Here is a 47,879-nt window from a genome sequence, read left to right on the forward strand (position 1 = left end):
GATATTATTGGCAAAAAAATATAATTGTCAATATTTGATTCATGGTCATACACATATTCCAAGATTTGATAAGGTTGATAATATTGTTGTAATAAATCCGGGAAGTATGTCTACTCCAAAGGAAAACTCGCCTAATAGTATTTTATTGGTTGAAGTAGATATGGATTCCATAGAATTTAAATTTATAGATATTTTAAAAGATATTGTCTATATGGAATATTAGTATGTATTTTTAAAAATTTGATGTACATTTTTTTGTAAAAAGTAGTATAATAGTATTTATCAATATAACAAAGCAGGGGGTGTATGTATGAGAAAGTTTCTTATTCTTTTAAGTATTTTAATTATTAGTTTGACTATTTTTGCAGAAGAAGTAAATCTGGTTATTCTTCATACCAGTGATTTACATGGAAATATATTTCCTGTAAATTATGCAACAAATAAGCCTTATTATGTAGGGTTGGGAAGAGTTTCAACATTTTATAAAATGGAAAAAGAGAAAAATCCAAATGTCTTTTTGATTGACACAGGTGATTTAATCCAAGGGACGCCTTTAGAATATTATCATGCGAGAATAGATAATGGTCCTGTTGATCCAATGGTTAAAGTCATGAACCATATGGGATATCTTGCTTCAATTATAGGAAACCATGAATTTAATTATGGTAAGAAAGTTTTAAATAAAGCAATATCAGAAGCAACATTTCCGTTCTTAAGTGCTAATATAGTAGATAAAGATACAGGGAAACCAGTGTTTAAACCATATATGGTTTTCGATTATAAAGGTATTAAAATAGGTATTCTGGGGTTAACTACAAAATATATTCCAAATTGGGAAGATCCGAAAAATATCAGAAATCTTGATTTTTATGATCCAGTTGAGGTTGCAAAAAAATATGTAAAAATATTAAGAGAAAAAGAAAAAGTTGATGTTTTAATAGTAGGTTATCATGGAGGATTTGAAAGGGATTTAAATACTGGAAAACCAACTGAAGAATTAACTGGTGAAAATCAAGGATATCAGCTGTTAACAGAAGTTCCAGGAATAGATGTTTTGCTGACAGGACACCAACATAGAGCAATTTCAGGAGTTTATAATGGTGTTGCAGTATCTATGCCAAAAAATTGGGGTAAAATGGTTGGAAGAATAGAATTAACTCTTGATAACTCAGATGGAAAATGGAAAATAGTTTCAAAGAAATCTGAATTGTTAAATTCTAAAACTGTAGAATCAGACAAAGAAGTTTTAGATTTAGTTCAGGATTATGAAGATAAAGTTCAAAAATGGTTGGATCAACCAGTTGGAACTGCAAAAGGCGATTTTTATGTTTACGATCCTTTAAAAACAAGATTAGCAGATAATGCACTTATAGAATTTGTAAACAGAGTACAACAAACTTATTCTGGAGTAAAGATTTCTTCAACTGCATTGTTTAATAATGATATAAAAGGATGGAAATCTGGCCCTGTTACTTTAAGAGATATAAATGGAGTTTATATTTATCCAAATACTTTAAAAGTATTGAAAGTTACAGGTAAAGATATAAAAGATGCAATAGAGAGAAGTGCGGACTATTTTGTATTAAAAGATGGAAAGGTTGAAGTAAATAAATCATGGGTTGATCCTAAACCTCAACATTATAATTATGATATGTGGGAAGGTATAAGATATATTATAGATGTTAATAAACCTGTTGGAGAAAGAGTAGTATGGCTTGAGTATGAAGGAAAACCAGTTGAAATGAATAAAGAATATGAAATTGTATTGAATAATTATAGAGCTGGTGGCGGTGGAGGATATTCCATGTTTAAAGGAAAACCAGTTGTAAAAGAAGTAATGATGGAAGTTTCAGAATTAATGGCTGATTATATAATGGAACATAAAGTTATAGAAGCTAAAGTGGATAATAATTGGTATGTTGCAACAGATATTATGTATAATGTAAAATCAGGAGATACTTTGTTTAAATTAGGAAGAATGTACAATGTAAATCCTTATGCAATAGCAAAATGGAATAATATCGAAAATCCAGATTTAATTTATATTGGACAAAAATTAGTAATATATAAACCAGCAATTTCTGATAATTAAAAAAACAGCCCCTTCAAGGGGTTGTTTTTTTAGTCTGGTGTTTGCTTATTCTTCATATCCAATTTTCCAGTATTCAACAAGGTGTTCAGGAATTTTATCGGTAAAATCAGGAAGTTTTTGTCTCATATAAAATGAGTTACCATAATATGGTTTTGCTGTTCCTGTTAATTGTTTAACTATATATAATTCATCTTTTGCTCTGGTTACCGCGACATAAAATAACCTTTCTTCTTCATCAAGTTTTTTATCTTTTAACGCCATGCCATTTGGGAAGTCTCCAGGATTAACAGAAATTATTATTACTACTTTCCATTCGAGACCTTTAGCGCCATGTACTGTTGTTAATGTTATCTTTTCTGTTTTTTTATCTTTATCAGCATTCTGAATTTCAATGTTTTCGCTTAATGCAAGTTCTTCGAGAAATTTATCAAGAGTTTCATATCTTGAAGCAATTTCTGATAATCTTTCTATGTCAAGTTTTCTTGAATAAGCATCTTTAAAATTAAGCTCTAAATATTCTCTATAAAATTCAAAATAAATATAATCGATTAAATCCTGGGGATTTTCTGTTTCATTTTCATATAAATATAATATTATATCTTTTAATTTTGGATACTTTTTAAGATTGATATTCTCAAATGCATCATATGGTGTTGTATATTCCATCAGGTTAGAATAAAAACTATTTGTTATTTTTGATACAGTTTTTTGCCCAATCCCGGGAAATAATTTTAAAGTTCTTGACCATGAAATATTGTCAAATGGATTATTTGTTATTTTTAAAAATGCTAGTATATCTTTTATATGTCTTGTTTCGATAAATCTCTTTCCTGATAATAATTTATATGCTATTTTATTAGCATCTAATTTTTGTTGCAATGCCATAGAAAGACTATGGGATCTATATAAAATAGCTATTTCATCTGGAGAAATACCTTCATTAAATTTATTTTCAATTAATTGAACAACGAAATCAGATTGTTCCAATTCATCATAAGTTTTTACGATTTTTGGTTTTATATTATATGAAGATCTATATGGTTTTAATTTTTTTGGAATTGAATGTGTGGGAATTAAATAATTTTCAAGATTTACAATTTCTGGAACACTTCTATAATTTGTTTGAATTTTAAATAGTTTTACATTTTCATGATTCGTGAAATCATCAACATTTTCAAATCTTGACCCTCTAAATGAATAAATACTTTGAGAGTCGTCACCAACTGCTATTAAATTTTTATGAACACTGGATAGAAACTCTACAATTCTCAGTTGAACTAAACTTGTATCCTGAAATTCATCTACCAATACCCATTTAAACTTTGAAGCTATATGGTTTCGAATATCTTCATTTGTTTCTAATAAGTGCAATGTATTTATTAACATATCATCATAATCCATTGCGTTGATTTTTTGTTTTAATTCAATATATTTCATGTATATTTTCTCAATATCATTTTCGAAATTTATCAGATACGAAGCGATATCTAAAATTGCTTCTCTTATAGATTTTAATGTATTAGCAGCATAACCTATAATTTTTAATATAACGCCTTCATTTGGAATTTGTTTTGCTTCTTCTTTGGATAAATGTTCTTTATATTCATTTTTAGCTATTCTCATTAAATCCTTTGAATCTTCAGAATCAAGAATAGAAAAATTATTTTCATAACCTATTATTTTCGAATATCTTCTTAAAATTATATTGCATATATGATGAAATGTTCCAGCTGTCAATGATGAAGTGTCTACATTTGTTACATTTCTAACTCTTTCTATCATTTCTTTTGCTGAAGCTCTTGTGAATGTGACTAATAATATATTTTCTGGTCTGATTCCTTGAGATAATAAATATGCAATTTTATAAGTAATAACCCGGGTTTTTCCGGAACCCGGGCCTGCAATTATTAATGTTCGGCCATTTGAATTAATAACAGCATCCAATTGTTCGTCATCAAGTTCTTCTTTAAAAAATTCTGGAATAATGTATTCAGTTTTTTTTAAATTAAAAATTTTTTCTTTCATAAATATTCCCCCAGTTATAATTCTTTTCCAAGCATTGAGCTTAATTCTTTAAGTTGAGCACTTCTGCTGGGGTGTCTTAATTTTCTTAAAGCTTTAACTTCTATTTGTCTAATTCTTTCTCTTGTTACGTTAAAATATTGACCTACTTCTTCAAGTGTTTTTACTTTTCCATCAAGTAGTCCATATCTCATCTTTAATACCATTGCTTCTCTTGGTTGTAATGTGTCCAATATTTTTTCTAATTCTTCTCTTAATAGCATTTTCATTGCAACTTCAGATGGTTTATCAAGTGAATCATCGGCTATGAAATCACCTATTGTAGAATCATCTTCGTCAGAAGAGCCTAAAGGTGAGTCTGCAGATATAGTTTCTCTTGCTGTTAATAATATTTCATTAACTTTTTCAACTGGTTTGCCGGTTAATTCTGCAAGTTTTTCAGGTGAAGGGTATTCGCCATACTCCTGCAAATATTCCCTTATTATTTTATTGAATTTATTAATTGTTTCAACCATATGTACAGGTATTCTTATAGTTCTTGCCTGGTCAGCAATTGCACGTGTAATAGCTTGTCTTATCCACCATGTAGCATATGTACTAAATTTAAACCCTTTTTTATAATCAAATTTATTAACGGCTTTAATCAGTCCGATATTTCCTTCTTGAATTAAATCAAGAAACGATAAACCTCTACCAACGTATTTCTTTGCAATGGATATAACAAGTCTTAAATTAGCTCTTATTAATTCATCTCTTGCTTTTTTATTCCCTTCATGAGCTCTTTTAGCTAATCTTCTTTCTCTTTGTGGTGTTAATAATTTAATTTTTCCAATTTCTTTCAAATAAACTTTTATGGGATCTTTTAAAGACATATTATCAAATACTTGAGTTACACCATCTTCTAAATAGTCCATTAATTCTATGGTAGCAGTACCTTCAGATTCTATTATTTCTTCAATTTCATGAATACTATTTTCGTCTAATTGAGAACCGTCATCTACAACGATACCTTCTTTTTCTAAAGATTCATACACTTTTTCTATTAATTCTGTATCTAATTCAGATGGAAGAGTTTTATCAATGTCTTCATATGTTAATATCATATTATTCTTTTTTGCTTTTTTTACTAACTCTTTTATAATTTTTTCAAATGGTTTAGGTGGTTTATAACTTTTTCTTTTTTTCTTTTTCACTTCAACATATTCCTGTGATTTATCAATATTTCCAATTTCCAAATCTCCTATATCTTTTATAGCCTTCATTAAATCTTTATCTGCCATTAAAAAACACCTCCTCGCTTTTTAAGGCTAGCGAGTATCTCGAATATTTCTCTCATTAAATCTTTTTTTTCAGTTAGATCTGTAGTAGCATTTAATTTTTTTCTCAATTTTTTTATTTGTTTTTCTTTTCTAATTTTATCTACTGATTGTATTAGACTTAAAAAAATACTTTCAGGTTCTAATTCATAATCAAAATTCCATACAAGTTTTATTAAATCTATTAAATCTTCGCTACCATTTTCCAAAATTTCAGATAAATCGTAGCCACTTTCAATTAGTTCGAAAAACTCTTTTCCTAAAGTTTCAAAATCTTTTGATGATAATTTTTCTTTTATTTTTTCTCTAAATCTTTTATGTTTAATCCATAACCATATTAATTGCTTATCTAATTCTCCAGCTTTTTTGGAATAAGCATCAGATATATTTTCATCTTTTGGTGTATATGGTATGATTTTTCTATTCAATTTTTTATATTTTATTATATTTTCAATAGCTTTTTTTATATTGTTTTCTGGTTTTAAAAGAATTAATGAAATTCTTTTAATAAACGTATCCAGAATAACAGCATGTTTTGATTTTTGAAATTTAAGATACCATTCAGCCATTTTTTCAAGATATTGTTCTATACCAAATTCATCGTTTATGTTATATTTATCTTTGTAATATTCAGGAATAAAATCATAAAATTTTTTTGATTTTTCTAAGGCATTTAACACCCCAGTTTCTCCGGATTTCTTTATTAATTCATCTGGATCTTTTGCATGATATTGAGAAATTGCGACTTGAAAACCATAGGATAATAGATAATCCAATGATCTTAAAGTAGCTTTTTGCCCAGCTTCATCCATGTCAAACATTGTAATTATTTTGTCTGTTAATTTTATAAGTTTTTTTGCATGATTTGCTGTAAAAGCTGAACCTAAAATAGCAATGGAATTTTCAAAGCCGTTTATATGCATATTTATTGCATCAAAATATCCTTCTACTAATATAGCATATTTTTCTCTTTTTATTATGTTTTTAGCTTTATTATATAAATATAGAATTTTAGATTTTTGAAAAAATTTATTTTCAGGACTATTTAAATATTTTGGAGATTCATTATTTATTGTCCTACCAGCAAAGCCAACAATTCTTCCAAAATCATCTTTAATAGGAATAATAATTCTATTTTTAAATATTTCCGTTTTATCTTTTCTAAGTATTCCTAATTCGTTTCCAAGAGAAACAGGTAAATCAAAATCATCGAGAATTGACGATTTTAATGTTCCGTTTGAGAATCCTAATTCAAATTTTTCAGCATAATCTTTATTTATACCTCTACCTAATAAATATTTCCAGGCTAAATGTGAATTAGGAAGATTTAATAATAACTCTTTATATTTTTTATGATAATTTTCAAAAATTTGTAATTCAATAGGAAGTTCTCTATTTTTAAAATATTTGGAGATATCAATTCCAGCCATAACAGCAGCTTTTTTTACAGCATCTATAAAATTTAATTGTTCGTATTTTTGAATAAAGTTAATAGGGTCTCCATGAGCCCCACAGCCAAAACAATGAAATGTATTTGTTGCCGGGAAAATAAAAAAAGATGGAGTGTCTTCAGGATGAAATGGACATAGAGCAGTATAATTCTTTCCTGTTTTTTTTAAGGAAAGATAGCTGCCCACTATATCTTTAATACTCAATCTTGAATTAATTTCATCAATAACTTCTTTTGGTATCAAGACATCATCTCCATATAGCAAAAAGATGGGAACGAATATCGTTCCCTCATTATGCAATACTTTTGTATAAAAACAAAAATCATCTCTTTGAGAATTGTGGAGCTCTTCTTGCTTTCTTTAAACCGTATTTCTTTCTTTCTACTTCTCTTGGATCTCTTGTTAATAAACCATATTTTCTTAATACAGGTCTTAAATTTTCATCATATTCTAATAAAGCTCTCGCAATTCCCAATCTAATAGCACCAGCCTGACCGTTCATTCCACCACCTTCAACAGTTATAACCAAATCAAATTTTCCTTCATTTTCAGTAACTGTTAAAGGTTCTAAAGCGTGTTTTGACCAAACTGGATTATTATTGAAATATTGTGTCAAGTTTTCAAATTCTTTTTTGTTTACCCTTACTTTACCGTCACCTGGTCTTAAATGTACTCTTGCGATAGAAGCTTTTCTCCTACCTGTGCCGTAATAATCTATAAATTCAGCCATGCATTATTCCCTCCTTATAATTCCAACTTTTCTGGTTTTTGTGCTTCATGAGGGTGATTAGAACCAGAATAAACCTTTAATTTTTTAAACATATGTCTTCCTAATGTTGTTTTTGGAAGCATACCTTTAACTGCTTTTTCTATCAATCTTTCAGGATATTTTTCTAATATTTCTTTAGCTGTTTGCTCCTTTATTCCACCTGGATAACCAGTATGTCTGTAATATTTCTTTTGTGTCCATTTCTTTCCTGTCAATATAATTTTCTCAGCATTAATCACTATTACATAATCACCTGTATCAACATGAGGTGTATAAGTTGGTTTGTGTTTTCCCTGTAATACTCTTGCTATCTGAGAAGCTAATCTACCCAAAGATTTTCCTGTTGCATCAACAACATACCATTTTCTTTCTACTTCTTCATTTTTTGCTAAATAACTCTTTTGAGTCATTATTGAAGCCATTTTACTGTCCTCCTTTCTTAGGAAAAAAAGTTCTTAATTCTTTTATATAACAAGTCACCTAAAATAGCGTCTATAATAAATTTTATCAAATTAAAAGATATTATAGTTATAGCTAAAGTCCATGATGATAATCCAAAATACTTTGCTGCCTCACTAAAACTCATTTTAAAATAAAGCGGTATAATAGCCATATTCATCAATACCATCACAATTCCAACAATAAAAGAAGATATTACGTATTTTATATATTTATTTATATTTATCTTTAATAAAGTTAATATAGTTATAAATGTCAGAATTGCGACAAAATCCATTGAAACTCCTATTAAATCACCAGATTTAACAAAATAAAATACTAAATCTTTGGTAATTAATGAAAATAAGGCAGTCTGCCAATTAAATAAAAGAAGCGAAGATATAATTAATAAAGCACTTGGATCAAATTTTAAAAAACTTGCAAAAGGAAATATTGGAAATTCTAAAAACATTAAAAGTACGGATAAAGCTCCCAATATTCCTGCCGTGGATAAAATTTTTACACGGCTCATATTATCACCAACTCATCTTTCGGGATATACACTAATTAATCTTCTGTTATTTCTTCTTTCGAATTTTACATAACCTTCTATTTTAGAATATATTGTATGGTCTTTACCCATTCCTACATTATTGCCTGGATGAAAATGAGTACCTCTTTGTCTAACAATTATATTTCCAGGTATTACTTTTTGACCGTCTCCCTTTTTTACACCGAGGTACTTTGGATTAGAATCTCTTCCATTTTTTGCAGTACCCCCACTCTTTTTAGATGAAAAGAGTTGAAGATCTATTTTCATTATTTATTCACCTCCACCTTCAAGTTATATGGATAACTCTCCTCAAGACTTTTTAAAGCATCGTGTAAATATTTTACTAATTTATCGGACAATTCATTATTTTTCCATTTGATTTTTAAGTATCCATCTCTCTTTTTATAATTTCCGATTTTTTCATTCTTTATAATTTCAGCAACAAATTGTGTTAAAGTGCTAACTGCACTACATAGTATATCTTTACCGTATTCATCAAAATCTGCATGTCCATCAATTTCAACATAATTTTTTTTTAAATTGAATATGATATTAATCATAATATCATGCTTCGATTTTTTTAATTTTTAAAGCTGTAAAATGTTGGCGATGTCCTTTTTTTCTTCTATAGTTTTTTCTTCCCTGAAACTTTACAACTAATATTTTTTTGTCTTTACCATGTTTAACGACCTCAGCAACAACTTTAGCATTTTCAACATAAGGTTTTCCAACTTTAGCAGAATCGCCTTTTACAAATAAAACCTTATCCAATACAACTTCTGCGCCTTCTTCATATCCGTCTAATTTTTCTGTGTAAAGTTCCATGCCTTCTTCTACTTTATATTGCTTTCCGCCAACTTCAATGATAGCGTACATATGGTCACCTCCTCTTGAAATAGTAATAATGGGCTAAGGTACCTTTTCGGGTTTAAGACCTTAGACCCTTTCCGAATTATTTTATCATATTTCACCAAAACAATAGTTAAACTTATGTTAAAATTATAAATCAGTTTGATATATCATGTTGTCTAAAAAAACAAAGTTATTCAGATAATTTCTTTTTTATTCTAAAAACTCTTATCTGATCACTTTAAATACATAAAATTTATTCAAAAGTAAAAAAAATTAATATAAAAAATGTGATTTTATTGTATAATATTATGGCGTAAAAAGTCTATTCTTCACAGACAAATGGAGGTGTAAATATTGCGGGATTTTATACTTGGTTTAATAATGGGGATTGCAGAATTATTGCCGGGAATTAGTGGAGGTACTATAGCGGCCATATCTGGAAGATATGAAATTGTTTTAAAATCAGCATCAGATATTATATCATTAAGATGGTCAAAAGAGTCGCTGAAAGTGATTCTTTCTTTAATCATTGGTATGGGAACATCTATAATATTCTTATCGAAATTTTTATCATATTTGTTTAACAAATATCCAGAGTATTCTTATGGTATCTTTGCTGGATTAATAATAGGAGGGCTTATTTATTTATCCAATCAAATAAATTTTAAAAAAAGAGAAAATTATACTATTATAATTATTACTTTCATTATTGCATATTTCTTTTTAAGTTTTACTAAATCTATTGAATTAACAACTGGAAAAATAAGTTTCTGGTATTTAATGTTTGGAGGTATTATTGCGGTATCTGTAATGGTTTTACCTGGAGTAAGTGGATCATCCATGCTTTTGATTATGGGGTTATATAAACCGGTTATAAATGCTGTTTCTAATTTTGATTTTGATATATTGATTCCTGTAGCGCTTGGTATCTTTTTAGGGTTGATTTTTATTATAAAGTTATTGGATAAGCTAATGAAAAAATTTCATGAAAAAGTTATGTCTTTTTTAATTGGATTAACATTGGCAGGATTATTTGTTATTTTTCCTATAACTTCCAAAATATTAACTTACATATTTTTTATAATAGGTATTTTTTTGTCAAAATATTTGGAAAAAATATTAAATGAATAGGAGTGGAAACATGAATGAGATTATTTTAGGTGTTATTCAAGGTTTAACAGAATTTTTACCAGTTTCAAGTTCGGGGCATCTTGCTTTGTTCTCGAAATTGATAAATTTTAATCCTGATGTTTCGTTTTTTGCTTTTTTACATTTAATGACATTTTTTGCTGTATTGCTATTTGTATATAAAGAAGTATGGTTTATATTAAAAGGCATTTTCACGCTCGATAAAGATGCATGGAACCTTGCTTTGAAAATAATTGTGTCTACTATTCCTGCTGCAATTATAGGTATTTTATTTGAAGATCAAATAAGTGAAGTTTTTTCATCATTAAAAATTGTGGGATTATTTTTTCTATTTACATCTATAGCTATGATTTTGTCTGATAAATTTAAAGGTAATAAAAATTTAATTGATATTAATTATACTGATGCAGCAATTATCGGGTTATTTCAAGCGGCGGCTATTTTCCCTGGAATTTCCAGAAGCGGTTTTACATTATTTGGCGCTTTAATATTAAATATAAAGAAAGAAGATGCATTAAAATATTCATTTTTAATGAGTTTGCCTGTTACTTTTGGAGCTGGACTATTGGAAATAAATAAAGTAACCTTTACTATGCCTGTTATATATTCTGGAATTTCAACATTTATTTTTGGGGTTTTTGGTTTATATATATTAAAAAAGACTGTAATTAATGGGAAACTCAAATATTTTGGATATTATACTATTTTTACTGCTATATTAAGTTTTATTATTGGGTGATTTTATGAAATTGCTTTTAACAGGAAAAATAGGAATAGGTAAAAGTACCATTTTGAATAAAGCAATAAATAAATATAATATAAAATACGGCATATTTACAAAAAAAAGTGATAAATATTTGTATGCATATTTGTTGAATTCGAATAAAAAATATATTATAGGAGAAAAAACATTACTTGGTATGAGTATAAATTATGCTGGATTTGAATTAATAACATACGAATTAAAGAAAATAACATTTCCAGATTTTTTTGTTGTTGATGAAATAGGCTTTTTGGAAGAGAAGTATGTACCATATTTGAATGAATTAGAAAGGATTATAGAGGAAAGTAGAAATTTTATAGGGATAATAAGATTATTTTTTCATGAAAGGTATTACTTTTTAAAAGATTTGCCTATTATAGAAATTACTGAAGAAAATAGAGGAAATATAGAATTATAAAAATAAAAGCTCCGGATTCCTCCGGAGCTTTTATGAAACCATATATCTATATGGAATCGGGGGATGGGGATTTCAAAATTATTATATCTTAGATATATTAATTCAAAGTTACGAAAATAAGACGATTTTATATAAAAGGTAACTTTTTATATAGTATAGTTTTGTACATAACATGAAAAAAATTTCATGCTAAAAAGTGAGAATTTTTAATTTATTTAAACATAATCATTAAAATTTGAGATTTATGATATAATATAACCGATAAAGTGAAAACAAAATATTTAAAATAAATTGAAAAGCGAGGGGAAAAAATGGCAAAAAAGATTAGAGGATTAGGTGGAAGAAGTTTAAAAGGTTCTGGAGGAAAAAAGAATGATATAATGAAATTGATGCAAGAGGCACAAAAAACACAGGAATTAATGGAGCAAGAAATGAAGAAGTTTGAAAATGAATTATCTTTAAAAGATTTTGAAGCAACAAGTGGTGGTGGTGTGGTAAAAGTTATAGTTTCAGGAGATTTAAGAATAAAAGATATTGAAGTTTCAGATGAACTTGAAGATGAAGAATTTGAAATAATAAAAGATATGATAATTGCTGCAGCCAATGAAGCTTTAGAAAAAGCAAAAAAGTTTAAAGAAGAAGAAACAGAAAAAATTTCCCAAAAATATTTAGGTGGATTAAATTTAGGGCTATAATTAACATTAATTAAATATAATTATCGATAAAAATTTATAATAGTAAAATATTAATTTCAAATAAGAGAACTATAATATACTTAGAGAAAAAAATAACAAAATTCAAATTTACTATAAATTCAGGAGGTGTTTTTATTATGGCTATTAAGATTGCTATTAACGGTTTTGGGAGAATTGGGAGAGTAGTATTTAGAGAAATGATGAAAAGAGAAAATTTTGAAGTTGTGGCTATTAACGATTTGACAGATCCAAAAACATTGGCTCACCTATTAAAATATGATAGTGTTCATGGGAAATTTGATGGAACTGTAGAAGTTTCAGAAGATGGTTTTGTTGTAAATGGAAAAGAAATAAAAGTATTTGCTGAAAAAAATCCTGCAAATTTACCATGGAAAGATTTAGGAGTAGATATTGTTATTGAATCAACAGGTGTGTTTAGAAATAAAGAAAAAGCTATGCCACACATAGAAGCAGGGGCTAAAAAAGTTTTAATTACTGCTCCAGCAAAAGGAGAAGTTGATTTAACAGTTGTGTTAGGAGTAAATGATGAATTGTTATCAAAAGAACATGTAGTTGTTTCAAATGCATCCTGTACAACAAATTCAATAGCTCCTGTAATTAAAGTATTAAATGAAAAATTTGGCGTTAAAACAGGGTTATTGACAACAGTTCATTCCTTTACAAATGATCAGAGAGTATTGGATTTACCTCATAGTGATTTAAGAAGAGCAAGAGCAGCAGCTGTGAATATTATACCAACAACAACAGGTGCAGCTAAAGCTGTAGGTGTAGTTATTCCAGAATTAAAAGGAAAATTGGATGGTATTGCTATGAGAGTTCCAACTCCAGACGGTTCGATTACAGATTTAACAGTAGTTGTTGAAAAAGAAACAACAGCTGAAGAAGTAAATGCAGCAATGAAAGAAGCTTCAGAAACATACTTGAAAGGTATTTTAGGATATAATGAAGATATGATTGTCTCTTCTGATATTATTGGAACAACATTTTCGGGAATTTTTGATGCAACATTGACAAAAGTTATGGACGGTACATTGGTAAAAGTAGCTTCGTGGTATGATAATGAATATGGATATTCTGCAAGAGTTGTGGATTTAGCAGAAAGATTAGCAGAATTAATATAAATTACTAAAATAGGGGGCTGTTAAGTCCCCTTTTTAAAAATATAAAAAAGGGGGAGAGAATAATGGAAAAAATGACAATAAAAGATTTAAATTTAAAAGATAAAAAAGTGATTATGAGAGTAGATTTTAATGTTCCAATGAAAGATGGTGTTATAACAAATGATAAAAGAATAAAAGCAGCATTACCTACTATAAAACATGTGTTGAATGAAGGTGCGAAGGTTATATTATTGTCTCATTTAGGAAGACCAAAAGGAGAACCTAAACCAGAGTTTTCTCTAAAACCAGTAGCAGATAGATTATCTGAATTGCTAAATCAAGAAGTGAAATTTGTTCCTGAAGTAATTGGAGAAAAGGTTAAAAATGCTGTTAATGAATTAAAAGAAGGAGAAGTATTATTATTAGAAAACACAAGATATATGAAAGGTGAGACGAAAAATGATTTAGAATTAGCCAGAGAATGGGCTAATTTAGCAGATATTCATGTAAATGATGCATTTGGTACTGCGCACAGAGCACATGCCTCAAATGTTGGAATTGCTCAATTTATACCAAGTGTTGCAGGATTCTTAATGGAAAAGGAAATAAAATTTTTATCGAAAGCTACATCTAATCCTGAAAAACCATATGTTGTAATTTTAGGAGGAGCTAAAGTTTCAGATAAAATTGGAGTTATAAATAACTTATTGGATAAAGCTGATAAAATATTAATTGGTGGAGCTATGATGTTTACGTTTTTAAAAGCATTAGGAAAAGAAATAGGCTCTTCGAGATTTGAAGAAGATAAAGTTGATCTTGCAAAGGAATTGTTAGAAAAGGCGAAGGAAAAAGGTGTTGAATTAGTATTACCAGTTGACGCTATAATTGCTCAAAAATTAGAAGCTGGTGTTGAAAAGAAAATTGCAAAAATTGAAGATGGAATAGAAGAAGGATGGATGGGCTTAGATATAGGACCAGATAGCATTAAATTATTTAAAGATAAATTAGCAGGTGCAAAAACTGTTGTATGGAATGGACCAATGGGTGTATTTGAAATAGAAGATTTTGCAACTGGAACAAAAGAAGTGGCAATGATGGTAGCTGATATTACTGAAGAAGGTGCTGTTACTATTATTGGTGGTGGAGATAGTGCAGCTGCTATTGAATTGTTTGGTTTGGAAAGAAAAGTATCTCATGTATCAACTGGTGGTGGTGCATCATTAGAATTTTTAGAAGGAAAAGAATTACCAGGAATAGCAAGTATTGCATCTAAAAAAAAAATAAATAAAAGGAGATATATATTAGCTGGGAACTGGAAAATGAATAAAACCAATTTAGAAGCTGCGGAATTCATTTCAAAATTGACAGCAAATATTGGTAAAGAAAAGAAATTTGACATTATAATTGCACCAACATTTTTAGCATTAGAAAAAGCTGTTGATTTGACTTCAAGTACTAATATAAAAGTATCTGCACAAAATATGTATTTTGAAGATTCTGGAGCATATACAGGAGAAATTTCGGCAGGGATGTTAAAATCTATAGGTGTTGAATTTGTAATATTAGGCCATTCAGAAAGAAGAAATATTTTTGGAGAAACAGATGAAGTAATAAATAAAAAGATTAAAAAAGCATTGGAAAAGGAAATAATTCCTATTTTTTGTGTTGGAGAAAAACTTGAGGAAAGAGAAAAAGGATTAACCTTTAATGTTATTGAAAAGCAAATAAAAGAAGGATTATACGGATTGAATAAAAATGAAGTTCAAAAAATAATTGTTGCATATGAACCGGTTTGGGCAATTGGCACTGGAAAGGTTGCAACACCAGAACAAGCAGAAGAAGTTCATGCATATATTAGAAAATTATTATCTGAAATGTATAACGAAGAAACAGCTGAATCAATTACTATTTTATATGGTGGAAGTGTAAAGCCAAATAATTATTTCGGACTATTTACAAAACCAAATATAGATGGTGGACTGGTTGGTGGAGCATCATTAAAAGAATCATTTATAGAATTAGCAAATATAATGAAAAACATAATTTTATAAAAATATAGCAGGCATTGCCTGCTATATTTTTATGTTTTTTATATTTTTCTGCATATTTAAGACATTCTTTATGACAGAATTCAATGTAGAAATTGTGTTTATTAATTCTAACATTTCATCTTTTGATATAGATAAATTTCCAAGATTATTTTCCAATAATGTCGAATTTGAATGTAAATCCTTAATTAACTTATCAAGAAAAATTTCATTTTTCTCTAGTATTTCTAACGAGTCTTCCGTGATTTCTGCCACAGTATTAAATAAATCAGAAATATAATTTATTTTATCCAATACATCGCTAATTTCATTTGATAGAAGAGTTATTTTATCATTTATCATTTTCGCACTTTCATTTGTTTCGGTGGATAATTTTTGTATTTCTTCTGCGACAACTGCAAATCCTCTTCCGTGTTCTTTTGCTTTTGCTGCTTCAATAGATGCGTTTATTGAAAGCATATTAGTTTTTCTTGCAATTTTATTTATATTTTTTGTAATTTCCATAACTTCATCAAAATTATTTAATGCGTTTGAAATCATTTGTATAGATTCTAATACGTCATTTCTTACCTCATCGAGATTATTGCCTATACGGTTTAATTTACTTATAATATTTTTATTACTTGTTGATAATGTATTTTTTTCTTTTTCGCTTTTTAAAGACATTTCTTCTATTTCTTTTGTAATTATTTCAGTATTATCAATAGATTCAATAATCTTATTCCCAACATTTTGAGTTAAATTTGTTGCTTGCTGAAATCTCTCTCCAATTACTTCATCCAAATTTTCAATAAATGAAGTAAGAATGTTTTCATGATATATGCTTTCCGCAATTTTTTCTACAACTTTTTTAAAGTATTCATTTTTAAAGTTATCATTTTTCACTTTACCACATCCTAATATATCTCATTTATAATGTCAATACCGCATTTTAAATCTTTAAACCAATTTAAAAATTGATTATACTCATTTCTTTTGAACAATAAACCATGTTGTGGAGTCATCATTTCTACATCAAATTTTGAGACTATCTCAATCCATTTTTTTGCTGCAATATTTGAAGACATATATCTTTTATGAAATCCTTCCATATATTTAGTATAGTCATTGAAATTTTCAACAAATATTTTATCTTCAGATGGTTGAACAACACCAACACCAATATCGCCTGAAAATAGTATTTTTGAAATTGGATCATATAAGGTAAAATTACCAAGTGAATGTAAAAAATGAGCAGGAATAATTTTTAACGAATAACCATCTGAAAATTTAATTTCTCCTCCCCTATCTTTAATAGGAACAAGATTAGAAGAATCAAAAACTCCAAAATGAGGTAAAAATCTTTCCCACAACTCAGAAATATAAATTTTAACGCTATCTAAGGTAGAACTCCATAAAGCAATACCAGATGACACATCAGGATCTTGATGTGTATAAAATATTGCTTTAATCTTATCAGTGGATATATGTTCAGAAACATTTGCCAATACTCTTGGGAAAACATGAACACCACCTGGATCTAATAAAACACCTTCATCATTATGAATAATTAAAAATTGATTGGTGAAAATACCTTCAAGATTGTTTTTTTCAATACCTAAATAGATAAATTTATGGTCATTATTTTCAAATAAAACAACGGAATTTGACACTTCAAAAACCTCCTTTTAATTAATGAATAATTAAATTTATTTTAATAATGTAATCTGTTCATAAGAAATGAATTCAATATAAATAGATTTTTAGAAATTACCAAAAGTCATCCAGAATAATTTTTTTACAAAAATAGGTTTTTCAGGATTTTGAATGTTAAAAATCATCAATCCGTTTTTTCCATCAGCAACATATAAATAGTTATTTTTTACATATAAATCTTTAGTGTTTCCGGGTGTATCAATAATTGATAAAACTTTTCCAGTATTAATATTAAAAATTGCAAATCCGTTTTCTCCTAAAGCAGCAAATCCTAAATCTTTAAAGATGCGTACTTTTAATATACCATTATTGTTTATTTTTATAACATTTTCAATTGATGGATTTTCAGGATCTTTTATATTTATTATATAAATTCCGGGTTCTCCAACAGGAACAGTTTTATTTTTTAAAACTGTATATTTCCAATCTACAGCCAGATAAGCTTTATTTTTATAAATTTCAATATCTTTTGCAAATCCATTGACTCTAAATTTTGGTAGTAAATGTTTTATGTTTCCATTATCTATTTTAAAAGTTTCAAATCCAACATCGTCTGTAGAAAGGAAAATATATTTATCTTTTTTGGCTAAATCCATGGTTCTACCAATCACTCTATTTATAGAAAGAATTTTTGGCTTATTTTTGTTTGTAATATCTAATATTACTAAATCCTTATAACCATCAGCAATAAATGCTAAATTATTTTCAACTATAAAATTATTAGTATAACCCAGAATAACATTATTGTTTTCTTTTACATCAACATAATTTGATAATAATTTTAAATTTTTCATATTGGATATATCAAAAATAGTGAATCCGTTTTGCCTATCTGCAATGTATGCATAATTGTTATGCGCAAATACACTTACAGCATCATTTAATGTTTTTTCTAATTTCTTTGGCAATAATTTTAAATTTAATGTTTTTCTTGAAGAAAGTTCTTTAGGATTTTCAGGGTTACTAATATCAAAAATTATCAATCCATCTTTTCTATCAGCAGCATATAAATAATTATCTTTTATGTACAAACCTTGAAGATCAGTATGATTATTAAATATTTTTACCAATTCTGGCTTTTGAGGATTAGAAATATTAAAAATTTCCAATCCTCCCCAGTCGTCAGTAACTATTAAATAATTGTCATTTATCATTTTTAGATCAATAGGTGTATTTAAAGTATAATATTGAAAAATTGGCTTTATTTTATCATTTTTATTTTTAGCAGGTTTGTTTATATCTTTTAAATTAAACACTTCTAATCCGTACCATCTATCAGTTACATATAAATAATCACCATATTTTAAAATAGCATTAGCTCCGCCTCCAGTATCAACGGTTTTAACTAAAAAAGGAAGTAATTTAAAAGATATATCAAATATAGAAATTCCTTTTGCTCCATCTAAAGTATAAAGGTATGAACCATCAATATAAATTTTTTGAACATCTCCACCTGTTTTTAAATGTCTCATATATTTATAAGAATTTCCAGATTTTGAATAAATGGCTAGGCCTTTTATACCATCAGCAACATATAAATAATTTTCTGAAAAGGAAAAATCATAAGTTTCACCTATTGAATTAATTCTAAAAGCTTTTGCCACTTTATTTCCACTTATTTTAAATGGAATAATTTCATTATTATATACAGAAACATAAATAATATTTTCGTATTGTTTAATTTGGGTTGGAAAATTTTTAAGAGTAAAAATCTGAAATTTATTGGTTTTTAAATTAATAAAATAGATTTTATTAGACTTTAAGCCAATAACCATAAAATCATTATTTGAAAAAAAAGCTGTAACTTTAGAATCGAAAAATAGTGGTAAATTTTTTATATTAAAAATGTTTGGATATGAGGCAATTAATTTAGGTTTCAATGGGTTCTCAAAATTAATCAAACTAATACCTTCCTCATAACTATTGATAAAAAAAGATTGATTTGCTATCACAAAAATAGACATTATTAAGAACATACTTAAAAGATAAGTTTTTATTTTCATATTTAAAAACTTCCCCCTTTCAAAATTTTATTTTCTTACTTATAGTATACCAGAAAAAAACTAAAATTTGACGTTTTAATATTAAAAATGGTAAAATAATTATAAATATTATTCTTTAGGAGGATGGAAATGTTTGCAAAAAAATACAGAGTATATGGTAGAGTTCAGGGAGTTGGCTTTAGATGGTTTATTAATAAGATTGCAAAATCATTAGATATAAACGGATATGTAATGAACATGTCAGATGGTAGTGTTGAAATATGGGCTGAAGGAAATATTGAAAACATAGAAAATTTAAAACAATACATAATTAAAGGCAATGGATTTTCTTATGTTGAAAATATTATTGAAGATAATGTTTCTCCAAAAGGATATACATATTTTTCAATAAAATATTAATCTTTGAAAGTGGTGATATAAATGTGGGAAAACATTTTAAAAAAAATATATGAAAATAAAGTTGAGGGATTAGGGATATTGCCTCATTATCAAGAGTATTCTATTTTAAATATAATTAATTGGGTTATTTATAATTTTGATGGAATTCCTTTTTATAAACCATATCCAATACCTTATAAAAATAAAAAACACATAGTTTTATTTTTAGTTGACGCAATGAGTTACAATACATTTAAATTAGTGTTAAGAGAAAAGAGAGGTGAATTCAAATATTTAACAAAGAATCAATTTTTTCCGGCAACGTCTGTATTTCCTTCAACAACAGCCAATGCAATTACAACACTGATGACAGCTCAAGCTCCTGCGGATCATGGGATTTTAGGATATACGTTATTTTTAAAAGAATTAGGATCTTTAGTTAATATGATAGATTTTTCTCCATTAGTTGGAGGAAAGGGGGCATTTGAGCCATTTTTGGTAAATGATTTATTAGAAGTAAAAACGATTGATGAAATTTTAGAAAAATTAGAGGTAAAAACATTTACCCATACACATTCAGATATTGTAAATAGCGGATTGAGTAAAATTCATAATAAAGGAAGTAATATAAAAGGGTACAAATCTTTAGTTGAAATGTTTGGTATGGTTTTAGATAAGCTTGAAAGTTTTCATAATACAGGCTATAAATCATTTCAATTTGCATATTATGGTTATGTTGATGGTATTGGTCATAAATATGGGGCAAAAGATATTAAATATAAAACACAAATATACTGGTTTTTAAAAATGTTTGAAGATGAATTTTTGAGTAAAATGGATAAAAAAATACGTGATGATACAATTATTATAATTACAGCAGATCATGGAATGCTCGAAACGCCCTTGATTAAGGAAATAAGATTTTCAAATGAGAGCGAAATCTCCAAATATTTATGGATTCCGCCAGGTGGTGAAATGAGAATGATGTATTTTTATACAAAAAATAAAAAATTCTTTTATGAATTTTTTAATTCAAAATATAAAGACTTTGGTAATCTTATAGATATAGAAGAGGCAGAAAAAATAAATTTGTTTGGAGCAAAACTAAACAATAAATATAAAGAAAGGGTTGGGGATTATGTAATGATATCAAAAAGTAATTATAGTTTTGTTTATAAGTATGGTGGCTCTTTTGTGCATTTAAAAGGAAAACACGGTGGATTATCATTTCATGAAATGATTGTGCCTGTTATAATATTTGGGTAATATAAATAATATTATAAGAAAGATAAAATAAGAAAATATTGTAAATGAAAAAATATTATAAATAAGATTTTTATGTAATAAAAAAGAAAATATAGAGGCTAAAATTCCTCCAATAGAAATCATAAAAAACATATGTTTTATTATAAAATAATATTCATTTACATTAAAAAAAGACACACTATATAATATAGTTGCATTCCATATTATATTTTGAATTGTTATATTTAATAGTATAAAAAATATCAATTGATTTTTGAAAAATGTAAACAAGCTTAAAAAGCTAATAAACATTAGTAGGAAAATCAGGGTAAAGAGGGTATTTCTCATATCAAACTTATTATATAAAAAAGCCGAAACAATGAAACTAAATACAAAAAAACCAGAAAAAAGAATTAAATATAAATTTGAAATTGGGATGTCTTTGAAAACAGTCATTAAAATATATTTAATGTTTATTATAAAAATATAATAACAGCTTCCAATAATTAAGTAAATAGCCATAAACAATATGGATAATGTTTTCTTTTCTATTGAAAAATTATCTAAAGAAACATGTTTGTTATGACGAATATTTGGTAAAAAATTTATACTGATAATTATAAAGACACCATTTATAAGTGAAAAAAAAGCAAATTTCCAGCCTAAAATTTGTACGAAATAATAAGAAAAAAATGCAGCAAAAATAATTCCTGAAGTTCTGCCACTTTCTAAAGCAAAGCTAGTAATATTATGTTTAGATTTATAATAATGGTAATAAAAATTTATATAACCAAATAAATATCCAAAACTAATGCCTGTAATAAATCTAATTATAGAAAAATAAAAAATATTTTTTGAGAAAAAAATAAATATGTTTATTAAAACAGAAACGATTAATAAAAAATAAGTGCTTTTTTTATATTTGATTTTATGGGTGGATATATAAATTCCCAGGCACATGCCAGCAAAAACTGGAATATTCAATAAAGATAAAAATTTTGAGGAAATATTAAAAAAATTTTGTAATTCTACAGAAAGGAATCCTTGAATAACAACACCATATGTAATGTATAAAAAAGTTAGGAAAATAATAGGAAGTAAAATATGTTGTAATGCTTTCATTTTGAATTCATAAAAATATTTGTTCATAATATTCACTCCAATAATAATTTAGATTGTCTAAAAAGTCAAATTCACTCAGACAGCGATTATCCTTAAAATTATTCTTTCTCAGCCGTCGCTCAAACAATACATCGTGTATTGTTTCGCTCAAAATTACATCCATGTAATTTTGACGGCATCCATTCATAATTTTAAGGGCAATCTTCGAGCCTTCGTTTCATTTGAGACTTTTTAGACAGCCTAATAATAATTTAGAACATCTAAAATTATATAATATAGGTAACTAAAAGTCAATAATAAAGTATTGACTAAATAATATAATTATGGTATAATACTCGCGATATCGGGGCGTGGCGCAGATGGGAGCGCGTTTGCATGGGGCGCAAAAGGTCGCTGGTTCAAGTCCAGTCGCCCCGACCAATGCCAACCAGTAAGGTTGGCATTTTTTTATAATTATTAGGAATGACTTTTTATTTTATAGAAGAATAAAAAGGAGAAAATAATAAATTAATTGAGAATTATAGAGGTGATTGAGTTGAGATTAAAACTTATAATATTTGCAATATCTTCATTTATAGTAATAATGACAGGCATAGTTGTGGTACCTATAATATTTAAAAATGAACCACCTTCAATTCCTGAATTATATTCACCAGTTAATGGTGCAACAGAAATACCTGTTAATACAGTTTTTACATGGAATGCAAGTGATCCAGACGGAGATACTTTGACATATGATTTATATCTTTCAACAGATAAAAATAAATTAACCCCAATTGCGTCTGACTTATCTGAAACATCTTTTTCCAAAATATTAAATTATAATAAAACGTATTATTGGAAAGTAGTGGCCAGAGATAAAAAAAGTAAAAGTGAAAGTGAAATTTGGTTTTTTAGTACAGAAAACTCAATACCTTTAAAACCACATTCTCCCAATCCTAAAGATGGAGAGATAAATGTTCCTTTAATAACAACGTTAAGCTGGAAAAGTGAGGATTTAGATGGAGATAAAATATATTATGATGTTTATTTAGGCCGTTCTATAGATACAATGAAACCTATAGCTACCAGCATAGAAGTTCCAACAATAGAAGTTAATTTGAAAGAGAATGCCAGATATTATTGGAAAATAGTGGCAAAAGATGGGCATGGAGGCATTCGTTATGGTGATATATGGGCATTTCAAACAAAATCTGAAAAAAAATTAGGAAAACCATTTGAACCAATACCAACCAATGGAGCAACAAATTTAGAAACAAATATTACATTAAAATGGAAATATGAAGGGAAAGAAGCACTTTTTGATTTGTATCTTGGATTAGAACCACAGAATTTGAATTTAGTTGCACAAAATTTAGGATATCAATTTTATGATATGTCAGTTGATTATGGAAAGGTTTATTATTGGAAAGTTGTAGCAAAATCAGGAAATGAAGAAAAGGAAAGTTCAATATGGAATTTTTCAACAAAGCAATTATTAATAAAAGAACAAGTAACTGAGGAGTCAACCGAAACATCATTAATAACAGTTGAAAGTAGTGTTATAACAATACAATCAACTCAAACAGAAAAGAATATAAATATTGCACAATCAAAAACAAATCAAACACAAAATATTGAAAATAAAAATAAAAAATATGTATATACCACTGGTAGTGGAATAGGGATGTATATTATTGATGTTACAGATCCTGAAAAACCAAAAATAATAAATCATGTATACACCGAAGGATGGGCGGTTGGTTTATATGTAAGAGATAAGCATGCATACATAGCAGATTGGATAAATGGTGTTGTGGTAGCTGATATTAATGATATAAAGAATCCAAAAAAAGTTACAAAATTAGAAACATTTGGGAAAGTTTATTCGATATTTGTAAAAAAAGATGTGGCATATATTTTAGAAGGAAGTTCAGGAATGGAAATTGCTAAAATAGAAAAAGATTATTCATTAAAAACTATGAGTTATCTTGAATTGCAAGGGGCATCGGGAAGGATATTTGTAGAAAATAATTATGCATATATACCAATGGGATATGATGGATTTGTTATTGTAGATGTTTCTGATGAGAAAATTCCGAAGCTATTGAGTTATTTTGACGCAGAAGGATTCGCATATAATGTTGTGGTGGAAAATGATATAGCTTATCTGGCAGATGGAGGTAAAGGGTTAAAAATAATAAATGTAAAGGATAAGAAACATCCAAAATTAGTATCTAAATTAACTCTTGAATCAGAATGGGCGAGGGTATTTGTCTCAAATGATATAGTTTTTTATGCACAAGGTAATAAAGGATTTTCCTTAATAGATGTTTCTAATAAATCAAAGCCAATATTATTAACGACTATTGATACAAAAGGTTTTTGTTATGGAGGATATATAAGAGATAATTATTTATATGTAGCAGATGGTGAAAATGGGCTTTTAATATACGATATATCTGATCCTGAAAAACCAATTTTATTATCGAATTTAACAAATTTATATTTACAGAATATTATATTAGAAGTTAAATAATATTGAACTAAATTAAATATATTTAGTCTAAAAATATGATGAGACCTCTTTTGTGGTATAATTAAAAAAAGGCCACAGAGAGGTGATTTTCTTGAATGAAAAAAAATTGGTAGAAAAATTAAAAAAGAAAGACAAAGAAGCATTTGAAGAATTATATAATATATATGCGCCAAGAATATATGTAACATTAAAGAAATTTGTTGATATAAGTGAAATAGAAGATGCTCTTCAAGAAGTTTTTTTTAAAATTTTTAAGGGAATACATACATTTAGAGGAGATTCTAAATTATCCACATGGATATATCAGGTTACTGTAAATGTAGGGAAAGATTATATTAGAAAGAAAAAGAAAAACATAGTTGAAAATATAGATTTAACAGAAAATTATACAGAAGGATTTGGATTACAACCAGAAGCTGATGTAAATGTGTCCAGTGAAGTATTAAATGAAATGGAAATGGATAAAATAACAAAAATAATGGATAAACTTTCTGAAGAAGATAGACTTTTAATAAAGTTGAGGGATATAGATGGGTTAAGTTATGATGAAATTGCCGAAAAATTAAATAAACCATTGGGAAGTGTAAAAAGCCGGTTGCATTATGCAAGAAAAAAATTCCAAAAACTCTTGAAGGAGGAAAATCTTGTATGATTGATGAAAGAAGATATGATTTATTAAATAAAATACTTGATGGAGAATACATTGAACAAATGGATCAATCATTGGAAGATGAAATTGAAAAATATAAAATGTATGTAAAAGCATATTTTCTTTCACAGGAAAGCTATGCTATTGTTAATAGATGTAAAAAAACAATAATATCTAAAATTATTGTAAATTTAGATATGGAGGATTAAAATGAGAGAAATATTTATTGTTAATTCTATTGAAGGAGAAAAAGTAAAATTAATGAGTACGAGAAGTTCAAGTTGCGAAAGTTGTTCGCTAAATGGTGCATGTAATTTAACTGGTAGCAATAGTGAAAGGTTAATGACAATTGAAAAAAAGGAGTTTAGAAAGATTCCAGATATAGGTGATTACGTGGTAATTGAAATACCAGATTTTTCAATCTCAAAAATATCATTTATAATTTATGGTTTTCCTTTAACTTTATTTATAGCCTTGTTGCTAATAACATATACTTTAACCAAAAACGATACACAGGCATTTGTCGCAGGGATAGTTGGGTTGGCAATTGCTTATGGTATCATAGCATATGTGGATAGGACAGTTTTTAAAAAGAAATATAAACCAGCTGTTGTTGAAGTATTGCCAAAATCGAAAAATTTTGATTTAAAATTAGGAATAATCAATAATTAAAAATACCCACCAGGTTGTGGGTATTTTTTATAAATATTCATCTCTTTTTTTGAGAAATAAAGAATAAATTTATCAATAAAAAACTAGAAGAAATTATCATAAGGGCAATACCCACATTAAATTTATCAGATAAAAATCCAACTATAGGAACTATAATAGCAGCTAGAATGGTTTTTAATTGTGATTCTGCAGATAAAACAGAAGCCAAAATATTACTATTGATATTTTCAGAAATATATGCAACTCCTATAGGTCGTCTTAAATTTTCAATTAAATATATTCCAAGATAAAAAATAATTGATATAAATAACCAATTTGAATTATAGGTAAATCCGCTTATAATACCAAAAATAAAACCTAAATTCATTGTAATAAGTAATGGATTTAAAAGGTTTTTAAAATGTTCCGAAAATTTTCCAGATTTTCTTGAAAAAAATGAAGTGAGTAAATAAATTATAAAATAAACTATACCAATTACAATAGCCGAGCGCTTTTCATTTTCTAGATACATAAAAATAGGTAGAGATAGTGCAAATGTTTTTAATACTGGTTGTAAAAAGTCTTTTATAGCAGAATAAAAGCCGCTATATGTTGCAGTTAAAAGAATACTCCTGAATAAATTAAAACTTTTAAAAGACATAGCAAATTCATATATCACGCATGAAAAAGATTGTTTAAAATTTTTCCAGTTGAATTCTTTTAATTCTCCGTCAAGCTCTTTAGGATAAGTTAGCATTAAAATCAAATCAAGAACATAGGGGATGACAGAAATTAAAAATACAGTTTGGTAATTCCCAGAATAAAAAACAATTCCAGCCGCAAGCAGTGAAGAAATAGCCGATCCTAATTGAGAACAAGAACGCGTATTTCCATAGTAGTAAACCTTCAAATTCTGCCAGCCTTTTATTTTTAAATACTCCAAAATCATTGCTTTATGAGTTCCAGATCTAAAAGCTTCTCCAAAAGCATATAAAATCATAGAAAAAGCAAATAAATAGAAGCTTTTAGAAATATAGAAAATCAAAAAAGAAATGATATAACTTGAAAAAGAAAATACCATCGAGCGGCGTCTTCCAATAGAATCTGCAACAATACCTGTTGGTATTTCGAGTATATTTGTAGAAATCTTCATTACAGAATATAATAATCCTATTTGAAAATAAGATAATCCCTTTTCTAAAAAGAATAAAATTAGAAATGGCTCGAAAAATCTTAAATTTTTCAGAAAACCGTATGCACAAAATTTATAAAATTGAAGGTCCTTGAATTTTTTGTCCATAATTTCACCCCTGAAAATAAACTTTGTATAATCATTAGAATATGATATTCAAGAAATCAGATTTACTCACAAAAATTTTCCACGCCATATTTTTTATGATACCACTTTCTCACTTTTTCTCCAAATCTCAATTGGTGTGTGTTAAAAAACTATATATAAAATATAAAGAAATATTGAATATTATATAATATAAAAAACCCCGTTAAACGGGGGGTTAATAAATAATTTATTTTGAACATTTTAGAATTAAAGTTACTCTAAAGCAACATTGTAATTAATTTTTGAACAGAGGTGTTATATCAAATATAAAATATTAAGGATAAACCCTGTATAATGTTCTTGCAAAAGGAATTGCTTCTCTAATATGTTTTAATCCGCAAATCCATGCAACGGTTCTTTCAATACCAAGACCAAATCCACTATGTGGAACAGAACCAAATTTTCTTAAATCAAGATACCATTGATATTCTTCAACAGGTAAATTGTTTTCTTTTAATCTTTCTATAAGAACATCTTCCTGCCAGATTCTCTCTGAAGCACCTATTATTTCGCCATATCCTTCTGGAGCTATCATGTCATCACATAAAACAACATCCGGATTTTCTGGATCTGGTTGCATATAAAATGCTTTTACTGATTTTGGATATTTTTCAATAATTACAGGTCTATCAAATTCTTCGGAAATTAAAGTTTCATCATCCGCACCTAAATCTTCACCCCATTCAATATCTGATCCTTTTTTATTCAATAATTTTATAGCTTCTGTATATGTAATTCGAGGAAATGGAGCTTCAATTTTTTCTAACTTACTGATATCCCTATCAAGTGCAACTAAATTTTCAGAAGCATTTTCTAAAACTTTTTTTACAATATATGATACTAAATCTTCTTGCAATTTCATATTATCTTCATGTTTGTAATATGCAACTTCAGCCTCATTCATCCAAAATTCTATTAAATGTCTTCGGGTTTTCGATTTTTCTGCTCTAAAAGTTGGCCCTAAATTATATACCTTCCCTAAAGACATTGCAGCAGCTTCGAGATATAATTGACCTGTCTGGGCGAGATAAACCTTTCCATAATCAAAATATTCTATTTCAAATGTATTTCCTGCACTCTCTCCTATTGATCCTGTGAATATAGGTGTATCAATTAAAATAAAATCATTGTTATTATAAAATTCCCTAATAGCTTTAATGATTTCGTGTCTTACTTTTAAAATGTGAAATTGTCTTCTTGATCTGAGCCATAAATGTCTATGTTCCATCAAAAAGTCTATTCCATGTTCTTTTTTGGAAATTGGATAGTCTTCAACAGGGTTATGAATAATTTCAACTTCGTCTATATGTAACTCAAAACCAACAGGTGATCTTTGATCTTCAACCACAGTACCTCTGACGATTAAAGAACTTTCCATTTTTAATTTCTTTACTTGTTGATATTTTTCTTCACCTAATGTAGCTTTTTCAACAATCCCCTGGACAAATCCAGTACCATCTCTTAACTGCAAAAAGGCTATTTTTCCACTTGCTCTTTTATTCCATAACCATCCTCTAAACTCAATCTTTTTACCAATATACTTTTTCATATCCTTTATATATACCCATTCCATTTTTCTCCCTCCCAAAATTTTAGTTTTTATATATTATAACATATTCTATGTTATAATCCGTAGAAATTTTTTTATTTATTCTCCTGTATCTTGCTTAAATAAAAGATTTTTAATATCTTCTTCCTTTACATAATATACATTTCCAACTTTATAACTTTTTAGTTTTTTTTCTTTTATCCAACGACGTATAGTTTCCGGATGTTTATTCAACATACTACCAGCTTCTTTTAAAGTAAAAAATTTTATACCTTCTAATTCAATCATATTTACACCTCCTTTGTATAGTTTTGTATAACTAAATCAATATAATTATATATTTTTATACATAAAAAATCAAGTCTTATTTTCTTTATTAACAAAATCTTAATAAAATCTTTTACGGTATTTATATACTGTATTTATGTATTTAGGAGTACGAAAAGTCTTTTGAATAGTGAATTAACAATGTTAAGGTGGTACATTTATTGTACCACCTGTGGTACAGTCAATGAACCACCTTAATAAAAGGTGGTTCAATAAATGAACCACCTTGGAGGTAAAAAAATATGAAGGTGGTACATTCAGTGAACCACCTTCATAAAAGTGTAACATTAAAGAACTTTATCATTTTTAGCAATTTCATAATTACCTCTCCAGGTATCAATTATTATACATTCATATTTATTTAACTGTTCCATGATCTTTTTATCGACCCCATATTTTCTTGCAGTTTCAAGTTCATTTAATTCAAAAAATTTAAAAAGTATGAGGATATGAGCTTGCTTAATAGCAGCTTTATTAATATCGCTAAATTGTTGAGTAACAAAAATTATATCAATACCTCTTTTTCTTGCGGTTTTAACAAGTTTTTCAAGCTCGATAGGATTTTTTTTCAATGGATAAAACATATGAGCTTCATCTATTAATAAGACAATATTACCAGTATTCCAGACAGAACGAGAAAAACGGTTTATAAAATTAAATAAAAGAGAATCATCAATATATTCTGTTTCAATAATGAGTCTATTAAAAGAGTTTATAAGTTTATCTGTATTGATTTTATCTGCAATTTCATCATTTAACTGTAAAAGTTTCATATTGCCAAGTTTCAAATGGTCATGAGAATTATCCAGGACAAATAATTTTTTATCTTCTGCTAATTCATTGGCCAATTTTCTTGCAAGATAACTTTTACCTGATCCTGATTTTCCAAGAATAGTATAAATCATTCTTCCACCTGCCCTGGTAAATTTGGTAAAGCTGGAGTAATAAAGCCATTACCTATAATTCCAACAATACCAAGAGTAATAACCATTTTAGGACTCATTTTTCGTATAGAAAGAGTGTTAATAGCTTCCTTAAATCCAAGCATTTTTAAAAAAGCGAAAGTACTTTGCTTATATCTTTCAACAAAAGTAGGATCATTAATTTTTCTAATATTAGCAATTTGAGAACCGATAAATTCAATACCCATTTCAATAGTCATATCATCGAATTGAAAATTACTCATAAGATCATTTTCTAATACTTCTTGTGAATTATCATCCATAATATTATTAAACTCATTTTCATTGATAACAGCATCATTAATATTTTCCATAACTATAACCCCCTTCTAAATTGTGCAAAAGGATCTATATTTTCATTTTCTTGTATTATGGGAACATCAATAGCATTATTTAAATAATTATTATTACTATTTTTCTGCATAAAAGCAACAATGAAACCAACGAAAATAGCAATAGAAAAAGGCTTCAATAATTCGATAAAATCATCTTTTTTTATTATTTGAGATGTATTCTTTTTTTCTTCTACATTCTCTTCCATATCAGAAAAATTCTCATAAAAAGTAGCTTTAGATTCTCTCACAGCCTGTCTTAAAATTACTGGCATTGCAGATTTCTTTATTTCCATTTCTTCTATCACCTCAGATTCTTTTTTTTCTTTTAAGTCATTATCAAAACTTTTCTTATTTTTTAGATCTTCTTTTAATTTTTCGATTAAATATTTTTTCTCCTCGTAATACTTTGCTGCTATTTCTTGAGCTGATTTAACCTTTTCTTCATATGTTTGAACGGATCTATCTATATTTTGAAAGAAAAAAGAAGGTAATTCTAAATCATCCTCGAACTTCTCAAGTTGTTTTAAATGATGTTGAATAGAATTTTTATGCAAATCTAATGCGTTTGCAATCTGTCCAAAAGAGAGATTATAACGTCTCATAAAATAAATGCTAATAGCTTCTAAATCATAAAACTTCACAAAATCACCCCCGCAATATTTTAAAAATAATAAACCCCATTAAAAAAATACCAAGAGAACCTATCAAAATACTTGCTCCTGTACTTTTGCCAACAAGTTTTAATTCATCAGCATTTTTAGCAATTACATCAATTACACGTATAGTTATAGCTTCAACTGCAAAAGTACCTACAAATATAGTAACTAATATAGCAAATACCCATTTAGCAGCAAGATTTACATTTGTACTTGTTTGAAAAATATCACCTTTTTTTATATTCAACTCTTTAGCCTTAGGTGTTGGAGACAATCCAAGGCTATACATAATTTTTAGTCCATTATCGTAATCTCTAACATCAAGCATATTAAATCCTTTTAAAATCCAACCTTTACGCCTAAATTCTGCATCTAATTTAAGATAAATATTATTAGTAGCGGCATAAACATTTGCAACTGAATTCATTTCAGGTAAAATAACATCAATAATCAATTCCATTCTCTCACCTCTCAATACTACATATTGTATTAACATAATAATTACATACTAAATATATCATAAAAAAATATAAAATGTCAAATAAGTTTGACATCATTTGAAGAAAATTTAAGATAAATCGAAGTTGTATTTAAATTTGAATGGCCTAAAAGAGCTTGAATAGCATTGATGGGTATCCCTTTATTTATCATTGATACAGCAAAAGAATGCCTCAACTTATGAACACTAACATCTTTTTCTATACCAGCTTTTTTAGCTGCAATTTTAATTTCTCTTTGAATAGATCTTTTACATGGTAAAACTTCAATCTGATAAAATAAATCTTTTATTTTCTTATCAACTTTTAAAACTCTTTCTTTATTACCTTTACCGATAACACGCATAATATATGTATTATTATTTAATTTTTCAAATTCAAGATTATACAGTTCTGACAATCTAATACCGGTTTTATATATAAATTCAAAGATATAGCGATATGGAACTCGTGAATTTTTAATTAATTTTTTAATTTCCTTTTCTGTTAAAAAACGTGGTAAAGCATTATATTTAGGGGGTTTTAGGTTATCCCAAAACTTTTTTTTAATTTTTCCATGATCATACAAATAATTCAAAAAAGATCTAACTATAGTAATTTTTCGAGCTATAGTATTTGGTTTTTGATTTTTAATTTTTTTCATGAATAAATTTAAACCCTGCATTGAAGCAGGGTTTTTAATATTAGAAAATTCGTTTAAAACCTGTCTATAATTTTTCAAAGTACTTGAATTTACATTTTTTATTAAAGATAATTCATTTAAAAAACTCTCAATATATTTATTAATACGCATTTCAATCACCTGTCATAAAATGTATATTTTGTGAAAATTGAATTATTCATATAAATCTATTTTGTCTGTATCTGTTAGCCAAGTATCTGGCAATACTGCTGGATCATAGGAAATAGTTAAGGCTTCAGGATCAGTCATAACAGATAAATTATGATTTGTGAATAATATAGAAACATTAGTATAATTAGGATTTACGATACCGCCTTTTCCTGTAATTTCATCTCTTGATCGATACTTAACATCTTTTATGTAAAATAAAATCTTTTTATCTGCTTTTTTAAACATTATTGCATTCATATAATTTCACCTCCGTCATAATATTGTATGGGCATCATATTTAGTAGCAATTAATGCTGTATCAAAAGTTATACTAGAATCATAGGAATTTAAACCTCCATAATTTTTTAGATGATAGTTATTATTATTAAAAGTTGTTCCTCCATCAAATAGACACTGAGAACCGGTATTTTCTATAGGTGAAGAACCGGAACTAGAAAAATTTTTTAACATAGTATTTCTGATTACTGCAGTTGTGTAATAAAATAATAATCCTCGAATGTTATTATTAATTGAATTATTACCATCTATAATACAATTACGGATAAAAATTAAACTCTTTGAATAAAACTGAACTATAAAAGAATTTTCTACATCATTTGGTTTTAAAGTTATATTATATATATTAATTCTTGGAATATTAAAAGTTAAAATTTTTAACTGTCCTATTAAAACTGTTTGATTATTATCTAAACCATCAAAATTTAAATTATAAATATATTTATTAAGTTGAGATATATTTTCTGAAATATTATGAATTCCATTTTTAATCATCACATTTACAGATCCTAATAAAATATCTGGTAAATCATTAAGTAATTTTGCCAAAGTTTTATATGGCTTTATATCACTACCTGTAGCAATTGTATCATCACCATTTGTAGGATCCCAATATAATGTTTTATTTCCTTTGTATATATACCCATCTATTTTTTGAGTTAATACTTCTAAATCATTTTTATTAGCAATATCAGCCATGTTTATAACTGGTAAATTTCCAAATGGGTTAAATCCCATAATTTCACCTCACTTATAATATTTTTCCAAGGATATAACTTAAAGTTGCAATAGAACCAAATTTCAAGAAATTACTTACTTTTGTTTTGCTTTCATATTCAGAATTTCTATACAAATGATGTCTAAGTTCATTTATCGCTTTTGTTGGTGTTGCAACTTGTAAGCTATATTTATAATCTTTATTATCAAAGACATCTGATTTTTTATACTTATAATGGATAAAACCATCTTTTAATTCAATAGAAAGCATTACATATGCATAAATTGGGAAATAAATATCGCTCAAATAGCTTAAAATCCCTTTTAATGAATTTGTATAAACGTATGCTTGATAATCTGTAAGGATCTTTTCATCGATTATACTAGTTGCATGAGCTCCGATAATTTTATCTTTGTTCCCAAAAAAAACAACTATTAAATTCACATTATCAACCTTTTCACCTAAAGCAATTGCAACAGCATTATAAAATCTATGTATATCCTCACAATCACCTTTTAACGAATAGATAGTTGCTCTTGCTGTTTGCATCAAATCTTCATGTTTTTGTGAAAGTAATTTTGTAGTAAATTCATCATCAGAATACCTTAAAAGATAGAATAAATAAGGAATATCATTTAAAGTTTTGATCGCTATATTGTATTTTTTTAGTTGTTCTATAAATGCTTTTGTTGTTTCTATTTCATTTAAGCCTGTTTCAACATCAAAAGGCTTTGTTTTAATAAATTTATCTTCTACAATTTCTTTTAAATCTTTAAGAGTCCACATTGTATCAACTCCAATGCAATTAGCTTACCTTTTCTAATATTAGAAATATAAATCAGAGTTTCTTTATCTTGTTTATTCACGAAATTTAATTTAAATCTACTCTTTGCTCCCATTAATCCGTAATGATACAAAATAGCCAATCTTTCAAAATCGCTTAAATATTGATAAAATTTTGTATTTTTGTATTCATCAAGCTTGTATAAATCCATTTCTTCAATTAAATCTAAAAAATTGCATACAACTTTTGTTGCAATAATAGGATCAAATATATTCATATCTTCTGCTCTAACTCTTTTAATTGCCCATGGGGTCATTTGATAAAGTCCAACCGCATTTGTTGCGGGGTTACGTGCGGTTGGATTAAAAGAACTTTCTGCAAAAGCTAAAGATAATATATCAAGGGGGGGATATTTTTTTACAGATGCTATTATATTGAACAATTCTTTTAATTTCATATTAGATTCTCCCACTTTTATATCTTTTACTGGCTTTTTTAATTGCATTTTTCCATGAAATAGCACTATGTTTATATATTTTCTTAGCTTCTCTTACAATTTTCTTCAATGCATTAGAACCTTTATTTGATTTAGCTTTTCTTCTTTTTCTAGCCATTTTCTTAACCTCCTGTTAAACTGTATTTGCCTTTTTAAGCGTGTTTTAATTGTTTTTGAAATAAATCATGCACATAAAAATTTATATCGCCTTTAAAACCTCTTATTTTAGAAGCGCAAAATAGCTCTATTATTGTGTTTCGAAATATTCAATATATACATTAATTGGTGATGCATTTGCTAATGGTTGAAAAGTTATAGCTCTTGCTACAAGTCTTACAAAAGTAGATGACGCAATTTCTTTAGGGTATTCTTTTATTGTTAGCGTTCCTCCATATACTACTGGTAACGGTTCGAGTGTAACAAAAATCTGCCAATTGGTTATATCTCCAAATACCTGAAATCCTGTAATTGACGGCATAATTCCATTTTTTTGAAATGTTTTAGATGTTGTTCCATTTAATTCTTCAAAATCAAAATTATTTCCTCCTTGAATGCCACCAGCAAAAAACATTGGTAAGAATTTTATATTATCGTTTATTATTCTGTAATTTGTATTTGCATCAACATATATGTTTTCTTTTAACACTAAAATTTCAAGTGGTGCAATATCTGCTGGACAAGATATATAAAATTTGTCAAAACTTACAAGATTTATACTTTCTATATCCTGAAGTGGGATTTCCTGACTTAAGGTACTATCGAATTTTATTGTTGCTTCTTTTGGTGTTTGTAATACTACAATTCCTGTACCTTTTTCTCTATATTCTTTATCTATCAATTGCTTAGAAGTATCTATAACTATCTTTTTTATAACTTCTTTCATTAAATCACCTCGATTATTTTTGCAACCTCCGTTAATAACCCTGCCGCATCATCTGCATGATCAATTATTGAATATACAAGATCAGCTAATACTTCAAATGCTTTCTTTGTTACTCCTTGTAACTCTTCGGGTATTTTTTCTTTATGATCTTCATAAAAAGTCAAAATTTCTTCTTTTGCACTTTGGGCTAATTTTTCATCATTTTCATCAATTTTTTTTCTTAATCTTTCTAAAATATCAATAAACATCTGTTTTATTGCACTTTTCAAAAACGGTACAAGACTTATTATCATTGGCACAATAAACCTTAAATTAAACATAATATCATTCCTTTCTCAAATAATGTTTATATATATCTTCTCTTAATTTTTCCAATGCCTCTGTATTTTTATCAAGACTCTTTTTTATTTCTCTTACTGTGTAATATAATAAAAATGCGCTGTATGCTGTTGGTAATCCAACATTACTTATAAAATTAATTAATTGATCCATATTTTCACTTCCTTAAAAGCAAGAATCCTCCAACTGCTGCAGCTCCAACAAGAACAATAGGTAAGAAACTTTTTTTGTTTTCTGTTCTTGTTTTAACAGTTGTTCTTGTGTATCTTGATGTATCTCTTGTTCTCCCATTTGTGGGATCAACTTCTGCTGCAATTTGTAACTTCTTTACAGGTTTTCTTATTTGTCTTATAGGTTTTACTGTTTTTCTTGGCGTTAAAACAGGTGTAGACTTAGGTGTATATGTTCTTCTAATCACCCGTTTTACTGGTTTTGGTTTCGGTCTTGGTTTTGGCTTGGGTTTAGTTTTATGTTTTGGTCTTAAAACGGATCCTACTACACCGCCTATGGTTTTTGTTACACCTCCAACAACTCCACCAACTAAATTAGCAGCTCCTTTAAAGAAATCAAAAGGACTCCAGCTTATAGGTATGGTTTTTTTTGCTTGTTTTATTTTTTTTACGTGAGAGACTTTAATAGGTTTTACAATACCTGGTTTTCTCATTCCTATTTTATTTATTTTTTTATGAATAGTAGGCTTAGGTCTTGGCCTTGGCCTTGGTTTATGCGGCATTATTCCTAGACGTCTCATTCCTATTGATTTTGGCGGTTTTTTTATTTTACCTGGTGTAAATCTTAAACGGTTTATTCTCATTTGTCTTAATCTCATTTAATCACCTCACTTATTCATTACTAAAACTATTAATAAAACTCCAGCAAGTCCTAATATTGCAAATAACATTGTGTTATCTTTTTTCTTTTCTTCTGTTTTTATAACTATTGGTTGTGGTTTTGGCGCTGGTCTTGGTGCTGGCGCTGGTTTGCTTCCACCATTTAATAAATTATTTGCAAATCCAACTACTCCTTTTGCAGCGTTGAATATTCCTCCTAATATATCCATTGTTTCACCTCGCTTATAACTTTCTTTGATGTTCAAGTACCATTTCTATACTGTATCCCATACTTGCTGCGAGTTCTTCAAATTCTGCTTTTTCAAATTCTATTACTGGTATTTCAATAAAAGTCAAAGGATTATTAAAATCAACTACTACTGGCGCATTTATATATACTTGAAGCATAAAATCATCAAGTAAAGCTATGTATGGTAAATAATATGAACTTTCGAATATTTTTTTGCTATTTAAATCGCCTAATGATCCTTTGTTAAATGCTTTTATTTCTGTTGATGATCCAAGCGGTGCTTCCCATGCAACTTTATAGTATCCATCTAAAAATAGATAGTATACTTTTAATGTTCCTGTTATTCCTGTTGTTGCTGCTGTAAGCGTTATTTTTTTTCCTATACTGTCTATAGCCTTTATTCCTAATTTATGTACTGTCCCGTTGGATTCAATTAATTCTGCATGTACTGATTTAGTTAAATCATCGGTGTCAACAATAGCTATTTTTCCTTCTACTGTTATATTAAATTCTGTTGCGCTGATTGAATAATTAGTTTTTTCGTGTTTGGTTGCTAATTTCATTCTAAATGGTCTTGAACTATCAATTTGATATATTTTTTGCCCTGGAACGTCAAATTCCAGGACTTTTGAGTCTTTGTTTATTACATTTGTATATTTTTCAAAATCATTTAAGAATAATGTTTTTACTGTATTCATTCATATCACCTCAATATTCTTCATATTCTTCATATTCTTCTGGTATATCTACTTCATAATCTGCTCCTAATAAGTCCATTTCTTGTACTTCAGCTGTTGTCATTTCTACTGCTGGTATTTCTATTTTTGATTTTGTTAAATCTAATGTTGTATCTGCTGATACTTCAACAAAAATTTCTAATTTTTCTAATTCTTCAAATAATAGATCATTTTCTACAGGAAAGGTTAATGCTTCTTGGTACTTTTCGTTGTATTGATCGCTTTCTGTTATTTCTCTGTACGCTCTGTATTCTTTTTCTGCACTTAATTGTGTTGCTAACATTTCTTTTGAGCTTTTTCCAGCAAAACATATTTTTGTGTCTGCTGGTAATTCATTTCCTGATGCGTCTCTTAATTTCATTCTTATTGCTGGATTGTTTAATACTACAAATGCACTTTTTCTTGGCGGTACTACTTCAAGTATCTTTATGGCTTGTCCTGCTTTTAAACTTACTGTACTGCTATAATTTGCCCATTCATCACTTAATGATATTACTCTTTGATTCATAGTCTCTTACCTCCTCTTATTTCTTTATTTTTTTTGTCATTTTTAATACTATAAATAGTCCCGCTGCTCCTGCTGCTGCTCCTGCTGCTAAATCTTTCCAGTTTGTTTTTAAATAGTCTAATAATTTATCCATGTTTTCTACCTCCTTGTTTTTTTTATCGCTTTTTGTGCGATTCATTGTTATTTTGTTCTTTTTATGCGTACAATTTCAAGATGGTAATTTGCACAGTTTATAACAAAAGAACGGCCTATTTTGTGCATTAATTTGGCCGTTCTTTGTATAAATAAAAATATTTTTTCGTACAAATTTGTACGATTTTTTTTACAGTTTTTTATAGTTTTTCATATAAATATACATTTTTTGTCCGCTAAAATTTTAGCCTCTAAGTATATCAAAGTATAAAAAGATATAATATTATATATAAATAACAAAAAAACGGCTAATTTCGGCCGTTAATTTGTATATATTATTAAATTTCCTTTTAATGCTTTTAGTATTTTTTCGTTGTTTTTATACTTTTTAGTTTTTTTGTTTGTTATTTTGTTGTTTTCTATTTCTATTATTTCTCTTACTAATATTAATGTTTTTCTGTCAATGTATTCTATTGCTGGATCGTATTTTTTTAAGTTTTTTAATAGATAATATATGCGTATTATTATTTTTGCCGCTACTTTCATTACTGCTTTGAAGTGATTGTTGTATTTGTATTTGTAATAGTATATTGCTCTTTTTATGTTATTATCCCCGCTTTTTTGCATGTGCCTTATTATAAACATATACATTTTTGCTTTAAATACTTTGTGGGATATTATTTTTTTCGTCTTTTTTATGCTCGTTCCTGATTCTTCTTTTGTTACTCCAAAACCTAAAAATTTTTTGAATTCTTTTACTGTTTTAAATCTTTTTACGTCTATTATTTTTGATATTATTATACATGCATCAAAATATGAGAATTTAGGTATTGTCATTATTATTCTTATTTGTTCTTTTATAAATCTGTGTTTCTCTATGTATTCTTTGATCTTTTTTTCTAATAACATTTTTGATTCTTCTAAATTCTGTATTCTTTTCGCTCTTAAAATTAATAAGCTGTTTTCTGTATTTAATGCATATTTTATTAATTTCGATTTTGTTAAATCCTGTGTGTTTTCGTCTGTTACGTATAATTCTTCTCTTAACCTGTTTATTTCTCTGGTTTTTGCTTTTACTAAACTTTCCCTTTCTGACATCATTAAGTTTAATCTTTTCGCTATTATATATTTTCTGTCAACTTTGTATTTTATAAATTGTTTTTCTTTAGTATAATAATACATTTCAAGTATTTTTGCATCTATTTCATCGTTTTTTTGTGATTTGTTCCCTTTGTATTTCGATATTAGATATGTTGGTACTACATATACATTAAATTCTTTATATAATTTTTCTATTAGCGGTATCGAGTATACTCCTGTGGGTTCCAATATTACATCTTTTATGCCTTTTTCTTTTAAGTATTTCTTTAGCTTGTTTGGATCTTTTGTTGAAAATCTTTTGATTTTTTGGTTTATACTTACATAATGCGCTTTTTTCCCTACGTCAATTCCTGCTACCACCCCATATTACCCCCTTTATTAAGACTAAAATAAAAGCCAACCTTTTGCCCACTAATCCGTTAAATATTTGTTGTTATCAATATACCCTAAAGAGCTTTTTGGTTGGCTTTTATATGTTCTGAGCACTCCACTAATAAAATAAAAATCATTGTTTCATTATAACATTAAGAGTTGCTCAGAACTATATCAATTTTAAATTATATTCTTTTATTTCTTTTTGCATTTTGTATAATAATTTCTTTCTTATGTGATCTTTTACAAAATTGTTTTCTGTTCCAAATATTATTTCTTTCCCTTGTATCTCAACTTTTAGAAAATTTGCATATAGAATTAATTCTTTATAACTTTCTTCTGATAATATATGTTTTAATACTTTTAATTTTTCACTTTCTTTTTCTATTTCTATTTTTTTCTGTTGCTGTATCTTTTTAGCTTGTTCTTCTCTGATTTTTTCCCTGGCTAATTCTCCAAAGTATATTTTTGTTTTGTTGTATTTGCTTTCATAGTATATTAATCCCTCTTGTTTTAAAAAACGAAATATCTTTATTATTGTTGTTTTACTCATTTCTATTTCTTTTGATATTTTATTTATACTTACATTATTAATAGGATTGTTAAAAAAATTTTCATTTAATTTAAACAACAAATAATTATATACTTTATATATTGTTGCTTCATAATGTTTTTCTAAAGCTAATTTTTGAAATTCTATGAATAAGGTTGCAACATTGAATGTTTTAGTTACTTTGTTTTCTTTGTACAATTTCCCCACCCTCTTGTAATTCAAGACTTTTTCTGCTATAATTAATTTTGTCGGACTCATTGGCGTGGGTCTTGGTGTTGGCGGTTGGCATACTTGTGTGCTGATCGCCTTTTTCTATTTTATATACTTCATATATGAGATCTAATATTTTTATTAATAAGTTTCTATCTTCTATATTTTCTGCTATCCTTATTACTCTCATTAATGCATTTTCATATCCTCTTTCATATTCTGTCATTTAAATCACTCCTTAATACTTTTATAATCTGTTCTATTTTAGATACTGTTATATCCTCTTTAAATATTTTTAGCATTTCAAGTGTCATATCTATTTTTCCATCGTAATATTCATTATCTTCTCCTATTAATTTTCTTATATCGTCAATATCTTTTATATTTTTATCAATAAGATCTAAAACTCTTAAATTTTCATCTTTTATGTTCTCTTTATAATTTTCTAATTTTTCGATAATCATTTCTATTAGAAATTCTTTTCTTTTTATTCTCACTATATCACCCCTTGTAATTTCTAAATTTTTTAGGGTATAATAAAATTAATACGATGTCCAAAAAGTAAAGTCGCGCAAACCTTGATTGTTAATCCTCAAAAATAGCTCATTCTCGCCGGTCGTATCAGACTCACATCCATGTTCGGTATTTTGCATCCGTGCAAAATTGACCGGCATCATTCGTTATTTTTTCGGACAATCTGCGAGTTTTCGCTTACTTTACTAATTGGACACCCTATAAAATTAATTAATCTTTAGAAAGGGGGCATAATTGTGAATAATTTAAAGGATAGATTTGCAGGTGCGTTATTTGGATTGATTGTCGGAAATGCTTTAGGGGCTCCCTATAAAAATATAGATGTAGAACATATAAAGGATTTTTCGAGTGGTGGAGTATATAATTTAAATGCAGGTGAATGGACTGATAGTGCTTCAATGGCTTTGTGCCTTGCAGAAAGCTTAATTGAAGATGGGTTTGATTTGAAAAGTCAGATGAGAAAATATATAAAATGGATAGATGAAGGTTACATATCATCAAAAAATAAGGCATTTGGTATAGATAACCAGACAATGGAAGCTCTTGTATATTATGAAAATAATAATTCTTTTGTTGAAATTACAGAAAAGGATTCCAATAAACCATTGGCAAGGTTAGCGCCTGTTCCAATGTATTTTAAAAATTCATTTAAAGATGCTATATATTATTCTGGACAAAGTGCCTATACAACCCATAATAATATATTTACAATACATTCTTGCAAATTGTTTGGAGGAATATTACATCAGGCTATTAATGGAAAAGATAAACAATTTTTGATGGATGAAGTGCATAAGCATATGGATTTGATATATGATGTTAAGTTGAGAATCGTTGATATTAAATATAAAAGTGAAAGCCAGATAATATCTTCCTCAACATCTCTTGATTCGCTTGAAATTGCATTATGGTCTTTTTATAATACAGATAATTTTAAAGATGCTGTTTTAACAGCTATAAATTTTAAAGGAGATACTGATACTATTGGGGCAATAATAGGTCAATTAGCAGGAGCGTATTATGGATTTAATGAAATTCCAAAATTATGGGTATTAAAGATTGCGAAAAAAGATTTGATTATAGATACAATAAAAAGATTATATAATAAAATCTCCCGTTGAGGGAGATTTTATTATATTACCCATTTTCCACTTTTCATAATTAACTCTTCTTTTCCATTTTTTATACCGTATACATTCATCTCTTCATTTCCAATCATAAAATCAACATGTGTAATGCTATTATTTAAACCAACAGTTTTTAATTCTTCTTCATTCATATTTTCACCATTTTCAACACACGTAGAATACGCTCTTCCAAAAGCAAAATGTGAAGCAGCATTTTCATCAAATAATGTATTGTAAAATACTACATTCAATTGATAGATTGGAGAATCAACAGGAACTAAAGCAACTTCTCCAAGATAACTAGCGCCTTCATCTAAAGATATAGCTTGTTTTAATATATCTTCACCTTTTTCTGCTGTTACTTTAACAATTTTTCCATCTTTAAATTCCATTGTAAAACCATCGATTACGTTCCCACCGTATACCAATGGTTTGCTATTTCTAACATATCCGTTTACTTTATCTTTATGAGGTGCTGTAAATACTTCCTCGGTTGGAATATTTGGAAGGAAAATAATTCCATCTTCATTTTTTTGGGCACCGCCTAACCATTTGTGATTTTTTGGTAATCCTACAGTTAAATCAGTACCAGGGCCTTCATATCTTAAATAATCATATTGTTTATTATTTAAATATTTTGTTTTTTCTTTTAAATTATTTAAATGTTTATTCCATAATTGAACTGGATCTTCATTTTCATTAACTCTAACGGTTTTTAATATTGCATTCCATAATTCTTGTATAGGGTTATCAGAATTAGGAAATACTTTTTCTGCCCATTTTTTTGAAGGAACAGCACCAATTGACCATGAAACTTTGTCGGCCATTATAACTTTTGATACATCCTTCATAGCAGTTTGCCTTGTTTTGGAATATTGCCCAATTTTTTGTGGATCAATTGTTTTTAATATATCAGGATCGGAACCTATAATACTTAAAAATGCACCTTTTTCATCACAAAAATATTTTGCCATATCTACTTCCCATTGATGAAATTCATTTAACAACTCATCATTAGCATATTTTAATTTTAAAAATAACATATATTCATCGCTATATACTGTATATACTTCTTTTGCTCCAGCTTCGTAAGCTTTTTTTGCAACTATTCGCGTGAAATCTACAGCATCTATAGTAGATCTTAAAAAAACTCTTTGCCCTTTCTGTACATTAATTCCCACTTTTACTAAAAGTTCAGCGTATTTTTCCATTAATTTTTCCATTATGTTTCCTCCTTAAATAATTTTAATTGTTCAGTTTTTAAAGGATATCCTTCCATTAACTTTATTTTTAATTCAGTTTTTTCAATTAAATCTTTATATTCAGAAAATTGTTTTAAAGATGATAGAATTTGTTTTTTGAAAAGAGTAAAATAATCTATTTCAAAATCATTATATAATAATTTTTTGAAATCTTCAAGATGTTTCCTTTCAATACTAGCAGATATATAATAAATCTTTCCACTTTGATTCTTATTAAAAATATTTTTTATAATTCCAAAATGCTTGAAATTATAATACTTTATATAATAATATAATAATCTATCATCATAATTAAATTTAAAATCATAAACTTTTTCCATAAAAATAGCAGATCTTATATGGTTTGGCAATGTTTTATATTTTGTAAAATCTTTTTTTCTAATACTTTTTATTATAGCAATATCTTCTAATGGGAGTTTTTTCAGTTCGTTGTAGTAAAATATAAAATCATCCATTTTTAATTCATTATCTAACGCTTTTAAAAAGAGAGAAGACAGGATATTTTTCAAAATATCTGGAGTATCTTTTCGTACAATTTCCACACCATGTGTGATGATTTTTCTGTCAAAATCATATCCAAAATATCGTTTTTTTACTCCAAAAAAACGAACTCGTTTATAAATTTTATCAACTTCCATATTTAAAGTGCATTCAATTTTCTCTTTTGTAAATTTGGTTATTAATTTTTTTGAAATGCTTTCATTAATATAATTTGTTAAAAAATTTCCTATTTCAAAAATATCTTTTTTATTCAGTTTTTCATCACATTCTATATGGTTAAAAGAACTGTCTGTGTCGGAATAAAGCACTTTTGTTTTGAAATCAATATATCTTCCATTTATAAATATGTTTTTAAAATGATGATTATTCAATTCGTTATTTACAAATCTTAATGCAGATCTTGCGGCAGCTAAAATAGCTAGATAAATTCTTGTATCATGAAGTGCAAAATTATCAGTTCCTAATACTCCATATATTGAATTTAGAAGTATTTTATAATTATATTGTTTAATATCATATATAACATAGTTAGGGTCGTCAGGATCTGTATTTTTTTTTAATTCTTTATAATATAAACGTTCTTTTAAAAAGAATTTTATTAATGCAGGTATTATTCCCTCTTTTTTTAAAGAAAACTTCAAAGGTCTATAAACATCATTTTCTTCTTCAACAAGAATTCTTCCAAGGTCTATATGCTTTTCATTATAATTCGAACTATACACAAGTGTTTCTGGAGAAATGTTATAAGTAGCAATTATATTTGGATAAAGAGAGGTAAAATCTAGTACAATGACATTATCAAATGTTTTATTTGGCGGAGTTAAAACAATAGCACCAGTTATTTTTATATCATTTTTTTCTCTTTCATAAAATCTAAAAGTAATTTTATTTTTTAAAATAAATTGTTGAATAAAATGTTCAATAGAAATAGAAGTTCCAAATAACAAATTATATGGAATCCTTATTAATGATTGTAAAGAACATATCAAACCTATTAATTTTAATTTATTCTCAAGTTTTACGAGGATTTCAACATCTCTAAAAATATAATCAATAAATTTTTTCATATCTTTATTATAATAATTGAATCCCTTATGTTCGGTTTTACCTAATATTTTGTGATGTTTGGCAACAATATCTAATTTATATGATGCGGGCTTATCTAAAACATATCGTCTATATAATTCAAGATAATCTATTAAATTTATGCCGGGAATATTATTATAAAATCGGCCATCACTTTGATATGAAGAGTGTTTTAAATATGGAATTACACTTAAATTTATATTATAAATATCGGCTCTTTTTATTAAATAAGGAATATCAAATCCATTTGAGAACCAACCTGTTATAATATCAGGTTGATCCTTTTTTATTGTTTCACTAAAATATTTCAACATATTTTTTTCAGAATCAAAAAATATAATATTTTTATTAGAATAGAGTTTTTTATTATATACAACAAAAGCGTAATATTCATTTTTATAAGTATCATAATATGTAATTGAAGTAATATAACCATTATAATCATCCACGTTTTCACTTGTAACTTCAATATCTAAAAACCAAACTTTTTTATCATCAGGATTTTCGGATATGTTTTTGCTAAATATATTCATTATGTTTTTTCCATACACATAAATATTATTTCTTTCCAATTCATCAGAAATCTTCTTAAATAGATTATAAGAAATGTCAAGAGTTGTATTTATCAAATTTTTTCCATATATATCTTTCCAATTAAAATCAATGTTAACAAAACTTTTTATTCTGTATTTGGACAGAATTTTTTCAACTTTATCTATATAAACATCTTCAAAAATCAAATTGAAATATTTATGCTCTTTTTTAAGTTTAGAGTTAATATGTTCTTTAAAATAAAATTCCTTAGTTGAAGGGTCTTGCCATATTGAAGTTATCATATATTTATCACCACTGTGGTATAATTATTTATAATCTAAAATTATCAGGAGGGATAATATGAAAATTATTAAATATGATTCATTAGAAAAATTATCAGAAGTAAATTTTGATGCGAGAAAATTATTAACCTCAAAAAAATTAGAAATAGTTTTAATCAGTTTAGAATCAGGAGAAGTTGTAAAAAAACATTCCACACCATTTGATGCAATATTTTTTATTTCTAAAGGAAAAGGTGTAGTTGAGTTATCTGATGAAAAAATCGATGTAAATGAAAATGACATGATTTATTGTGATAAAAATATTGAGCATGGAATAATAAACAATTCTAATGACAGATTAAACGTATTAGTGATTAAATTACTTAATTAATAATAGTAAAAATGTTGAAATTAGTGAAAAATAATGAATTTTGTGTTTTAGATATAAACCTAATCCAAAAAGCGAAGATAGAATTATAGAAATTGTCATATACAATATTATTATAACCGAAAAAAGTAATTATTATGTTAAAGAAAAATTTGAGACTTGTATTTATCCCGAAAGAACAATATCATTAACACGCTGCAAGCGAAAATATCTGTTTTTCAAACATTTAAAGCGTTCTAAAAAATTAAGTTTTTAATTTTTTAGAGTTATTTTTAAAATCTAATTTTTTAATCAAATAATCCACCGTAGATGTGAATATTTTCTTTGAAAATATTGAAAAGTTATTATTTAAAATAATAAATTACGATGTCTAAAAAGTCAAATTCACTCAGGCAGCTCGATTGCTTATCCTTAAAATTATTAATTCTCAGCCGTCGCTCAAACAATACATCATGTATTGTTTCGCTCAAAATTACATCCATGTAATTTTGACGGCTTCCATTTACGCTTAGATTTTTTAGGATAAAAAATCTAAGGGAAAAAGATTTATAATTATATAATAAAAATCTTTTATCCTATACCCGCGGTAGCGTGTAAGGGCAATCTTCGAGCCTTCGTTTCATTTGAGATTTTTTAGACAACTTAATTTTAAAATATTAAATTTTTATCTTATAACCCGCCGTAGGCGTGTAACACCGGAGGAGAGCGACAGCTCAGAATTTTTTTGTTTTAATTCAAATCTAAAGTTTTTAATCCAATACCCTACCGGAGGTATGTTATACGGAGGTGAATCATGAGAAGATTCTGCACAAGTGGTCCTGTTGATAAAAAAACATGTTATTATGTTGACCGACCCGATATAATGCAAGAAGCGCTTGACCATATAGAAAATTGGAGATATTTTACAGTATCAGCGCCAAGGCAAAGTGGAAAAACAACATTATTAAATGATATAGTTGAAAAAATAAAAGATAAATATTTACCAATATTTATATCCTTTGAAAGTTACGGAAAAAAAAGTTTAAAAAGTTTTTTAAAAACCATTATCAGAGATATAGAAGATGACATTGAATATAGATATAATCAAAAAATTGAATTGAAAACATTAGAAGAACTGGATGAAATAAGAGAAGCAATATTAGAAATATATAAAAAAACAAACAAAGAAATAGTATTTATGATAGATGAATTTGAAAGATTAGATGAAAGTATAATGAATGAATTTTTGCATATAATACGAAGTATATATCACAAAAAACAAATATACAAACTCAGAAGTGTAATATTAATAAGCGTAGGATATCTAAGTGGAATATTAGAAGACAATGCCAGTCCATTCAACATAGCAGAACACTTAGAAGTGCCATACTTTACAAAAGAACAAGTATATGATTTACTTTCACAACACGAAACAGAAACAGGACAAATATTCGATGAAAAAGTAAAAGAATTAATATGGCACAACGCAGCAGGACAACCAGGATTAACCAATGGACTTGCATATGATTTAG

General features: G+C 27.2%; 55 protein-coding genes and 1 tRNA gene (1 of these 56 only partly in view). 18 read left to right on the plus strand and 38 right to left on the minus strand.

From position 1 onward, the window contains the following. Both yfcE and X275_RS07820 read left to right on the plus strand, forming a co-directional pair. A protein-coding gene (gene yfcE / locus X275_RS07815; protein WP_047268292.1) for a phosphodiesterase crosses the window boundary here: on the plus strand, positions 1 to 223 show its 3' end. 329 nt of this gene lie to the left of the window's left edge; the window shows 223 of its 552 coding nt (coding positions 330–552); its start codon lies beyond the left edge, outside the window; the stop codon is at positions 221 to 223. 87 nt (positions 224 to 310) lie between these two features. After that, positions 311 to 2,092, plus strand: a complete 1,782-nt coding sequence (locus tag X275_RS07820; protein ID WP_047268293.1) for a 5'-nucleotidase C-terminal domain-containing protein — start codon at positions 311 to 313, stop codon at positions 2,090 to 2,092. A gap of 45 nt (positions 2,093 to 2,137) precedes the next feature. On the opposite strand, the gene X275_RS07825 is transcribed toward X275_RS07820, so the two are convergent. Genes X275_RS07825 through rplU form a run of 9 tightly spaced genes read right to left on the minus strand, consistent with a single transcriptional unit; the run spans position 2,138 to position 9,517 of the window. Next, complete coding sequence (locus X275_RS07825; protein ID WP_047268294.1) at positions 2,138 to 4,117, minus strand: ATP-dependent helicase; 1,980 nt, start codon at positions 4,115 to 4,117, stop codon at positions 2,138 to 2,140. Positions 4,118 to 4,131: 14 nt separating this feature from the next. Then, positions 4,132 to 5,394, minus strand: a complete 1,263-nt coding sequence (gene rpoD, locus X275_RS07830) for an RNA polymerase sigma factor RpoD (RefSeq protein WP_047266168.1) — start codon at positions 5,392 to 5,394, stop codon at positions 4,132 to 4,134. Beyond that, positions 5,394 to 7,145, minus strand: coding sequence for a DNA primase (gene dnaG / locus X275_RS11135; RefSeq protein ID WP_197072621.1), 1,752 nt, complete (start codon positions 7,143 to 7,145; stop codon positions 5,394 to 5,396). The genes rpoD and dnaG overlap by 1 nt, the downstream gene beginning before the upstream one ends. Before the next feature lie 58 nt (positions 7,146 to 7,203). Beyond that, positions 7,204 to 7,611, minus strand: a complete 408-nt coding sequence (gene rpsI, locus X275_RS07840) for a 30S ribosomal protein S9 (RefSeq protein ID WP_047268295.1) — start codon at positions 7,609 to 7,611, stop codon at positions 7,204 to 7,206. A 14-nt stretch (positions 7,612 to 7,625) separates the two neighbouring features. Continuing rightward, positions 7,626 to 8,072: a 50S ribosomal protein L13 gene (gene rplM / locus X275_RS07845; protein WP_047266170.1), complete on the minus strand. Its 447-nt coding sequence runs from the start codon at positions 8,070 to 8,072 to the stop codon at positions 7,626 to 7,628. 17 nt (positions 8,073 to 8,089) lie between these two features. After that, positions 8,090 to 8,620, minus strand: a complete 531-nt coding sequence (locus X275_RS07850; RefSeq protein ID WP_047266171.1) for a hypothetical protein — start codon at positions 8,618 to 8,620, stop codon at positions 8,090 to 8,092. 12 nt (positions 8,621 to 8,632) lie between these two features. Beyond that, positions 8,633 to 8,911 (minus strand): 50S ribosomal protein L27, encoded by a 279-nt coding sequence (gene rpmA, locus X275_RS07855; RefSeq protein ID WP_175419790.1) that lies wholly within the window; start codon positions 8,909 to 8,911, stop codon positions 8,633 to 8,635. Further along, positions 8,908 to 9,201: a ribosomal-processing cysteine protease Prp gene (locus tag X275_RS07860; protein WP_052913238.1), complete on the minus strand. Its 294-nt coding sequence runs from the start codon at positions 9,199 to 9,201 to the stop codon at positions 8,908 to 8,910. Before X275_RS07860 ends, rpmA begins: the two co-directional genes overlap by 4 nt. Before the next feature lie 4 nt (positions 9,202 to 9,205). Further along, a complete protein-coding gene (rplU, locus tag X275_RS07865) occupies positions 9,206 to 9,517 on the minus strand; it encodes a 50S ribosomal protein L21 (RefSeq protein ID WP_047268296.1) in 312 nt (103 codons plus the stop codon). Between the two features lie 330 nt (positions 9,518 to 9,847). Here rplU and X275_RS07870 point away from each other — a divergent pair, with 330 nt between their 5' ends. From X275_RS07870 to tpiA, 6 genes are all read left to right on the plus strand, one after another. After that, a complete protein-coding gene (locus X275_RS07870; protein ID WP_197072622.1) occupies positions 9,848 to 10,624 on the plus strand; it encodes a DUF368 domain-containing protein in 777 nt (258 codons plus the stop codon). Between the two features lie 10 nt (positions 10,625 to 10,634). Further along, a complete protein-coding gene (locus X275_RS07875; RefSeq protein WP_047268297.1) occupies positions 10,635 to 11,381 on the plus strand; it encodes an undecaprenyl-diphosphate phosphatase in 747 nt (248 codons plus the stop codon). Between the two features lie 4 nt (positions 11,382 to 11,385). Beyond that, entirely contained in the window at positions 11,386 to 11,823 is a 438-nt protein-coding gene (locus tag X275_RS07880; protein WP_047268298.1) for a nucleoside-triphosphatase, read from the plus strand. 311 nt (positions 11,824 to 12,134) lie between these two features. Continuing rightward, positions 12,135 to 12,518, plus strand: a complete 384-nt coding sequence (locus X275_RS07885) for a YbaB/EbfC family nucleoid-associated protein (protein WP_047268299.1) — start codon at positions 12,135 to 12,137, stop codon at positions 12,516 to 12,518. 137 nt (positions 12,519 to 12,655) lie between these two features. After that, entirely contained in the window at positions 12,656 to 13,660 is a 1,005-nt protein-coding gene (gene gap / locus X275_RS07890) for a type I glyceraldehyde-3-phosphate dehydrogenase (RefSeq protein WP_047268300.1), read from the plus strand. Between the two features lie 62 nt (positions 13,661 to 13,722). Continuing rightward, on the plus strand, positions 13,723 to 15,690 hold the full coding sequence (gene tpiA, locus X275_RS07895) for a triose-phosphate isomerase (RefSeq protein WP_047268301.1): 1,968 nt from the start codon (positions 13,723 to 13,725) through the stop codon (positions 15,688 to 15,690). A 21-nt stretch (positions 15,691 to 15,711) separates the two neighbouring features. Here tpiA and X275_RS07900 read toward each other — a convergent pair whose 3' ends face one another. From X275_RS07900 to X275_RS07910, 3 genes are all read right to left on the minus strand, one after another. Further along, positions 15,712 to 16,572: a methyl-accepting chemotaxis protein gene (locus tag X275_RS07900; protein WP_047268302.1), complete on the minus strand. Its 861-nt coding sequence runs from the start codon at positions 16,570 to 16,572 to the stop codon at positions 15,712 to 15,714. Between the two features lie 11 nt (positions 16,573 to 16,583). After that, positions 16,584 to 17,339, minus strand: a complete 756-nt coding sequence (locus tag X275_RS07905) for an MBL fold metallo-hydrolase (protein ID WP_047268303.1) — start codon at positions 17,337 to 17,339, stop codon at positions 16,584 to 16,586. A gap of 90 nt (positions 17,340 to 17,429) precedes the next feature. Then, positions 17,430 to 19,385, minus strand: coding sequence for an LVIVD repeat-containing protein (locus X275_RS07910; protein ID WP_047268304.1), 1,956 nt, complete (start codon positions 19,383 to 19,385; stop codon positions 17,430 to 17,432). 129 nt (positions 19,386 to 19,514) lie between these two features. Here X275_RS07910 and X275_RS07915 point away from each other — a divergent pair, with 129 nt between their 5' ends. The 7 genes from X275_RS07915 (at position 19,515) to X275_RS07950 (ending at position 25,969) form a co-directional block, all read left to right on the plus strand. Then, a complete protein-coding gene (locus X275_RS07915) occupies positions 19,515 to 19,784 on the plus strand; it encodes an acylphosphatase (protein ID WP_047266182.1) in 270 nt (89 codons plus the stop codon). 21 nt (positions 19,785 to 19,805) lie between these two features. Further along, on the plus strand, positions 19,806 to 21,029 hold the full coding sequence (locus X275_RS07920; protein WP_047268305.1) for an alkaline phosphatase family protein: 1,224 nt from the start codon (positions 19,806 to 19,808) through the stop codon (positions 21,027 to 21,029). Between the two features lie 1,445 nt (positions 21,030 to 22,474). Beyond that, a tRNA-Pro gene (locus tag X275_RS07930) sits at positions 22,475 to 22,550 on the plus strand. A 115-nt stretch (positions 22,551 to 22,665) separates the two neighbouring features. After that, positions 22,666 to 24,648 carry a hypothetical protein gene (locus X275_RS07935; RefSeq protein ID WP_047268307.1) on the plus strand — a complete coding sequence of 661 codons (1,983 nt, stop codon included), beginning with the start codon at positions 22,666 to 22,668 and terminating at the stop codon, positions 24,646 to 24,648. An 82-nt stretch (positions 24,649 to 24,730) separates the two neighbouring features. Then, positions 24,731 to 25,300 carry an RNA polymerase sigma factor gene (locus X275_RS07940; protein ID WP_231588302.1) on the plus strand — a complete coding sequence of 190 codons (570 nt, stop codon included), beginning with the start codon at positions 24,731 to 24,733 and terminating at the stop codon, positions 25,298 to 25,300. Beyond that, on the plus strand, positions 25,297 to 25,506 hold the full coding sequence (locus X275_RS07945; RefSeq protein WP_047268309.1) for a hypothetical protein: 210 nt from the start codon (positions 25,297 to 25,299) through the stop codon (positions 25,504 to 25,506). Before X275_RS07940 ends, X275_RS07945 begins: the two co-directional genes overlap by 4 nt. Position 25,507: 1 nt before the next feature. Further along, positions 25,508 to 25,969 carry a SoxR reducing system RseC family protein gene (locus tag X275_RS07950; RefSeq protein WP_047268310.1) on the plus strand — a complete coding sequence of 154 codons (462 nt, stop codon included), beginning with the start codon at positions 25,508 to 25,510 and terminating at the stop codon, positions 25,967 to 25,969. Positions 25,970 to 26,006: 37 nt separating this feature from the next. On the opposite strand, the gene X275_RS07955 is transcribed toward X275_RS07950, so the two are convergent. The 24 genes from X275_RS07955 to X275_RS08060 all read right to left on the minus strand — a co-directional run bounded on the left by X275_RS07955 (position 26,007) and on the right by X275_RS08060 (position 41,152). Then, on the minus strand, positions 26,007 to 27,248 hold the full coding sequence (locus X275_RS07955) for an MFS transporter (RefSeq protein WP_047268311.1): 1,242 nt from the start codon (positions 27,246 to 27,248) through the stop codon (positions 26,007 to 26,009). A 313-nt stretch (positions 27,249 to 27,561) separates the two neighbouring features. After that, positions 27,562 to 28,860 carry an asparagine--tRNA ligase gene (gene asnS / locus X275_RS07960; RefSeq protein WP_047268312.1) on the minus strand — a complete coding sequence of 433 codons (1,299 nt, stop codon included), beginning with the start codon at positions 28,858 to 28,860 and terminating at the stop codon, positions 27,562 to 27,564. A gap of 75 nt (positions 28,861 to 28,935) precedes the next feature. Then, on the minus strand, positions 28,936 to 29,124 hold the full coding sequence (locus X275_RS07965; protein ID WP_047268313.1) for a helix-turn-helix domain-containing protein: 189 nt from the start codon (positions 29,122 to 29,124) through the stop codon (positions 28,936 to 28,938). 326 nt (positions 29,125 to 29,450) lie between these two features. Then, positions 29,451 to 30,068, minus strand: coding sequence for a zonular occludens toxin domain-containing protein (locus X275_RS07970; RefSeq protein WP_047268314.1), 618 nt, complete (start codon positions 30,066 to 30,068; stop codon positions 29,451 to 29,453). Then, entirely contained in the window at positions 30,065 to 30,439 is a 375-nt protein-coding gene (locus X275_RS07975) for a hypothetical protein (protein WP_047268315.1), read from the minus strand. Before X275_RS07975 ends, X275_RS07970 begins: the two co-directional genes overlap by 4 nt. A 2-nt stretch (positions 30,440 to 30,441) precedes the next feature. Next, positions 30,442 to 31,101: a helix-turn-helix transcriptional regulator gene (locus tag X275_RS07980; protein ID WP_047268316.1), complete on the minus strand. Its 660-nt coding sequence runs from the start codon at positions 31,099 to 31,101 to the stop codon at positions 30,442 to 30,444. Between the two features lie 4 nt (positions 31,102 to 31,105). After that, the gene (locus X275_RS07985) at positions 31,106 to 31,576 is read right to left on the minus strand and encodes a hypothetical protein (RefSeq protein ID WP_047268317.1); all 471 of its coding nucleotides are present in this window, start codon (positions 31,574 to 31,576) and stop codon (positions 31,106 to 31,108) included. Between the two features lie 77 nt (positions 31,577 to 31,653). Then, positions 31,654 to 32,406 (minus strand): tyrosine-type recombinase/integrase, encoded by a 753-nt coding sequence (locus X275_RS07990; RefSeq protein ID WP_047268318.1) that lies wholly within the window; start codon positions 32,404 to 32,406, stop codon positions 31,654 to 31,656. Positions 32,407 to 32,448: 42 nt separating this feature from the next. Next, positions 32,449 to 32,703, minus strand: a complete 255-nt coding sequence (locus X275_RS07995; RefSeq protein ID WP_047268319.1) for a hypothetical protein — start codon at positions 32,701 to 32,703, stop codon at positions 32,449 to 32,451. Positions 32,704 to 32,718: 15 nt separating this feature from the next. Further along, positions 32,719 to 33,480 carry a hypothetical protein gene (locus X275_RS08000; protein WP_047268320.1) on the minus strand — a complete coding sequence of 254 codons (762 nt, stop codon included), beginning with the start codon at positions 33,478 to 33,480 and terminating at the stop codon, positions 32,719 to 32,721. Between the two features lie 13 nt (positions 33,481 to 33,493). Next, the gene (locus X275_RS08005; RefSeq protein ID WP_047268321.1) at positions 33,494 to 34,246 is read right to left on the minus strand and encodes a hypothetical protein; all 753 of its coding nucleotides are present in this window, start codon (positions 34,244 to 34,246) and stop codon (positions 33,494 to 33,496) included. Then, positions 34,225 to 34,701, minus strand: coding sequence for a transglycosylase SLT domain-containing protein (locus tag X275_RS08010; RefSeq protein ID WP_047268322.1), 477 nt, complete (start codon positions 34,699 to 34,701; stop codon positions 34,225 to 34,227). The genes X275_RS08005 and X275_RS08010 overlap by 22 nt, the downstream gene beginning before the upstream one ends. A gap of 1 nt (position 34,702) precedes the next feature. Beyond that, entirely contained in the window at positions 34,703 to 34,858 is a 156-nt protein-coding gene (locus tag X275_RS11535; protein ID WP_156168727.1) for a hypothetical protein, read from the minus strand. A 129-nt stretch (positions 34,859 to 34,987) separates the two neighbouring features. Then, complete coding sequence (locus tag X275_RS08015; protein ID WP_047268323.1) at positions 34,988 to 35,623, minus strand: hypothetical protein; 636 nt, start codon at positions 35,621 to 35,623, stop codon at positions 34,988 to 34,990. Next, positions 35,623 to 35,922: a hypothetical protein gene (locus X275_RS08020; protein ID WP_156168729.1), complete on the minus strand. Its 300-nt coding sequence runs from the start codon at positions 35,920 to 35,922 to the stop codon at positions 35,623 to 35,625. Before X275_RS08020 ends, X275_RS08015 begins: the two co-directional genes overlap by 1 nt. 25 nt (positions 35,923 to 35,947) lie before the next feature. Then, positions 35,948 to 36,115: a hypothetical protein gene (locus X275_RS11540; protein WP_156168731.1), complete on the minus strand. Its 168-nt coding sequence runs from the start codon at positions 36,113 to 36,115 to the stop codon at positions 35,948 to 35,950. Positions 36,116 to 36,119: 4 nt separating this feature from the next. Then, positions 36,120 to 36,791 (minus strand): hypothetical protein, encoded by a 672-nt coding sequence (locus X275_RS08025; protein WP_047268325.1) that lies wholly within the window; start codon positions 36,789 to 36,791, stop codon positions 36,120 to 36,122. A gap of 9 nt (positions 36,792 to 36,800) precedes the next feature. Beyond that, a complete protein-coding gene (locus tag X275_RS08030; protein WP_047268326.1) occupies positions 36,801 to 37,022 on the minus strand; it encodes a hypothetical protein in 222 nt (73 codons plus the stop codon). A gap of 13 nt (positions 37,023 to 37,035) precedes the next feature. Further along, on the minus strand, positions 37,036 to 37,740 hold the full coding sequence (locus tag X275_RS08035) for a hypothetical protein (RefSeq protein ID WP_047268327.1): 705 nt from the start codon (positions 37,738 to 37,740) through the stop codon (positions 37,036 to 37,038). Positions 37,741 to 37,750: 10 nt separating this feature from the next. Further along, the gene (locus X275_RS08040; protein ID WP_047268328.1) at positions 37,751 to 38,287 is read right to left on the minus strand and encodes a hypothetical protein; all 537 of its coding nucleotides are present in this window, start codon (positions 38,285 to 38,287) and stop codon (positions 37,751 to 37,753) included. 453 nt (positions 38,288 to 38,740) lie between these two features. Further along, on the minus strand, positions 38,741 to 39,880 hold the full coding sequence (locus X275_RS08045) for an IS110 family transposase (RefSeq protein ID WP_047268329.1): 1,140 nt from the start codon (positions 39,878 to 39,880) through the stop codon (positions 38,741 to 38,743). Between the two features lie 181 nt (positions 39,881 to 40,061). Beyond that, entirely contained in the window at positions 40,062 to 40,643 is a 582-nt protein-coding gene (locus X275_RS08050) for a hypothetical protein (RefSeq protein WP_047268330.1), read from the minus strand. After that, a complete protein-coding gene (locus X275_RS08055; protein ID WP_047268331.1) occupies positions 40,618 to 40,881 on the minus strand; it encodes a hypothetical protein in 264 nt (87 codons plus the stop codon). The genes X275_RS08050 and X275_RS08055 overlap by 26 nt, the downstream gene beginning before the upstream one ends. Then, positions 40,868 to 41,152, minus strand: a complete 285-nt coding sequence (locus X275_RS08060; protein ID WP_047268332.1) for a hypothetical protein — start codon at positions 41,150 to 41,152, stop codon at positions 40,868 to 40,870. Before X275_RS08060 ends, X275_RS08055 begins: the two co-directional genes overlap by 14 nt. Positions 41,153 to 41,425: 273 nt before the next feature. Between X275_RS08060 and X275_RS08065 the strand changes: the two genes are divergently transcribed. Beyond that, positions 41,426 to 42,310 carry an ADP-ribosylglycohydrolase family protein gene (locus X275_RS08065; protein WP_197072623.1) on the plus strand — a complete coding sequence of 295 codons (885 nt, stop codon included), beginning with the start codon at positions 41,426 to 41,428 and terminating at the stop codon, positions 42,308 to 42,310. Between the two features lie 11 nt (positions 42,311 to 42,321). Here the strand turns inward: X275_RS08065 and X275_RS08070 are convergent, their stop codons facing one another. Continuing rightward, complete coding sequence (locus tag X275_RS08070) at positions 42,322 to 43,539, minus strand: aminopeptidase (RefSeq protein WP_047268334.1); 1,218 nt, start codon at positions 43,537 to 43,539, stop codon at positions 42,322 to 42,324. After that, a complete protein-coding gene (locus tag X275_RS08075) occupies positions 43,539 to 46,001 on the minus strand; it encodes a DNA polymerase domain-containing protein (protein WP_047268335.1) in 2,463 nt (820 codons plus the stop codon). Before X275_RS08075 ends, X275_RS08070 begins: the two co-directional genes overlap by 1 nt. 58 nt (positions 46,002 to 46,059) lie before the next feature. Here X275_RS08075 and X275_RS08080 point away from each other — a divergent pair, with 58 nt between their 5' ends. Together X275_RS08080 and X275_RS08085 are read left to right on the plus strand one after the other, a co-directional pair. Next, positions 46,060 to 46,371, plus strand: a complete 312-nt coding sequence (locus tag X275_RS08080) for a cupin domain-containing protein (protein WP_047266194.1) — start codon at positions 46,060 to 46,062, stop codon at positions 46,369 to 46,371. 790 nt (positions 46,372 to 47,161) lie between these two features. Further along, positions 47,162 to 47,879 (plus strand): AAA-like domain-containing protein (locus tag X275_RS08085; protein WP_047268336.1); only part of this gene is annotated, 718 nt, incomplete at its 3' end.

This window comes from Marinitoga sp. 1197, assembly GCF_001021165.1.
GTDB lineage: Bacteria > Thermotogota > Thermotogae > Petrotogales > Petrotogaceae > Marinitoga.

What these genes read in the sequence shown, in the direction of transcription:
- X275_RS07820 (WP_047268293.1), top strand. Translation starts at nt 311, where the DNA reads ATGAGAAAGTTTCTTATTCTTTTAAGTATTTTAATTATTAGTTTGACT.
- X275_RS07825 (WP_047268294.1), bottom strand. Translation starts at nt 4,117, where the DNA reads ATGAAAGAAAAAATTTTTAATTTAAAAAAAACTGAATACATTATTCCA.
- rpoD (WP_047266168.1), bottom strand. Translation starts at nt 5,394, where the DNA reads ATGGCAGATAAAGATTTAATGAAGGCTATAAAAGATATAGGAGATTTG.
- rpsI (WP_047268295.1), bottom strand. Translation starts at nt 7,611, where the DNA reads ATGGCTGAATTTATAGATTATTACGGCACAGGTAGGAGAAAAGCTTCT.
- rplM (WP_047266170.1), bottom strand. Translation starts at nt 8,072, where the DNA reads ATGGCTTCAATAATGACTCAAAAGAGTTATTTAGCAAAAAATGAAGAA.
- X275_RS07850 (WP_047266171.1), bottom strand. Translation starts at nt 8,620, where the DNA reads ATGAGCCGTGTAAAAATTTTATCCACGGCAGGAATATTGGGAGCTTTA.
- X275_RS07860 (WP_052913238.1), bottom strand. Translation starts at nt 9,201, where the DNA reads ATGATTAATATCATATTCAATTTAAAAAAAAATTATGTTGAAATTGAT.
- rplU (WP_047268296.1), bottom strand. Translation starts at nt 9,517, where the DNA reads ATGTACGCTATCATTGAAGTTGGCGGAAAGCAATATAAAGTAGAAGAA.
- X275_RS07875 (WP_047268297.1), top strand. Translation starts at nt 10,635, where the DNA reads ATGAATGAGATTATTTTAGGTGTTATTCAAGGTTTAACAGAATTTTTA.
- X275_RS07880 (WP_047268298.1), top strand. Translation starts at nt 11,386, where the DNA reads ATGAAATTGCTTTTAACAGGAAAAATAGGAATAGGTAAAAGTACCATT.
- X275_RS07885 (WP_047268299.1), top strand. Translation starts at nt 12,135, where the DNA reads ATGGCAAAAAAGATTAGAGGATTAGGTGGAAGAAGTTTAAAAGGTTCT.
- gap (WP_047268300.1), top strand. Translation starts at nt 12,656, where the DNA reads ATGGCTATTAAGATTGCTATTAACGGTTTTGGGAGAATTGGGAGAGTA.
- tpiA (WP_047268301.1), top strand. Translation starts at nt 13,723, where the DNA reads ATGGAAAAAATGACAATAAAAGATTTAAATTTAAAAGATAAAAAAGTG.
- X275_RS07910 (WP_047268304.1), bottom strand. Translation starts at nt 19,385, where the DNA reads ATGAAAATAAAAACTTATCTTTTAAGTATGTTCTTAATAATGTCTATT.
- X275_RS07915 (WP_047266182.1), top strand. Translation starts at nt 19,515, where the DNA reads ATGTTTGCAAAAAAATACAGAGTATATGGTAGAGTTCAGGGAGTTGGC.
- X275_RS07920 (WP_047268305.1), top strand. Translation starts at nt 19,806, where the DNA reads ATGTGGGAAAACATTTTAAAAAAAATATATGAAAATAAAGTTGAGGGA.
- X275_RS07945 (WP_047268309.1), top strand. Translation starts at nt 25,297, where the DNA reads ATGATTGATGAAAGAAGATATGATTTATTAAATAAAATACTTGATGGA.
- X275_RS07950 (WP_047268310.1), top strand. Translation starts at nt 25,508, where the DNA reads ATGAGAGAAATATTTATTGTTAATTCTATTGAAGGAGAAAAAGTAAAA.
- X275_RS07955 (WP_047268311.1), bottom strand. Translation starts at nt 27,248, where the DNA reads ATGGACAAAAAATTCAAGGACCTTCAATTTTATAAATTTTGTGCATAC.
- asnS (WP_047268312.1), bottom strand. Translation starts at nt 28,860, where the DNA reads ATGGAATGGGTATATATAAAGGATATGAAAAAGTATATTGGTAAAAAG.
- X275_RS07965 (WP_047268313.1), bottom strand. Translation starts at nt 29,124, where the DNA reads ATGATTGAATTAGAAGGTATAAAATTTTTTACTTTAAAAGAAGCTGGT.
- X275_RS07970 (WP_047268314.1), bottom strand. Translation starts at nt 30,068, where the DNA reads ATGATTTATACTATTCTTGGAAAATCAGGATCAGGTAAAAGTTATCTT.
- X275_RS07975 (WP_047268315.1), bottom strand. Translation starts at nt 30,439, where the DNA reads ATGGAAAATATTAATGATGCTGTTATCAATGAAAATGAGTTTAATAAT.
- X275_RS07985 (WP_047268317.1), bottom strand. Translation starts at nt 31,576, where the DNA reads ATGGAATTGATTATTGATGTTATTTTACCTGAAATGAATTCAGTTGCA.
- X275_RS07990 (WP_047268318.1), bottom strand. Translation starts at nt 32,406, where the DNA reads ATGCGTATTAATAAATATATTGAGAGTTTTTTAAATGAATTATCTTTA.
- X275_RS07995 (WP_047268319.1), bottom strand. Translation starts at nt 32,703, where the DNA reads ATGAATGCAATAATGTTTAAAAAAGCAGATAAAAAGATTTTATTTTAC.
- X275_RS08000 (WP_047268320.1), bottom strand. Translation starts at nt 33,480, where the DNA reads ATGGGATTTAACCCATTTGGAAATTTACCAGTTATAAACATGGCTGAT.
- X275_RS08005 (WP_047268321.1), bottom strand. Translation starts at nt 34,246, where the DNA reads ATGTGGACTCTTAAAGATTTAAAAGAAATTGTAGAAGATAAATTTATT.
- X275_RS08010 (WP_047268322.1), bottom strand. Translation starts at nt 34,701, where the DNA reads ATGAAATTAAAAGAATTGTTCAATATAATAGCATCTGTAAAAAAATAT.
- X275_RS11535 (WP_156168727.1), bottom strand. Translation starts at nt 34,858, where the DNA reads ATGGCTAGAAAAAGAAGAAAAGCTAAATCAAATAAAGGTTCTAATGCA.
- X275_RS08015 (WP_047268323.1), bottom strand. Translation starts at nt 35,623, where the DNA reads ATGAAAGAAGTTATAAAAAAGATAGTTATAGATACTTCTAAGCAATTG.
- X275_RS11540 (WP_156168731.1), bottom strand. Translation starts at nt 36,115, where the DNA reads ATGGATCAATTAATTAATTTTATAAGTAATGTTGGATTACCAACAGCA.
- X275_RS08025 (WP_047268325.1), bottom strand. Translation starts at nt 36,791, where the DNA reads ATGAGATTAAGACAAATGAGAATAAACCGTTTAAGATTTACACCAGGT.
- X275_RS08030 (WP_047268326.1), bottom strand. Translation starts at nt 37,022, where the DNA reads ATGGATATATTAGGAGGAATATTCAACGCTGCAAAAGGAGTAGTTGGA.
- X275_RS08035 (WP_047268327.1), bottom strand. Translation starts at nt 37,740, where the DNA reads ATGAATACAGTAAAAACATTATTCTTAAATGATTTTGAAAAATATACA.
- X275_RS08040 (WP_047268328.1), bottom strand. Translation starts at nt 38,287, where the DNA reads ATGAATCAAAGAGTAATATCATTAAGTGATGAATGGGCAAATTATAGC.
- X275_RS08055 (WP_047268331.1), bottom strand. Translation starts at nt 40,881, where the DNA reads ATGACAGAATATGAAAGAGGATATGAAAATGCATTAATGAGAGTAATA.
- X275_RS08070 (WP_047268334.1), bottom strand. Translation starts at nt 43,539, where the DNA reads ATGGAAAAATTAATGGAAAAATACGCTGAACTTTTAGTAAAAGTGGGA.
- X275_RS08075 (WP_047268335.1), bottom strand. Translation starts at nt 46,001, where the DNA reads ATGATAACTTCAATATGGCAAGACCCTTCAACTAAGGAATTTTATTTT.
- X275_RS08080 (WP_047266194.1), top strand. Translation starts at nt 46,060, where the DNA reads ATGAAAATTATTAAATATGATTCATTAGAAAAATTATCAGAAGTAAAT.